We start from the raw sequence: 57,671 nt of genomic DNA, 5'->3' as shown, positions 1-57,671 counted from the left end.
GGGATGTAGTATTGACGAGGGACATCGTTTATTGGAAAAATACGTTTCAGATATAAACTCATTTGAATGGTCTCCGGAACAGCATAAATTTTTGATGCGAAAGTAGTTGAACATTAAAATTGAAATCGATGAAGGAGCGGAATTATCTACTTTTTGTAAATGTTGATGATTCCGCTCTTCATGTCGTTTAAGGCTTGCATTGAAATGGTCTGCTTTCTTAAAAGTGATAGATTCGGCTTAATGGTACTTTGAAATAAAGATTGATTGTTTATAAAAAAGATTGTTAATTTATAATTAATATTGACAAAATTCTCTCATTAGCTGTTTTTCTTTGAGATGAGTTTTTAGTTGGATAATTATGTTAAAGTAGATGTTTATCTTGTGAAGAAATGTACTTAAACTAACGGGGCAGGTTAGTTCAATAGCGTTCTTTAACTTGTGTTCAACAATCGGGCCATATTGTTTAATAACATTTTCGACGATAAGAAATATGTTATACGAGTTTTTATGCAAATAAATGAACAAGCCCTGCAATTATAAATGCAGCTACTTCAACTGTTTATGCTACCTGTATAAAAAGTTGTATAAAAAATTTACTCTAAAAAAGAGACAAACGCTGTTACATCAACGTTTGTCTCTCTTTTTGGCGCTCCCAAACTTGCGTTTGGGAACGTTATTCGGTTTATTTTTGTATGTTTTATAAATCATTGCTGCACTATAAGCTCCGTCTTATTTTTTTGCTTAGAATGGATTTCCCCCTTTTATAAAAGGGATAAAGACTACATAATTTGAACCAATAAAAAGAAGCCAAAAGATTACCGATGTAAGTCGCTGTTTAAAGAGATTATTTCCCTTAAAAATAAACAAACCAAAAATCAATGTGTATAATACAAATAAAATATAAGCAACTCCAAACCAATTTACCCATACGTTTCCAGTGAATGAGATTCCATAGTTCTCATAAATAGGTCTTAAAATATAAAGCGTGAAAAGTAAACCAATTAATAAAGTTACAATGATTTCAATCAATATAAGTACAATTTTTTTCAATTCTTCCAAAGAAATCACCCCATATCGAATATCTCTTAATGATACTTTATTCAATATTTGCAAAGATATATCCTTCGCAGTTCATAAGCAGCCAAAACAACCTCATTCAATTGAAAGAGGTTGTTGGTTCCCTAACTTTCATTTGGGAACGTTTATAAGGTTTAGTTTGTATGCTTTATAAATCCTTGTAACACTAACCATCTAACTTATCGGCTCCGAAAAATACGGTTATTTAACAATACCGATACTATCAAGTGGATAAAATCTAATATTGACTTTTCCTATTACCTTTTCCATTGGTACTAATCCCACGCTAGGATATCTACTATCAACACTATTTCTACGATTATCACCTAAAACAAAAAAATAGCCTTCTGGTATTGTTGAATAATCTGTTAAAGACTGTAAAGTGAAATCTTGTGTTAGTGTACCATTGTCTAGCAATTGTTCTTTATACAAGTCTAAATATGATTCTTCTAAAGCTTCGTCGTTTATATAAAGCGTGTCATTCTCATAAGCAATATGGTCTCCTGGTAATCCTATGACACGTTTAATATAAATCTCACCAATAGGGGTTTCGAATACGATAACATCAAATCTTTCGATACCAGAAATTTTCTTACCAATTTTATTTACTATAACTATGTCTCCATCTTCATATGTGGGCATCATTGAAGCACCATCTACTAAAATTGGTGAAAAAATAAAACGTTATCGTAGCAATAACAAAAACACATGCTACCGCAGTAGACTTAATCCAGTCTAATAATTCTTTTATCTTTGAGTTATCCAAAACAATATCACTCCTTTATTTACCATTTAATTAATTATAAACTATTAATCTCACTTGTGTGATTATGCTTGTTATTTGAATTATAAAAGTTACCAAAGCGTTGTTTGGGAATATAGTTTTTCATAACCTTGTGAACGCATAAAAATAATGGCATTCGTTATTCAAAATAAAGAGATTCATTTTTATCACAAACCATCTAAACATTCGCTTAATTTTCCCAAATAATCACTGATATAAATATTACCTTATTTTTAATAAACATCCAATATGTGGGTTGTTTTCTATTGTTATATATGTCGCATCGTGATATAGTCGTAACAAGACATATCTACTTGCGAAATATTTATGTGCTACTTTAATTTGAAAAATATATAAAAGTAAAACCAACTGAGGTGGTCATTTTGGACATTAATAAAGTCTTAAAAAAATACGTTCCTATGACAGAAACCGCGTTTTATATCCTTCTATCCTTAACAAAACCGCGCCACGGATATGGAATTGTCAAACATGTAGAAGAAATTTCAGGATTACGAGTTCGATTAGGATCTGGTACCGTTTATGGCACTCTGACAAAAATGCAAAAAGATGGGGTTATAACTGTATTTGCAGATGAAGAAAGAAAAACAGTTTATGAGGTTACTGAAATTGGAAAAAAATTAATGGTTGCCGAGATTAATCGCCTTGAAGAGCTGCATCAAAATGCAATTAAATACGAGGAGGATTTCTTATGATGAAAGTATTTAGACCATTCTGGAGCTATGACGTAAAAAAAACTGAAGTATGGCTTTCTGACATGGCAAAAAATGGTTACTTATTAGTGGGATTGAATCGATGGACACGTTACTTTTTCTTTCGTGAAAGTCAGTCGGAAAATATAACATATAGAATAGGTTACGATAAAATGCAAGGTGCTTCATTGTCTAATTCTTTAGTAGATGAAGGTTGGGAAAAGGTTATACAGAGTGGGAACTGGTATGTAATATCGAATGAAAAGCCTCTTCTACAAATAAAAACCACATCCGTTCGTGAAGGTATTATTAAACGTAATAAGATAATTATGTACATTTTTAGTGCTATTTTAATTTATTTTACATGTATTGCTATATTTAATCTCACTATAATAAGCTTTACTTTGTTTCAAAATGAACCTGTTGAAGTTGTCGAAAGTCCTATGTGGATTTTAACCTATTCTTTATTAGGATTAGCTGTAGCAATATTTGTTCTTGCTATCTATTCAGTTCTTAAAATTAAGAAAACAAACAAATATTTGATTAGTGACAAATCAAACAAACTTCAAGGCGTAAAGCATACTGAAGGAAGACTAAGTAAAGAAAAAGAAAAGCAGTTGAAACGTACTGGCCAAATGGTTGTCAAAAGAAAGCTTGGGTGGATGTATTCTCCTGATAGACTTGAAAAATGGCTCGAAACAATGGAGGAACTTGGGTATAACCTTTACCGAGTAAGTAGAACAGGAACAACTTTCTATTTTATCATTGGTACCCCTCGTAAGGTAAGCTACTGTGCTGATTATCAAAACATCTCTGATGAAAGCTATTACGACATGCACAGAGATGCTGGATGGAATAGTGTTTTTATTTCCTACTCCTCTTTACAAAAGTGGACGATATGGAGCCAAGAATATTCAGAAGCCGAGGAAAGACCCCAAATCTATAGTGACCAATCATATCACTTAAAACAGGCTAGAAGGGTAGCAATCGCATATACAATTTTGTTTCTACCTTTGACCATCATGTATATTTTAAATTTAGGGTTATTCATTGGTGGGATGTTTAATAACGGCACAACGACATTGAATATACTAAACACTGTTATGTTTTTATTCTGTATTCTTATTTTTGGTTCATTCACAGTAAGAACTTGGCTGTATTACTTGCGACTTAAAAAGCGTTATGACTTTCAATTTTAGCTAGGGCTTTTTATTAAAAAGCTAAGGTGATGCGGCGCTAGAATTAGCCCGTCACAACATTCGTGTAAATGCAATTTTTCCAGGACTTGTATCAACACCTCTTACAGCTGGATTAACACACGAAGAAGCGATTCAAGAAGCCTACATGGAACGTATTCCAATGAAACGTGCTGCCGATCCAGAGGAAGTGGCTGGTCCTGCGCTATTATTAGTAAGTGATGATGCATCGTATGTTAATGGTGCAAGTTTAATCGTTGATGGTGCATGGGCAACGAGTGGTTATCCAGATTTGAGTAAGCATTTAAAATATTAAAACTATGGGAAGATAGTTAGAGCAAAGATATTTACCTTTACCCTAAAGAAAAGACCATCCTTCAATGCAAGGATGGTCTTTTCACTTGCCGTTACAGAAATTACGGTGAACCTTATAATTAGAATCATAAGTTTTCATAGAAAAATAGTGAAGGTCATTGAACTAAAGAAGAGAAGAACGATAGTTGAACATTAAAGGGTAGCCGACGTTGTGGGCTACCCTTTCACGTCAATAAGATTGATACTCCTGTGGAAATTTTAAAAGCTCAAAACCCCAAAAAGAGCAAAACAAAATAGACCCAGTAAAAACGAATTATTAAAAAAAGCGGAGCCTTATGAGTGATCGGATTGAGATTGGTATATCAATAAATAAAAACCTCATAAGACATTGTGAAAGAATATACTTCAACTAACGGGGGCTTTACTTGAAGATCATTGAGTTGCATAGGCAGCTTTTTTTTTTGAACTAATGGAGCAGGATAGTTAAACAAAGAGGTTGTATTATTATGGTAAAATTGATTAAAAGGAAGGGCTTTCAAAATGAATTTTTCTGGGGATACGGTAGGTTTGGTAGGAGCGTTGTTTACATTAATACCAATTTTGTTAGTAGCTTTAGTATTAAGATGGGTTAGAATCATTCGAGTGAATAGTGAAATTCAAATTGAACAAAACAAAGAAATTATTTCTTTACTTAAAGAAATAACTAAGAAAAATTAAGTGTGACAAAAAGCGATTCATAGATTGGTGATTTCAGAAGTAGTGCAGTTGCCTTTATCACTAACGGGGGCTTTTCTTGAAAATCATTGAGTTGCATATGCAGCTCTTTTTTCTTATTGGTCTAACGGAGCAGTTTAGTTGAGAAAGAAATAGATTATTAGTTAATTGTGGTATATAATTACATTTTGAAGAACATATGTTCTTTTGGGAGTGGTAGATTTTAATGTAGAAAAGAATAAACTATGAAAATTTGATAGGAGGGTGTTAGTGGATGCAAATAAAAAAGGTTTATCTTTATGTATTTAATACAATGTCAGACTGGGAATATGGATATTTAATTGCTGAATTAAACTCAGGAAGATACTTCAAAAAGGATTTAGCTCCTTTAAAAGTAATTACAGTAGGATCGAATAAAGAAATTATTACTACAATGGGGGGACTGAGTATAAAACCAGATATTTCTCTTGATGAATGTAACTTTGATAGTAATGATCTTGTAATTCTGCCTGGGGGGAATACTTGGGGAGAAGATATTCATCACACTATCTTGAAAGAAATCGGTGAGGCTTTAAAACTTGGCACTATTGTTGCTGCTATATGTGGTGCAACTGAGGGACTAGCGAATATGGGATATCTAGATTCTAGAAAGCACACTAGTAATAGCTTAGAGTATATTAAAATGGTCTGTCCTAATTATAAAGGGGAAAATTTGTATGAGATAGAATCTGTGGTAGTTGGTGGAAATTTGATTACTGCATCAGGAGTAGCTCCTTTGGAATTTGCGATGGAAGTACTGAAAAAATTAGATGTACTTGCACCAGATACATTACATTCGTGGTATAGCCTAAATAAGACTCACAAGCTTGAATACTTCTTCCAGTTAATGAACTCAATAAATAAATGAGTTTTAAAATTATATTGGTAGTTTTATTTTACTTGAAATAATCTCCATACTCTGTGTGGTGGCAAAGTGTAGTTTTTGTTCATTATTTAAAAATTTTAGATAAGTTAATAGAGCTTGTGAATGATTACACTTAAACTAACGGAGCTTTACTTGAAGATCATTGAGGTGCATATGCAACTCCTTTTTTCTTATTGAACTAACGAAGCAGGATAATTTAATAAGGATTGATTTAGGAGGTGGTTAAATGAGTTTTTGTTCATTTATAGCAACAAATTATGAAATGCCAGAAGTAGAAACAAAAGCGAAGTATATTACTGTTAAGGAAGCTATAGAATTAGAAATAAAACCACATGAGTTGGTACCTTGGGAGAAGATGGACCCTAATAGCAAAATATTATTTGTTGAAAATGAAGATGACTTAAATGAATTGGTCATTAAAAAGGACGCTTACTATGATGTAAGTGGATATACAAGTTATCCATTCATTTATGAAGTGAATTTTATCTATTCGGAATTGAGGGCAAAGCAATTACTGGAGTACCTAAAAGAAAATATTAGAGAAGGACAGATTTTAGAACTATGGAAAGTATGGATTGGTCTTGACGATAATGAAATAAATATACCGTATATTAGATGTTACTATGAAGAATTATCTCTAAATCACCTGGTGAAACTGTACAATTGGAACTATGAAAAATTTAAAGAACAATATTGTATAATATTAGAAAGATAAAAATATAAATAATTCTTATTGAACTAAAGCTGCAGGTTAGTGCAATAAGAATTTACATTAAAAGAGTAATATACATCATACTCTATTATTAAATTGAATAAAATGGTTGTAAAAAGAAATTGGAGGGGTACTATGAAGCTAGTAGGGGAACAAATTTATCTCCGACTTTACAAAATTTCTGACTCCAGCGAGTTAGCAAGCTTGCATTATAGAAATCGCGAATTTTTTCAACGAGTTAGCCCATTAATTCCAGAAGCCTTTTATACAGAGGAATTTCAAAAACAACGCCTTCAACAGGCATTGAAAAAGTCAGATGAAGGGCAATTATATCCCTTTGGAATCTTTTTAAAAGCAACTGATAAACTTATCGGAGACATTTCATTAACTCAAATTTCAAGGGGAGACCTACAAAGCTGTTATACGGGATTTACTTTAGATAAGGGGTATAATGGAAAGGGCTATACAACGGAAGCTCTTAAACTTGTTGTAGACTTTGCTTTTAAAGAATTAAAACTCCATAGAATTGAGGCAGGAGCTATGCCTGACAACATAGCATCTATTCGTGTATTAGAAAAAGTAGGGTTTGAAAAAGAAGGTATAGCTAAAGGAAATCTGAAGATTAATGGCAAATGGACAGATCATCAAATATTGGCTATCATCAACAGCTTGGATGTGTAAGCTCTTTTCACTTCATTATGGAAATCCAAGGCTATGGGATTTGGCGAAGCAGGAAGAGACTCTAAATTAGGAAAAAAATTTACTTGAGCACGGCTAAAAAGCCTTTTTATCCTTGTGTAGCCGTGCTCAAATCTATCTTACCAATAGCCAAGTAGCTTCCACCATAAGCCGCCGATTATAACAAAAATGAGAATCGTAACGATAGAGACAATAAAGCCTACCGTCCACCATTTTTTCTGTTCAATATAACCTGCGCCAAAGAATACAGGAGCAGGACCAGAACCGTAATGAGTTGTGGCACCAAATAAATTACTGAATGCTGCTAATAGGATTACCGAAAGCATGGCTGGTGCTCCCGCTTGAAGCATAACAGATAGAAACGCGGCATACATGGCACTAATATGCGCTGTAGAACTTGCAAAGAAATAGTGTGAATAGAAATAGACAAGTGCTAATATCAATACCGCAAACATCCAATTATAGCCAGACACAAACGAACTGACCTCTTTACTAAACCACGGAATCAGTCCAAGCTTGTTCATGTAAGAGGCCATCATAAAGAGCGTCGCAAACCAAACAAGCGTATCCCAGGCTCCTTGTTCATTTTTAATATCTGACCATGTTAGTACTTCTAATAATAAAAGTAAGGAAAGCCCTATTAAAGCAGCAGTTGTGGCACCAATGCCTAAAGAATCCCCACCAATCCAAAGTCCTAAAACAACAATAAACACGGCAATCATGCGTTTCTCAGAGCTTTTTAATGGCCCAAACTCATCTAATTTCTCTTTGGCAATTCGACTTGCTTCTGGAGTTTGTTTAATCTCTGGAGGAAAAATCTTATAGATAATAAATGGAACAACAATCAATGCTACTAATCCTGGAACAATCATAGCAGTTGCCCACCCAAACCACGTTATTGTTACACCAGCCGTATCACTCGCTAGCTTAGCAATTAAAGGATTGGCTGCCATAGCTGTCATAAACATAGCAGATGTAATCAAGTTCCCTTGAAATCCTACCGTCAAAAGAAAGGCTCCCATTTTACGTTCTGTACCATCTTCTGGTTTAGAACCAAATGTACGTGATAAGGATTGGATAATAGGAAAAATCACACCACCTGCACGTGCCGTATTACTCGGAATAGCAGGTGCCAAAATTAAATCACTTAGCAATAAAGAATACGACAAGCTTAACGTTTTCTTCCCAAATAACCGAACAAATACATAAGCTATACGTTCACCTAACCCCGTCTTAATAAATCCACGCGAAATAAAGAACGCAATAACGATAAGCCAAATCGTCGAATTACCAAACCCACTTAGCGTTTCTTCAATTGTTAGCGTGTTAGTCACCGCGATCACTGCCATAGCAATAATTGAAATAGCTCCCATAGGTAATGGTTTTGAAATAAAACCGACAATTGTCGCAACAAATACAGCAAACAAATGCCATGCACTTTCTTCTACTCCAGCAGGTGCCGGTATAAACCAAATAATAATACCAATTGCAATGGTAATGAAGAAAGGAATCCATTTTATCGTACTTCCTGATGTTTCTTTCATGCCAACAAACTCCTTTTATGTCGATCTTCTATAACAATTACGTCCTCTGTCTAACATTTCCCCTTCATTGGTTACTCACATTAAGTTTAACCAATTTAAATTGTTAACTATGCACCCCATTTACTTGAAAACTAAAAAATTATAACAAGTTCGTGTCCTAATGAAAAGAATTTTTTCATCATTCTATGTATTTTCTTAGGATCTCACCAAAACGCGAAAATAGAAATACCACAATAGACTTACCCATTCATTAATTCAAACGTCTTATGAACTGTAGCCTTGTAAAAAGACTATCGTTTATAACAAAGCACGAAATAAAATAAATTTATTGTCATTTAACAGCTGGAAGTATCCTTTTGTGATTGGAAGGTTTTCGCTAAGCTTTATAGAATTAGATATAAGAAGTATTATTTTATAGGTGGGAACAAAATGAGGAAACCAATTGTTAATCTTAGTGATTATAACGTTAATTGGGAAAAAGAATTTGAATATGAGAAAAAAAGAATTGTTGATGTTATAGGTGATAAAGTTGTTGGAATTGAACATATTGGAAGCACTTCTATAAAGGAATTAGAAGCGAAACCAATAATTGATATTATTGTGGGCGTACAAGATTTAGATGAAGTATCCAATTTTGTTATTCCTCTTAGTGAAATTGAATATGAATATGTTCATAAACCTGAGTTAAAAGATAGAAGGTTTTTTAGGAAGGGATTATGGGGTCAGGGTACTTGTCATCTGCATATCTGTGAAATTAACAGTAGTGAGTGGATTGAAAAATTATTGTTTCGAGATTATCTTAGGTTACACCCCCATGTAGCTAAAGAGTATGCTTCATTAAAAAAAAAACTTGCCTCTAAATATATGTTCGATAGACCAACATATACAAAGAAGAAGGAACCGTTTATTAAAACTATTATCGAAATAGCTTTGAAGGAAATGTACATTAAATAAACATCTCTTATTAAACTAACAGTGACTTTATTTGAAGATCTTTGAGCTGTTCAATCGGCTCTTTTTTTATTCAAATAAAGAAGCAGGTTAGTGTAATTGGTTTTATATGGTAAACCTTATTTGGGGAGGGCTTGTTTTTGAAAAATGATAAGAAAGTTCTTTATTTTTATATGATTTTGGTCACTATCGGAACCATACTCATTGCTTTAGGTATAATAGGGTATCTTGTTAAGGTAAATGAACCTAAGGGATACTTAATGATAATTCTTGGATTTATATTAACGATTAACTATATCAATTACTTAGAAAAAAAAGCTGGAATAAGTAAAAAAATCATTTGGATTAAAAATAGTGTGTATATGGTTTTAGTTTTTTCTTTATCATATTTCTTATATTTTTAAAAAATTCTTATTGAACTAACGGGGGCTTTACTTGAATTCATTGAGTTGCATATGCAACTCTTTTTTCTTATTAAACTAACGGAGCAGGTTAGTTCAATAAGAAAAAGCTTTATATTAAAGATTTATTGAAAAGGGGAGATAAATTTGTCTAAAATTAATAGTATATGTTTAGTAGCGATGGTAGTTATGACCATTGTGTCCGTTTCTAACTTTTGGGGATTTGGTATTGCTGGAATATCTGTTATTGTTGGTATCACATTTTACTTTATCAATAGAGTTTTAGAAAAAAATACTTCTTCTCATAATGGACTAAATGTGAAAGCAATTGGAACAAGTCTAAAAGATAAATCAATATTATTTTGGATTGTTTTACCATCTATAATTAATATTGTCTGTTTTATTTTAGCAACACTGTTATTACCTGAATTCATAGAACACATTTATCACAGAACAGAATCTATGGTTTCATTAGATAAGCTATTATTACTCGTCCTTCAAGTTGCCATTTTAGCATTAGGTGAAGAAATCGCGTGGCGGGGTTTTTTCCAAAAGCTAATAAGCAAATGGTTACCAATCATTCCAACGTTAATTTTGACATCTATACTATTCTCACTAGGTCATTTCACAGTCGGTAATATTGTGATAGTCAGTTATGATATTTTCTTCATATTCATAAATAGTATTTTGTACGGTGTCGCATTTTACAAAACAAACAATGTATGGATAAGTGCAATTTCACATTTTATCGCTAATTTGTTCATTATTATTGTCATAGCATTTTATTAACTAACGGGGGCGATTGTTCAATAGAGCAGTCTTTTTTTTACTAACGCAGCAGTTTAGTTTAAGTAGGATTATATTCACAAGATATAGAATGAAAGGAATATAAATAAAAATTCAGAGGTTACGATTGAAAATGGAGCGTCTGTTTTGATGTCAGAAGATAATTGTGGAGGTGAGCTAATTGAAGTTTTATTATGATGATATTAGAAGTGGTAGTGCAACTTGTACATTTGAAATCAATAATAAAAAGATGGAATTTTATCCTTCTTTTCATTCGGATGCTCTAGGCGACTTTGTTACATATCTTGCATCGATACATCCCCTATGTAAATTAAATTGGAAGGAAGGAGCTTTTAACAAAAGAAATGGAGGTATCGAATGGCATACGGGTCCTTTTTTATTATGCTGGGAATTTAAGCGTGATTTTGAAGACTTAGAAATTACTATTACAGAAAAACAAAATTTCATAGTAGAGAGAAAAATTAATAATAATTTACCTAGAGTAGTATTAAAAACAAAATGCAACTTTGAAGAGTTTGTTTTATGCGTAGTGAAAGAGTTAGACCGAGTTATTAAACAACGTGGCATTTTAGGATATCGTCAAGAATGGCAAAGTAATACGTTCCCAATTGATGGTTTCCTTGCCTTGAAATATGCGTGCCTTTATAAAAAAACCTTTGAGATAACAAAGAAAAATAGTGGTACTGTAATTGAAGAAGAATTAAATTTATTGTTAAGTGCAATTGAATAAGTTCTTCCACTAACCGGGGGCTTTAGTTGAAGAAGGAATTAAATAAAGGACCACACATCCACACATATTAGACATATCTAAAATGTGTGGTCCTTTTATTATCCACTGCCTTAACTATCTAACATAAATATAACTGCAGAAAGTTTTTTATTTACTAAAATTACCTATTATGGGATTACAACGGGACTTTCATGTTATTATGTTTAAGTGTTAAAGGTTAAGAAAGTTCTTTGGATTAATTATTAAACCAAATTTAAATCTAAAATCAAGTTATATTACGGAGGAACCTATTATGAAAAAAAAACAACTTAGAAAATACTCGGTTATTACAACAGCATCTTTTATGACATTACAACTTGCTGCTTGTGGAGCGCCCGCTCAAACGTCACCTGCACCGCAAGTAGAGGATATGACTAAAGATGTACAAAAAAATATGGAGGAAGAAACAAATATTTCTCCGGGTACAGAAAATAATACTGTTGATGATAAAGTCGAAAATGTAATGGACAGTGATTATTCACAATCATGTGCTGAATGGAAAGAAGCAGAAGACGGCTCCGCGCAATGCATTGATGAAAACTCGCCTTACTATTCTCAACACTTCTTTAATGGGCTTATGTTTGCTACATTAGGTGCAATGGCAGGTAGCGCTATGTATAAAACAAAAATAGAAAAAACGAAAAAAAATAGTAATGGGGTAGTTGTACCACCGCCAGTAAAACCGAATAACAACAATACTAACAATAATTCTAGTTCGACTACTATTAAGAATGACACAACAACTAATCCTTCTAAAAATACTAGTAATAACGGGATCAACCTAAATAAAAATAACTCTAATAACAGTACGTCGAATTCTCCTACAAATAGTAACAACAGTAATAACAGTACGTCGAATTCTCCTACAAATAGTAACAACAGTAATAACAGTACGTTGAATCCTACTACAAATAGCAACAACAGTAACAGTGGTAAATCTGGATTTAGTTCAGGTGGAGCAGGACGTGGTGGTTCTTCGGGTTCATGAGAAATAACCTGTTTTTCTTTTGGAAATAAATTTATTGGGTTTATAAAAAAGTAATTCTTTAATTGCTGGGGGAGGTTGGAATAGATGTTTCCACACATCATTCCAAATCTCCATATTTAATAACGGCCATTAAAAGAGATGATGCAAGGGGGATAATCATCTTATGATTAATACCGAACTACACTTGAAAAAAAGAAAATACTTTTATGATCAACATCCTCATTTTTTCGCGGACATAGAAGATTTAGAATATGCGTTATTTGATATTATGCAATTATCAAAAGAAAAAGTGGACGAATTGTATTATGCAACGAATGTTTTATGGCAGACCTTCCATAAGGTCTCAAAGCAATTTAAACACTTAGAGCCAGAGAAGTTAATTGCTTTAGGTATTCGAGAAGAAATGATTCCATACCTTGACTTAGATTATCTACCGCAACAATCGGTTCTCGCTCGATTTGATTTTATTTGCACTGAAAAAGGTGACTTAAAAGCCATCGAATTAAACGGAGATACGCCATTTCTTATTACAGAAGCGTTTGAAATGAATCAGCATCTATGCGATGAGTTTGGAGCGAAAAACCCCAATCAATCAAAAGTACTTATTAAAAGCTTATCACAAGCATTGTTTTCTTCTATTGAATACTTAAATAAACCTTCCAACGAATCTATTAAAATCGTTATTACAGGAAAGGAATTAGAAGAAGACTTTGAGGAATATGTACATATTCAGTTTTTAAAGGAATGTTTACCCTTCACTATCGATTATGTCCCCATTTCTAAACTTATTATTTTTGGAAACGATACCACAACTGTAAAAAGAGGTCTATACACACCAAATATGGAGCGTATCGACGTGTTATATCGTCCGTCGCACCCATTAGAATTTTTAATTGACGATGTTTCTGCCGATGGGGAAGGAACACGTATCGGGCTTGATTTACTTGAATTAGTAAAAGATCGTCAATTAGCAATAATTAATTCGCCAGCTGCATACGTTTTACAATCAAAAATTTTACTGTGGTTAATTTGGGAACAGCGAACTGATCCTAAATTATTTACGGATGAAGAACGCGCGGCGATTGAAAAATATATGTTACCTACTTATATGTTACCAGATTATTTTGTTGAGAATGGCTTAGGTTATGTGAAAAAGCCTGTTTTTTCGAGAGAAGGAAATACCATCGAAATTTACAAAGAAGACGGTGAACAATTAACAGCATCACAATATCTACACTATACGGATAACCTATATGTTTACCAACAATATATAGCGATGCCAACGATTGATATTACATTAAGAGACGGCCGACATCAAAAGAAATGGTTAATTGGTTCATTCGTAGCAGATGGCCAAGCGTGTGGATTAGCTTGCCGAGTAGGAAATGACATTACGGAATGGGATTCACATTGGTTAGCGATTGGCTATAAACGATGACTACAAGCGGATATCTAAGAATATGTGAAGAATCATACTTAAACTAACGGGGCAGGTTAGTTTAATAAGAAGTGGGAGGGACAAGATGAAAGAATGGTTTGGTTCGGCAGCAATTTGCATTAATGAGGACAAGGAAGTTTTAATGGTAAAAAGCATTAACTCTGAGACTTGGGCTATTCCTTCGGGTGGTATTGAACAAGGAGAAACACCAGAAGAATGTTGTATTAGAGAAGTTAAAGAAGAAACAGGTTATGATATTGTCATAGAGGATAGTCTGTTTATTAAAGAAGCTGAAGTTAAAGGTTATAGTGTAAAAACTTATTACTTCAAAGTGAAAAAAATTGGAGAGAGTGAAGGGATTAACGACCCTGATAACAATATTGTAGATGCTGGTTGGAAGTCACTTAGAGATATAAAAAGAATACAACACGCATATCCCGAAGACTTGGAAGTTTTAGAGGAATTTTTGAAATAGAACTTATTATTTAGTCAGTGAATTTTTTACTAACGGGGGTTTTACTTGAAGACATTGAGTTGCATATGCAGCTCTTTTTGATTGTTTGAATTTACTCTTATATATGTTATAAACGAAAAATCTCAAGGAAAAATAGATATTTATGGTAATGTAAATATACTTAATTCTTAAACGTAGAGGAAGATAATTTTGTCGTTAAACGAGGCTATGAGACAATATTTTTTATTACGGAAAAAATATGCAGATGGGGGATTAGATTTCCTTTTTAAAACGCCATTCAACGAAGATGTTGATTCGTTTATTTATATAGGAGAAGTTGATGAGGACGATTATATTGAATGGAGCCCGATAGAGAAAACTAAATATCATGAATTTACATTGTTGGAAAGTTCAATTAAGACCAAGTTTCACTCATCAATTATCGAGTATTTTAATTCATATTGGTTTGCCGACTTGGATGGATTTTTTGACGACTATTATATAAGCTTAGATTCTATTTTGCCTAAAGTTGAACTTGAGTCATTTAGAAAAACTCTTCAGGGATACAAGAATAATCATAATAACGAACTTGAAAACATTCCTCTTGGAATGGAAGGTAATGGACTTATAGTTGTAGTAGATAACACTGATGGTACTGTAAAATTGGAGGATTATGAAAAAGGTACATACGTAAGACTTTCAAAGAGTTTAGAGGATTTGATTACAAATTTGCACTTAAAGAGGAGAAATTAGATTATATAAGCAAGAGAATTGGACGCTTCAATTGCCGACTTGTTCCATTTTGACTTTGAAAAATAATGGAGATGAAAAGAGTGAACAGGACAACAGTCAGATTATTGATTGGTTTGATTTGGATTATCGGTGCAATCGTATGTTTTGTTAAAGCTAATTTTTTAACGGCTGCTTTGTGCTTGTTAGTTGGTGTAGTATTTGTCGTCGCAGCTATAAGAAAAACAAATACGAAATAATGGGAAGATTATGAAAGATGAACTATTCTCAATCAAAGATTTAGCGGTTTGGTATGAAACTGGCAAACCCATCATAATGAATTTGAATGTGAAAAAATCTTAGTTGTTCCATTAACGGGCGCGATTAGAATCGCTGTTCTTCTTAAACTAACGGGGCAGGATAGTTGTAGGAATATTTTTATTAATGTGGAACTTTAACCAATTTTACCCGTCAAAAGTTATAGTCTATATAGTTTATGGAGAATACAAACGAATGGTAGGTAAGAAAATGTTAAATAAGCTTTTAATGCCGATGATTTATGTAGCTGAATGGGTTTTATTCTTTTATGTTCTTCTCTGTGTCTTCGTTTTCAATATGCTTAATTTCTCTAACATTATTTATACTGATATGTCTTGGGAAGAGCCGATTACCTTAACATCATCCTTCATAAAGTCATCGCTAATAATAGTAGGAATGGGTTTGGTGTGTTTCTTTTATATAAGGTATTTAACTGGTAATAGAGCCTATAAAATATTCAAGGAAGTCATTTGGGGGATTTTATTCGGCTTAAATTCATTAAGCTGTGTGATTTGTTTAAGTATTATTTATGGATTTGATTTGAAAAATGATGAAGGGATTTTACTACTAATAGTTACTCTAATAAGTATCGCTCTGACGATGCAAATAATTATGAAATATAATTATGAAATGAATTCAAAGTTAAGTGGCTGATTGTACTAACAGGGACTTTACTTGAAGAACATTGAGTTGCTTAGGCAGCTCTTTTTTTTTATTCAACTAAAGCAGCAGTTTAGTTGAAGAGTGTTGTTTAACTGTTGTTCAATAATCTGGCCATTTAATGGAGTAATGCTCATTGAATTAACTTGTAGTAAAGCTAATGATTATGAAAAGGAAGAACATACAAATTATAATGATTGATTATTTCAACTCGTATGGAAATTATTGTATAATTAAGGGGCGTTCTATTATCTATGAAGGGTACCTTTAGGAAAATGTGGATTTTGTCTTTATTGAATTTCAAAAAGTAAAATGAGGAAAGATGGAAGTGGTTTATTATGAAAATATTCGAGGCAAATCAAGCTCGCAAGGATATTGATGGAATAATGATTCTTAAAGAAGTCTCTTTAAGCATTTCACAAGGTGAAAAAGTAGCGATCACCGGAAATAATGGATCCGGGAAAAGCAGCCTTTTAAAACTCATTGGGGGTATATTTGAAGAAACTGCCGGGCAAGTGAAAAGATCACAAATTAACATAGGATATGTACCTGAACATTTTCCAGAAAGTATCCGATTCAAATTACAGGAGTATTTAATGTTAATGGGTAAAATGACTTGTAAATCGGATGAAGGTATTTTAAAAAGAATTGAGAATTATGCTGAGCTGTTTGCAATTACAGACTTTCTAACCTCCCCTTTGAATCATTGTTCAAAAGGTACAAAGCAGAAAGCCGGAATTATACAGGCATTGCTGAAGAATCCTGATTTATTATTATTAGACGAGCCGCTAACTGGGTTAGATGATAAAGCAAAAATCGAGCTTTTGAATCAGCTAAATTCTCTTCAAAGGGAAAAAACGATTATTTTTACTGCACATGATCCACTATTAATTGAAGGATTAGCCGATAGGGTTTTAACTGTCGAGAGTGGTAGAATTGTCTACGATTCTACTACAAACAAAAAGGAAAAATTTAAGTATATAAAGGCAAAAATCCCCACTAGAGAGATATTAGCAGAGGTTCCATCTGTTAGATATAAATTTATAGGGAGAGATTCAGTTGAAATAATTGTTTCTGCTAAAGAGTCTGATAAGATATTGGCCATGTTGCTTAAAAGAGGATGTTCAATATTTGAATTAACAGAGAAGAGGTAGTAAGTTGTCAGCTTTTATCCGTTACCAATTAATAAGCTTTGTTCGTTCATTAAAATTTATCCCTCCCGTTGTAATTTTTTTAGTATGGGTGTTTATTTTATATGCCTATAAAAATGTGCCGATTCTCAGTAGTTATGCAGCATCTTCAATAGCAATGTATATAATAATGACATGGATTACAATGGCTATTTTTACTTTGGATGAAGAAAGTGAAAAGCATATCTTAATCTCTCATCTTAAAAGAAAAGTTAGTTACTTATTTGGCAAATGGCTAACTATTCTAGTAGTAATGATACCATTACTTTTGTTTGCAATTTTTTTCCCAATCATTACAGAAAGCTTCAAAGGGAATATGTCAATCAAGCTGTATGCTTATGCATTTTACAGCCACTTGGCCTTTATGACATTTGGGATATTAGTAGGGACCCTATTTTCGGCTACTAAATTTGCAACAAAAAAATACGCTTGGCTTTCGTCTGTATTTATAATCGTAGTTTCACTCGCCTCAAAATCAATTATCGAAATATCATTGTTTTTTAAATGGTTTTTGTGGGTCTTCCCCCCCGTGTTCAAGGTGATCGAGTATATGGAAGGCGAAGATCAAGTACTAATAAATATACCAGTAATAATGGATAGTGTTTTTGTAGTTATTTATCTAATCATCGGAGCTGTCATGTTAGTTTCTCTTTTTATAAAAAAAGAGAGTTAGCAACTTTACTAACTTATGAATATCTGTAAAATCTATACCATATTTACGCTCTTCAATTAAAGGGCGCTTTTCTTGAACAAGAAGGCGTCTTTTTAATATGCCCCTCACGTTGAGTGATTAGATTTTTTGAGAAAAAAGATTGAGAGTTTTTTCTTCTTCAACTAACAGGGCAGGTTATTTCATGAAGAAATTTGAGATATAGCTTAACTATATAATAAGGGGGTGATAATATGAATGCTTTAATGCTAGAAGGATGGACTCCCATATTACTTATCGGGATTATGTTTATTGTAGTCGTTTTCCTCATTTCCCGAAAAGTAACAGTGGAAGTTTTATATTTAATTTCCTCAATATTGAGTGTAATCTGCATTGGTGTAGTTATTTACAGCATAACAGCTGTTGGTGGCTGGGATGGTATAGGATTAGGGTTTGTTACGATTAGTATTTTCATAGGAATATGGATAGGTACTGTAATTGGTGTTGCAAGTAAAAAATGAGTATTTAATTTGCTCACAATCGGGCGTGATTGTTTAATAAGTATCTCTGTTCTTATTAATCTAACGGGGGCTTTACTTGAAGATCATTGAGTTGCAATGCAGCTCTTTTTCCTATTGAACTAACGGGGCAGGTTAGTTGAAGAGTGTTGTTTAACTTGTGTTCAACAATCGGGCCATTTAACAGAAAAGGCAAGCTTAAAAAGAGAGCAATTGAAATATACATTAAGGGGGACAATATGAAATTTTATCTCTCATCTTTTAAAATTGGAAATGAAGAAAGGAAACTAATCGAATTAACGGAAAATGGGAATAAAAAAGTTGCATATATCAATAATGCATTAGACTTTGCGACTGATTTAGAAAGAAAAAATAAAAGTGATGTTGCAGACGTAAGTGAACTGCAAAGAATAGGTTTTACAGTGGATATTTTAGACTTGAAAATGTACTTCCATAACCACGAAGGATTGAAAGAAAAGCTCGATCAATACGATGTTATTTGGGTAAGAGGTGGCAATACTTTTGTTCTTGCACAAGCAATGAGATTAAGCGGTTTCGATAAAATCATTAAAAAGTATTATAGAGAAAAAAGAGATATTCTATATGGGGGATATAGTGCAGGTGGTTGTATCCTTGGACCAACTTTAAAAGGCATACACTTAGTAGATGAACCTGAGCAGAAACCTTATGGAAATGAACATCAAGTTATATGGGAAGGTTTATGCATTTTGGACTATGTAATTGCCCCACATTATAAATCAGACCACAAAGAATCTAACGATATGGACCTAGCAATTGAATTTATGATCGAGAATAAAATTCTATTCAAAGCATTGAAGGATGGAGAAGTAATCATAATTGAATAGACCTAATCCCACATTCTAAAACAGTTCAGCTAACAGGCGCTTTACTTGAAGATCATTGAGTTGCTTATGCAGCTCTTTTTTTTCTTTATTGAACTAACGGGGCAGTTTAGTTAAATAAGAGATACGATATTCCATGCTTTTTTATGTCGTATTTGAATTATACAGAATGAAATATATTAATTTGTCAAAATTAAAAAGCCACTCTAAGGTGACTTTTATGAATTAATTAACTTTATATTAATTATATATTTTATATAACTCTTTTCCCTAACCAATGAGCAAATAGAGCAAGAGGAATTATAAGAGAACCAAAAGGTAGACTTATAATAATGATCTTCCACGTTATGACTTCATTTACTAACAAAGCTTTATATAACACTAAACTGTATGGAATTATGATTATTAATGACGTTATCGCTCCTGGAGTTATGGAACGGAAAAAAATTGATTGGCCAATATGAGTAAATGCATGGATGAAAAAAGTTAATGTTACTGCTGTAAAAAGATAGATATTAGCAAATGCTCCTTGAGTTAAGTATTGGTTGGCCATAATTGTAGAAATGCTAACAAATAAAAATATAATTAACACTGCGAAAGCAAATTGTGCAGTGGACATGGAAAATTGTTTAACTACTCGATCGGCTAATTTTTTGGGTAATCTATTATAAACTTCGTGCCTATTCTTTTTTAGCCAATTTTCTATCATAATAATTTCTTCGAAGTCATGAAAAATAAATAAAATAGGAAACAACCAAATAAGAGTTTGAACATTTATCCATAGATCCATTATTCTACCTCTTTCATTCATATTTAGACTTAGTTTATAATATGGAATTTTATAACTATTATACCAATATTTAATTATGTAGTTATTTATTAATAGTGCAATTGAAAAAGCTCCTTATTCAACTAACGAAGCAGTTTAGTTAAAGAACATTTGTATTCGTCTAACAAAAAACTGCCTGATGGGATTGAATTTTTATGCTTAGAAAGGCAACGTTGACTGTTCAATATGGGGGGATATCAATGCGTTCTATCATTATCATTTTGTTAGGTTTTGGACTGATAACTGGTTGCTCAAATGAAGTAGTGAATGAAGAACAAAAAATTAAAGTTCAAATACGGGTTGACGATGAAAACAATTATGAAGATTTCAAAGAAATTACGGATAATGATGAAGTCCAAAAAGTGAAAGAGATAGTTTTTGATATTGAATGGGAAAATGCAAAGGTACAGATGGAACATCCTGCTGATTATAGGTTTATATTTCAGTATAAAAATCCTAATATAGAAGCGAAAGCCGCATCATATAATCTTTGGATAAGTCCTAATAATGATATAGTCGAAATTGTAATGGAAGAAGATGCATACGCTAAACTAAGTAAGGAAAATTCAAGTATTCTAATTAAAATTTTAACGAGAGAAAACTTACCAAATTAAATAGTTCCTTCTTCAACTAACGGGGCTTTAGTGAAAGATTAATGAGTTGCTTAGGCAGCTCTTTTTTCTTATTAAACAAACGAAGCAGGTTAGTGAAAGAAGGTTGTGATAAACTTAACTAATGAAAAATTCAAAAAAGGTATTTTATATGAGACGAAATATTATTATTTTCATTATATTTGTAGTTGTTCTTCTATTATCGGTATTTTTATTTAATCATACTTTCTCTCGCTCTTATCATCATATATTTACGAAAACATCAGATTTAAGTAAAGAAAACATTGAAGGGTTATTTTTAAATGATGATTTTTATAGTGAAGATATCACAAAAAGGTATGGAGAGAAGACAGAAAGAAGTAGGAATGTAACAAATTATGATTATTTTGAGTTAAAGAAAGGTATTGAAATAGCAGTAAATGAAACAGGAAACATTACGAGATTTATTATAACTAACAGCAGTTTAGAGACTATAAAAGGAATAAAAATTGGTGACAAAAAGGAAGATGTAATACAAGCATATGGAGAAAATTGTTATTTCCGTTCAGAACAAGGAGCAGATATTATCGGTTATGTAGATAAAAAAAGCGATACATCTATAGAATTCTGGTTATTTGATGGGAAAATTGTTATTTATAAACTTGATAATAAATCAATGAAGTAAAACTATTTATCTAGATTTCTTTTATTTTTCACTTTTGGTTGTAATAAATGTGAAAGATTGTACTTAAACTAACGGGGCAGGATAGTTGAATAAGAAGGTATATTTTAAAGACTGTCGAAATATTAAAGACGTAAAGATTTAACGTTATTCATCTAAGAATAAACGTTCCTAATTTAGTTATCATAAGGAGTGCTTAAATTGACTGTACATAGTAAATTCCCTAATTTAGAAACTGACAGATTGATTTTGCGGAATGTGGGAAATGAGGATATTGACTTTATTTATCGACTCTTCAGCAACGAAAAAGTATGTGAATTTTTATATGATGAAGAAGTGTTTACGACTAGAAATGAAGCTACAGAGTTTGTTGAATGGAATTCAAATCCTGAAGAAAAAGGATTAAATCGGTGGATATTAGTCGAGAAAAGTAATAATCAACAACTTGGAACGTGTGGATTTCATTGTTGGGATAGAACGAACAATATAGCGGAAATCGGCTATGATTTATGGCACGAATATTGGGGACAGGGATATATGAAAGAGGGATTGATAAGTGCTATTGAAAGTGGCTTTAATAATATGGCACTGAATAGAATTAACGCATTTGTAGCTTTGGAAAATGTCAATTCTATAAAATTATTAGAAAAGCTAGGATTTAAGAATGAAGGGGTTTACAGAGATAAGCATTTATTTAGAGGTAAGTATTATGACCACTACTCTTTTTCTTTGTTAAAAAGAGACTGGAATCAAATCAAGGATAATTCAACAAGATCCCTTTAGTATGTGAATGATTGTACTTAAACTAACGGGGGCTCTATTTGAATATTCGGTTTCCGAAATGATAAAACTTTATTACAAAATGCCCTATACAGCTATGGCAACAAAGCTTTCTGTAATTTTAAAATAAAGTTTGATAATTTAAGACTAAGTCCGATCATTTATAAAAAGATTGGTAAGAAATCCTATTAGCGACAGCTTAATAGGATTTCTTATTTTACGAGGGAGTTGAATAATAAAATTATTCAAATAAAAAATAGCACTCCAATGAAGCTACTCCTTAAAAGTAGCTTTTCATTGTATAGTCAAGTATAATTATATCGACATAATTAAAATTATTAGTATTTTAATTGAATATAGTTACTTAAAGCAACAAGAGAGAGTCTTAATTTACATTTTAAAAGTGGGGAATTTTATTTTGACTGAGAAGTACTTTAAAATAATCGGATTACTTGTTTATGGCTTAATTCTAAGTGGGATAATCGGTTCTATTTCTTCTGTTTTTTTAATTTTAGTTAATGAGTTGACGGAATTTTTATGGACTGACATACCCACTAATTTAAAAACACCCTTCATCTATACATTATTTTTATGTATTTTTGGTGGTGTTATAGTAGGTTTTAGTAGGTATAAGTGGGGAAATCTTCCTAAAACAGCTAATGCTTCTATTATTGAATTAAAAACAACTCAAAGAATTGACTATTCATATGTATGGCTCAATTTTTTAATTGCTTTTTTCATTTTAATCTTTGGTGCAAGCGTAGGTCCCGAAGCAGCCTTATTAAGTTCTGTTATTGCGTTATCGGTATGGCAGGGGGATAAAATGCGTTACTTTTATTTTTCCTACAACGAATGGAAAAAGGAATCGTGGTTAATTAGACTGAAAAAATTAGCATTACCTCATAACTACCTTATTTCCTATGATCCTGATCGGGCTCCTAAAGAGAAAAAGCTACTTTTATTTAAAAAATTTTTATATATGGTATTTATCGTTAACGGTATGGTTGCTTTTATGTTTTTAACAAAAATATCAGACCAACACCCTTTTGTGACAAAATTAGGGGAAACTAATTGGGGTTTGGATGAATTGGTTCTTTTTATTCCTTTAATTTTGTTTGGTATTTTGTTTAGTAAGCTATATGAACTAATGGAAAGAACAATGAATAAATTCTTTTCTAAAATAAACAATAAAATTATTTTAAGTGCTGTTATCGGTGGTATTGGTATTGGTTTGATGTCTTTAATTGCTCCTAATCTACTTTTTTCCGGCCAACTTTCTATGCAAGCTTTGCCTAGTTTAGTACCGACACTTTCAATTGCTACATTAATTTTGGCTTCTGTTTTAAAACTGGTTTTAATGGAGTTTTGTTTAAAGTCAGGTTGGGTTGGTGGAAATATTTTCCCGGTAATATTCGCTTCCATATTACAAGGCTACGCTGTCGCGATGCTGTTTCCACAACTAGATATGATCTTTATCGTAGCTGTTATAGGTAGTAGTGCTTCGATCTCTATTTTAAAGTCACCTTTACTAGTAGGACTGTTTCTAATGCTATTTTTCCCGAAAGAGTTAGCCCCGGTTATATTAATCATTGTGGTTATATTTATTGGGTTAAGTAAAATGAGTAATAAACTTCCACAAAAAATAACTGCTTCATTTTAGTTAGTGACGCTGGGTAGTTAGATATATGTGGAATAAAGAGATTTAAAATAATCAATCTTTTTTATAATATTAAAAATAATAGAAAGCTGTCATTTTGATTAATCTTTATTCAAAACGACAGCTTTTTATATACAGTAAAATCAAGGAATTAGAGTAATTAATAATCAAACTTTATTCTAAACCAACACTTTCAATGCTATTAAGAAATTGCACTGGTTCATATTTTGAATAAAGTCTTGCATATACAGCGGATTCTTTAACGTTATTTATCAACCTTTTCCTATAATATAGCTTTTTCTTTATTGAACTAACAGGGAAGTTTTGTTAATAATTATTGGTTCATATAGTGATAGTTGTTTAAAATTGTATATGATGAATAATTTGTAGAGGGATAAAGCTGGAGAATAAAAAGGATTATTTCTAATTGGCTTAATTATGATTTTAAGTATTAGTATTTTTATAGCAACGACATTAATATCTGATACGATAAATAATGTAATTTGCAGCATGAATCTACAGCGTAAATAGGTCTACCTGATCCTGAACATCCTGGTCCACAGTATTTATAGCTAGGGTAGCAAAAAACAAATTTGCGGTGTCTATACACCATCTATTCTCATTAATAAAAAAAATAATTGTTACTGTAAAATATGAAATTTTTGCTTTTAGAAGGGGATTAAAAGCTAATATAAATGAAAAAAGGCATTAAATAATGAGACACATCTATAAATTTAAGGTTCTTGTAAGCTTTTCTAAAAGTTACTGTAAGGATGGGAGGCTATGATAGCCATAGAGCAATAAAGTGCGAAAGAAAAGGAGTTTTTAAAAATGAATTCGTTTGTTACTGAGAAAGAAAGAATCGTTTCCTTAGATATTATTCGTGGGCTAGCGTTATTTGGCATTTTGTTTATAAATGTGGCGGCCTTCAAGGTATTGGTAGAGGGTGAACTGCCTGAATATAGTGGAATTAATGTTATTATTGAAACGCTCATTGATATTTTTATTGAGAAGAAATTCTTTTCTATTTTTTCATTCCTCTTCGGTGTAGGTTTTTATATTTTTGCTTCACGTGCAGAAGCACGTGGCGATAAGCCAAGATGGCGTTTTGCAAGACGTTTACTAGCTTTATTATTAATTGGTATCGTCCATATAATTGTTTTTTGGGGCTCAATCCTTTCTATCTATGCAATTATAGGTTTTTTACTCATTCCATTCTATAATGTAAAGATTTCAACGATTAGTAAATGGATATTTGCTATCATTACTGTTCATGTACTTTCCATTCTCGGACAATTATTTATGCCAAATCTAGGAACTTTTTCCACTTTATTTGGAATATTAGGAAATGATACAGTTACTATTTTTATCATGTTTTTAACTGGTTTTTTAGTAGCAAAAGCGGATTGGATTAATCAAATTAGTGAATACTCAAAACAACTAAAGTGGATTCAATTTGTGACATTCCCCATTTTTGTAGGGATCTCCCTTTGGATTTGGTTTGCTCCAAGAGGAGATTATCAAAATCTACAATTAATAATTGGTTTAGGTGTAATTCCGACAACGTATTTTTATTTAACTTGCCTATTTGTACTGTTGGAGAATAAAAGCATCGCGAAGTTTCTTAAGCCAATTGGAAGAGTTGGTCAAATGGCATTCACAAATTATTTGGCACAAAGCTTTATTGGCTTAGCTATTATTTCTTTAATGGGGCTTGAAGTTGTTTCGCCTTCTTATGTGGTTATCATTGCAATCTTAATTTTTGTCATTCAAATTATCTTTAGTGTTATCTGGTTCAAATTCTTTAAAATGGGACCATTTGAAAAGCTATGGCGTTTTATGACCTATGGAAGAAAAGCAGTGCCAAATAAATAAATAATTACATGCGAAACTCCCTGTGGTGAAAGATCCAATCCGCCAGGGAGTTTTTAGTGTTATGTTAATAACATAAGCATGTTACTCAGTAGCGAGTATAACTTATCAGATTTAATAGGTTGTAACTATGGAAAACTACGTTGTGACGCAGAAAATATACATTGAAACGATGTAGGATTCATAATTAATAATTTTTATACAACAGGTGCAAGAGTTGCTGAACAAACATGGTTCGGCAGCTCCTTTTCTTGTTGTAGTAAGCCTTATTTACCTATAAGGGCAGAAATTACAAAAAAGGTATTTGTAATTTTATGTAGAATTAGAATATGTCTGGCTATTGATTTTTTATAGCGGAAACTTAAGGAAGGGGTGACATATTGAAAATGAAAGAATTTCAAAATAGCATGCTAATGAGAGGGATTACTTCTTAACTAAGGTTTAATCCTCTCAAAGGTAATGGGAGGAAAAATAAAAGATGATGGATCTAGGAAACATGGTAAGAGGAGTAGCTTCTGATGCAGTCGCTCAGAGACTTGTTCAATTCTGGGAATATGACGAGGGAACTTTGGAGTTGTGGCGTGCAAGTGCAAACTTTGTGTATGCTTTTGAACGGAATCAAGATCAATATTTTTTGAGATTCAATTTTGAGCAGGATAAATCTATTAAACAAACAAAAGCTGAGTTAGAGTTTATACAATATTTACAATTGAATGGATTTCCATCTATAACACCAATTCAATCATTAAGTGGAGAACTAATTGAAACACTAAAGACCGCAGAAGGAACATATATTGCCGTTGTCTTTAGTGCAGCAAATGGAATAAATTTGGATGCAGAAACAATTACTGCAAAACAGATGGAGGAATGGGGAAAATCACTTGCCTCACTTCATTGTTTATCGAAAAATTTTGAACCATTGTTTGAAAGAAGAAAGAGTTGGTTGGACACAATACAGTTCATGGAAAGCGTATTTAAAAAGCATCCAGGAGAAAAAATAGCCCTAGAAGAGCTAAGTAGGGTGACGAAATGGCTTCAATCGTTACCCAATAACAAAGATGTGTTCGGATTGATTCACTATGATTTTCAACTGGATAATATCTTTTTTGAAGAGGGTAAGGGTCATAGTTTCAATATAATCGACTTTGATGATGCAATATATCACTGGTATGCACTTGATATTGTAACAGCGCTTGATGATTTTATTGACGATGAGAATGCTCATTCAAAATTGCTGATTCAATCTTTTTTGAACGGATATCGTTCAAAAATGTTTTTAGAAAATGATGTAGTGGCTCAATTTCCACAGTTTCAAAGATATGCAAACTTATATAAGTTCTCCAAATTATTAAGATCTTTGGATTATGGAGAAATTAATGATATTCCATCTTGGTTTGATGAATTAAAAGTAAAGTTAGTTCGTGTTGCCGATGAATTAAGAAAGAGCTTTCAAAAATCATGGTAAAAGGATACATGAAATAAATACATGCGCTGCATATTGAGATTCATTTCATGTTGCAAAGAAGAAATTGTGAAATATTATAATTAAACTAAAGGGCGTGCTGATCCAAGAAAAGGGATTAACGCCCTTTTTTGTTGAAGTAATTAAACTAAAGGGGCGGGTTAGTGGTAGAAAGGGGATTGAATGTGAAGCGTTTTATTATAGGTATAGCAGTAATTTGGTTGACTTTATTAGCTATGTGGTTTTTAACTTCAGTGTCACCAAGTTAGAGTGTTATTGGATTATTCAATTAACCGGGGCTTTAATTGAAGATCATTAATGCTAATTTTAGTTTTGAGTGGATTTAATTTGAATTATTTGTTCAAAACCCGTGGTAATAAATCTAAAAAAACAAGGATTTAAACAGAGCCTGCTTTTTGTAAAGTTTTAGGGTTAGAAGGAGATCCTTATGAAAACCTTTTTGACTACGGGAGACAAATGGGGATTACTTAACTGTCTTACTTCACTAATTGGTAGCGTTGAACAAGGAGGATTAATGCACTTTCTTGTTGAAGTACTTAATGTACTTATGTGAGAGGGATTGGATAACTTAAGAAATTCTATTAAAGGTTTTTGTACAAAAAAGGAGTATTGAATTGATTATTTCAGAAAAACTTTATGGAGAATTTGAAATAGAAAAGGTGTTAGAAGATTTAATATTAAGTAAACCTGTGCAAAGGTTAAAGGGAATTCATCAAGGGGGAGCAAGTTATTTAGTTAATGAAAAATGGAACGAAACTCGGTATGATCATTCAGTTGGAGTAATGCTTTTAATAAAAAAACTCGGTGGTTCATTAGAGGAGCAAATTGCTGGTTTGCTACATGATGTATCACACACAGCATTCTCTCATGTGGTTGATTTTGTTTTCGATAATAAAAACGAGGATTATCATGAAACAATATTTAATTCTGTAATAATAAACTCAGAAATACCATCAATTTTGGAGAAATATCATTACAGATATGAGGATATATTGTTTGATGATTCAAAGTGGACATTACTTGAGCAACCTGCACCTGAATTATGTGCAGATAGGGTGGATTCTACTTTACGCGATATGCATGAGTATGGACAAATTTCATTAATAGATGTTCAAACCTTTTTAAATAATTTAGTAGTTATTGAAGGAAAAATGTATCTTCAAAATATTGAAATAGCAGAATGGTTTGTTAAAACATATTATAAAGAAGTTATTGATTTCTTTATGGATCCGTTAAATATATATGGTAATGACACTTTAGCAAAAACATTAAAATTATCTTTAGAAAAAGAATTTATAAATCTTGATGACTTTCTTGGAGAAGATGATGATCTAATTCAACATATAAAATCATCAAAAGATAAAGAGATACAAGATCATATAAGAAGACTTAATCAAAACGTGAAAGTAAAGGAAGATACAACTAATTACAATTTACATCGAAAAAACAAAGTTCGACTGATTGATCCTTCAGTTTTCAATGGAAATGAGTTAATTAGAGCATCTTTACTTTCAGAAAGAGTAAGGGAAATGAATAAAAGAGCTTATGAAAAAGCTACAAGAGGAATGTATGTAAAGATAATTTCAAATTAAATAAGCCCCTGTTCTTCAACTACGGGTGCTTTAGCAAAACAAGGCTGCCTTCAGTGTTCAAAGAACAGAATGAACACGTAGAAAAAATCTTTATAACTTACTTTGAAAAAGAGGATAAACAATGGCAATGGATACAAACAAGAGGTGCTGATGGAATTTTCCTGTTAAATGGTCTTCTTTGAATAGTGAACCCTATATTTATTCTTGTGCAATCAATGACAATTCAATTGCAAAAGTATATGCAGGTGATGAACAAGCAACAATTATTGACGTTGAAGGTGAAAAAAGATTTTGGTTTGCTATTAGTCCAATTAAATATGTGAAAGTTAAGGTGGTTAAAATAGATGGTACTGAAGAAATTAACCACCTAAAATCTATATTTTAAGTTAAATGATAAGAACTCGTTTTGAAAAATGATTGATCAAAACGGGTTAATTCTTTGTGAAATACTATGCGATTTTTGTAATAAAGTTTGATCATTTTCTACCTAGTAATTCTAAAACATTCGCGCCCGATTGCGGTATAAATATTATATTTTTGCTAAGACAGAGTTAACAAACTCGGTTTTTTCTTCTGGACATTTGTGTTTATTAAGGGTCAAGACGTTGATAGCTTATATTTCTTTACGAGAGATCCTATTCTACTAAGGATTCTTTTTTTTCACATTTAGATTTTTAATCGCCAACATCGAATTATCCTGAATGATTCCTGTATCTACGAAACCAAATGAAGCGTATAATGTTTTAGCTATGACATTACTTGTATGATAAAAGAGGGCAACATATTCCGCTTCTCCATCTGGCATAGATTCAATATCCATCAACATTTTTTCAAAAGCAAGTTTGCCATACCCTTTCCCCTGGTAACTCTGGCCAATCATAATGTGCCAAATAAAATAGCTCTTCTTCCCGTAAAAAACTTCATTTTCAAATGACTCATGATCCAACGTATCATAAATATACATCAAAAATCCAACCGCAACTTCTTCGGCATAAATGGCAAAAGGAGTCGCTGGTATACCGTCTGCGTTCAACATATGAGCATCTGCAAAGCTTCTGAGGTTAGTAGTTTCTAACAAGTCTTCCTGGTTTTCTTCAACTTCTAGTGCTATTACTTCATCTATGTTATCCCCGGTTATCTTTCGTAATTCAATCATTTTTTTATCTCCTCTCCTAAGACGAGCACTTCCACAAATATCCCAAAACATTTCAAATTTCATTTCCATAATTCTCAAAATAGGGTACACAAAATATTCACCAATGCTAACTCATTTTACCCTGTGATTTTCTAATCCTCGTTCTGTAAAATGTCCCGTTTGTGGAATTGTCATAATCCATCTTGTCATTGCAATTGTATCAAACATTTTTATGAATTATCAGACTTTATTACAAATAATCAATTTTTATTTAAATCTACACTCGTCAATTGTACTGATGGGAGTTTTACTTGAAGAACATTGAGTTGCCTATGCAGCTCTTTTTTCTTATTGAACTATCGCAGCAGGTTAGTTGAAATAGCAGGTATTATTAAAGGGAAGTCGAATAAGTTGATTTAATGAATTATTCAAATAAATGCTAAGTGTTTAAAAGAGAAAGAGGTGTTGAACGTGAAAAAAGCAAAAGAAAAAATTGAATTATTGGAATTGGCAAAAGCAATAGGAATTGCTATTGCTTTTGCATATGGTATTCGATTTTTCTTATTTACCCCTATTGTAGTTGACGGTGCTTCTATGATGCCCACATTTGAAAATGGTGACAGAGTAATAGTGGATAAAATCGGACCAAAATCGATGGAGTATGAAAGATTTGATGTGATTGTATTTGAAGCAAAAGAAGATACTAATTATATCAAACGTATTATTGGTATACCTGGTGACCGCATCGTTTATGAAAACGATGAACTTTTTATTAACGGTGAGAGGTACAAAGAACCCTACTTAGAGGAATATAAAAAAGCTTTAATAGACAATGATACACTTACTGGAGACTTTACATTAGAGGGGAATTTAGGTGAATTAACTGTGCCAGATGGATACTTTTTTGTATTAGGAGATAATCGTCGTAACAGCACGGATAGCAGAGACCCTAGTGTTGGATTTGTTTCGAAGGATAAAATTTTGGGTACCGCAAAAATTGTATTTTTACCTGTAGATAATTTAAAGATAATAAAATGATAAAGTGAATTGTAAATGAAATAAGTTAGTTGACGTTCCTATTCAACTAACGGGGAGCTTTACTTGAAGACTATTGAGTTGCCTATGCAGCTCTTTTTTTCTTATTGAATTAAAGGAGTAGGTTAGAGCAAGAAGGATTTTTCCTTTTGAAAGAGAATAAATTAATAAAATAAATGGCTATTGCTATGGAGTTAAAGGGGCAGAATTGCCTAATAAGTACAATTGGATTGCTAAAGTTATTTAATATTTTCTTAGGAGGGAGTTTTATGAAATTTGTTCATATATTTGGTCCACAAGCAGTTGGTAAAATGACAGTTGGACAGGAGCTAGCAAAAATAACAGATTTGAAACTTTTTCATAACCATATGACGATTGATTTAGTTAATCATTTTTTTGATTACAGTACAAAAGAAGGGAAAAGATTAGTAAATTTGTTTCGTCAGGAGATTTTCGAAGAGGTTTCAAAGAGTAATCTGTATGGAATGGTCTTTACTTATGTCTGGGCGTTTAATTTGGAGTCGGATTGGGATTATGTTAAGCGAATCTCCCAGCTTTTCGAGTCTAGAGGAGGCACTGTTTACTATGTAGAATTGGAGGCAGACTTAGAAGAGAGACTTGAGCGAAATAAAACCCCAAATAGGCTTGAACACAAGCCTAAAAAAAGAGATATTGAATGGTCTGAGAATGACTTAAAATGCACAATGGAGAAACATAGATTAAATTCGTTAGAAGGTGAAATCATATTCCAAAACTATATTAAGATTAACAATACAAACTTAACTGCTGAAGAAGTAGCCAAGATAGTTAAGAGGGAATTCCATTTATAGGTAAATGAGTGATGTTAAAAAACGTTTGGTATGTCCCAACGTTTTTTTGCTAAATACACTGTTATTTAATCGGTTATTTTGGTTATTCTCTGTGTTATCTGAACTACTTAAATATGTTCCCTACTTTTTTAATTTATTGAAATGAGGCTGGCATCCTTTTAAGGTTAGTTTAAAAGTTCGACTAACGATTACATATAGTTTGTGAATAATTGTACTTAAACTAAGGGGGGAGAAATTATGGGCTTTTGGTATTTCTTAATATTATTTGTAGGTTTATTTTTGGTAATTAAGGGGCTGATTGGGGGTAAAAAGATTAGTTTAGTATTTGCTGGACTATTATGTATTTCGTTTTCAATATTTATGTTTTCTCCAGGAAGTGATGAAATCATTTCGAAATTATTCAGTTTGGATTAAAGTGTAGAATAGATTTTAGACTGATCATTTATGGGGGTTTACACTAACGGGGGGCTTTTCTTGAAGATCATTGAGTATGCAGCTCTTTTTTTCTTTATTAAACTAACGAGGCAGATTAGTTGAAGAGCGTTGTTTTAACTTTTGTTCAACAATCGGGCCAAATAATTGAACAACCCTCTTCAAAAAAAAACGATATTTATAGTGAAGGATTTTCACTTATAAGGTTTAAAGAAAGAAAAACTTTAATTTCCTTATAAAAATAAAACATATGAGTGTAAATGTTTATCTGTTAAAATTATACAATAAAGGATGTTTATTCAAAAAGATTCGCTATAAGAAAATCATGTTAACTTGATGTATCTATGCCCCATAACATGATAACGAGTATATCCAGGATAATATGTGCTACCTAGTCGACTAAGAAGAAAATGGAGGAATAAATGAATATTGAACTTGAACAGCTGATTTATGCTTTAAACCAACGATTCAAAACGAATATCATCTCTACTGACTTCCAAACTACGCCGTTACAGGGCGGAACTGTGGGGAATGTGTACCTGATAACGGGGATCGCCGAAACCGTGGATGGTGAAAAATTGCCTTACCGTATAGTGCTGAAAATCCAGAAAAAATGGGAGCGTTACGGCGATCCGGGTTCATGGCGTCGGGAATATGATCTCTATTCGTCTGACTTAGGATCGACTTTCTCGCAAGCCCTCCGTTGGCCGATATGTTATCACTCTGAGTTCAACGCCGAAGATAATGAATACCATCTGTGGCTGGAATATATCGATGGCGTAACTGGTTTAGACTTGACCAGTGACATGTATGAAGAGGCCGCGTTGGAGTTAGGGCGCTTTCAAGGCAAGCTGTATGAGGAGCAACCCGCCGTGCTGCAGAGCCTGACTAACTTGAGCCATCCGGATTTCATGAAGAATACGTATTTGCATTACCGGTCATGGCCAGTCGTCTACGATTATATACGATCGAATGACTGCGAATTGCCCCTGCACGTGCGGCAAATGCTCATCGGTATCGATGAGAAAGCAGACGAGATATTCACCCGTATTGAAAAATTGCCCCTCGTGCTATGTCACCGAGACTTTTGGGTAACCAATCTTATCTATGCTAAAGGGAAATTCGCACTTATCGATTGGGATACTAGCGGATGGGGCTACCTAGGCGAGGATCTCGCAAGCCTGATCGCAGATGAAGGGGATATCGATAACATGGTTGAAAATTACCAGAGATGCATCCCTGCGTATTACAAAGGCTTTTCGGAGTATGTGGATGTATCCCGAATCACCGATCATTGTGTCTACGAGATAATCCTTCTCGTATTTGGGTACAGGCTTGTAGAGGGATATATCCACACAGAGACTTATGACGAGAAGACAAAGTATGTCCATACTCTCCAAAAAATCTATGAAATGAAAACCAAACCTTTGATGGTTTAAGAAAATAACAGGCTATTACAGTAGCCTGTTTTGTATTTATCCCTAAGGGTAAAATTAGGCATCTGAAAAAAGGTATGCTTATTCACAATAATGGCGCGATAAAGCTTTATCTAATGACTCAAAATTTTTTTCCGAAGGTATAATATCAATTGTTCGGGAAAGATATCACGTTTTTCGGCAATTAAATTATTTTTAAAAGATATTGGAAGGGGTCGATAGAATGAGTGAAAAGTTGTTAAGAGTTGGAACTACTTATATTCCAGTAACTAATGTAGAAAATTCTTATGAATGGTATGTTAACAATTTGGGGGCAGAGTTAAGCTATAAAGACGAAGACAAAGCAATTCTTAATTTTGCAAACCAAAGTATTTTTCTTGTTAAATCTAAAGAAAATCAAAGTTCTAACTTTTATGATTGTTATGGTGTAGAACGTTTTTCTATAACATTTGAAGTTAATGGACTAAATGCATTAGAGGCAATACATAGAGATTTTACCGATAAAGAAATAAGAGTTGGCGAAATTGAAAACAGAGGACACTCTGGAAGGAACTTTGTTTTCTTTGATTTAGATGGTAATAAATTTGATGTGTGGAGTGAATTAAGTCCAATTTTCAAAGAAAAATATCTAACTACGCAATAGAAAGAACTATTTTCTTCTTGAACTAACGGGGAAGGTTAGTTGAACAAGGAAGTGTAGATTTGAACTAAAGATGCACCGTTTTACCCTTTGGATATGATAATCTAAAGGGATGTTTTTATGTCGAAAAGAATAAGGACATTTGAAATTAAGAAGTGGATTAAACAAGGTCGAGGTTCAGGAATTTGCTTAGATTATAAATCATGGTTGAAGATTCAAGATGAAGGGCGTTCTACTCGTTTAAAAGGAATTAAAACGAGTAGGCAGCATGAAATTTTATCTGACTTGGAACGAACTACTTTTATTTGACTGAATATTCAGGGGCACAATTGATATTCTAGAACAATTTCCATTACAGAATTAAAGGGATTAAGTTTTTAAGGTCATTCTATTATTTTGAGTACATTCCTGTATAAGTTATAATTATTCAGTAAAGGACACGCCATAAATAAAAGGTAGCGTATGATTCCCAGTTTTTCCATGGAAACGATAATTCTAAGATTTCATCCTTCGTAGGCTTTCGGTCCATATTACGCATTACTTTTATCGAATTAATAAGGCCCACATCATCGATTGGAAAAGCTGATTGGAACCTGAGACAGCGCATTAGAACATAATTGGCTGTCCAAGGACCGATGCCTCGTATTTTAGTTAAGTTTTTTTCAGCATCTTTGAAGTTCATTTGCATTAATTTCTCCTTCGATAATTCTCCACTTGCCATTAACTTGGCAATTCCAATAATATATTCACTTTTTTTTACCGTCATTTTAATATCTGCTAGGTCAGCAGCGGTTAACGATGCAATTCGTTCGTACGGTGGGAACACCCAATATTTTTTTCCATTCCACTCGATAGCATCGCCAAATCCTTCTACAAATTGCTTCTTTAAGGAGTACGCGAATGCTAAGTTAATTTGTTGCCCTAAAACTCCCCAACATAAAGCTTCAAATAAGTCGGGAATGCCTACGACTCGCAATCCATAGAATTTTCGGGCAGGCATTTTAAGTATTGGATCTACTTTTGCCATTTCATAAAATGGGGTTAAATCGTTATCAAGATCAAACCATTCACGAATATATTTTACAATCTCTTCTCGTTGCCACGCATCAGTGGGCCTAGAATCATTTAAGAACTGAATAATCATTTGTTTATTATCGATTACTCTTACCTGTACCAAGGACCGAATTCCCCCAATGGCTATGACTCTTGTAATGATACCGTTCTCAATTTCATACATGCATTCATTTTTTGCCCTTGTTAAGTAGCCTAGGTTTGCATTCATGTCAAACTCATCAGGTAATGTAATAATAATATCATCATGGATTTCATGCCATTTCACTTTTTCATTCTCCTCATCTTAAAACTATCTTCTATACTATACACAAAATAATTTGATGGAAAACTCACACTTGTTGAAGTTTTACTTTATCATATAATAATTTCAATTAATTTCGTTATCTTGCTTTTACATTCTAAATACCTTATTTTTTTCTATTTATGAGGTTATAGTGTTAGTTATCAAGAATGCTAAATAGGGAGGTATAAAAATGGTTCGAGATATAAAAACACGTGTTAAAGGCTTAAATTGGGATTCAATTCAAAACGAATTAGATAAGCAAGGATTTGCAAGGCTTCCAGCAATATTAACAAAAGATGAATGTGACTCCTTCATAGAACTTTATAGTGAAGAAGAATCATACAGAACGACAATCAATATGACGAGATATCGCTTTGGGAATGGGGAGTACAAATACTTTTCCTATCCATTACCCGAAATCATCCAAAGTTTAAGAGAATCCTTTTATCCAGAGTTAGCTAAAACAGCAAATCGATGGTTGGGTTATTTAAATAAACCAGAACAGTTTCCAGAACGTCTTCAAGATTTTTTGAAAACATGTGAAGAATATGAACAAACTAGACCAACACCCTTAATTTTAAAGTATGAAAAAGGCGGGTTTAATTGCTTGCACCAGGATTTATATGGAGACGTGTTTTTCCCATTTCAAGTAGTGTTTGTATTAAATCAACGGAATAAAGACTATACGGGTGGTGAATCCCTATTAGTGGAACAAATTCCTCGTGCTCAGAGTAGGGGGCATGTGATTACTTTGGAACAAGGTGACGCGCTGATCTTTCCTACTAACCATAGACCTGCTCTAGGGAAAAAAGGATATTATAAAAATACGGTTCGTCACGGAGTAAGTACGATTACTTCTGGAGAACGATACGGTCTTGGAATCATTTTTCATGATTCCAAGTAAATATTAAATTTCAATATCTTGCTATTTCATTCCTAGAATTGTCCATTCTGAATTTTTAGGGAGTATATTGTAAGGAGAGGTGAGATAAATGTCGGATAGCATCAATAATAAATTACAAGAGCGTCATGATCAAACAATTTTGAATGACGTGGACATGATGACAAATGAAAAGTGGCAAGCAATTATAGACAATGATGCTTCGTACAATAATCAATTTTTCTATGCTGTAAAGACCACAGGAATCTTCTGTAAACCGTCATGCAAATCTCGCGTTCCGAAAAAAGAAAATGTATGCATTTTTCCAAACGCAGAACAAGCTCTTCGTGCAAATTTCCGACCTTGTAAACGTTGTAAGCCTACTAATGTGAGATTGCCTGAAAGTGAATGGGTGATACTTATCACAGAATACATTGATAAAAATTTTACAGAAAAATTAACGCTAGAAACGCTATCAGATATTGCTCATGGGAGTCCCTATCATTTGCATCGAACGTTTAAAAAGATTAAAGGCATCACGCCAGTTGAGTATATACAACAGGTTAGATTAAACGCGGCTAAAGAGTATTTGATTCAGACAAATAAAGCGATTGCGGATATCGCCATATGTGTGGGTATGGCTAACACGCCCTATTTTATTACCTTATTTAAAAGTAAAACCGGACAGACACCAGCACAATTTCGTCAAATGAGTAAAATGGAGGAAATGTAAAATGGAAACAAACAACAAACCAACCCTTTTTTGGTCTTTACTTGAAATTAAGGATTGGAAATTTTATATTGCTTCAACCTCTAAGGGGCTATGCTATGTAGGTTCACAGAATAAACCATACGAAGAATTGTGCGAATGGGCTAAGAAACGCTTTCCAGGAAGTCATCTTATTGAAGATGGTGAAAAGCTTGAACCCTATGCGGTTGAAATTATTGAGTATCTAGAAACAAAAAGGAAAACCTTTACTGTTCCATTTGATTATAATGGGACAGCATTCCAGCTTGCAGTCTGGAATGCACTTTGTGAGATTCCATACGGACAGACGAAGTCCTATTCCGACATTGCAAATTATATAAATAAACCAGCAGCTGTTCGTGCTGTAGGGGCAGCCATCGGAGCTAATCCAGTATTAATCACCGTACCTTGTCATCGTGTAGTGGGGAAAAATGGATCATTAACTGGCTATCGTGGTGGATTAGAAATGAAGACACTGCTTTTGGAAATGGAAAGAAAAACTTCTCCAGCAATGAGTGATTATTGACGAAATAAGAAGTGAAAGGGGGGGTCCGTTATGAAAAGTGAATTGTTCTATAAAAATCCGAAAACCATTCTTAATAAAGGTACAGGCTTTCTTTCTGGATATACTCATTCACTAAATCCTTATACAGGCTGTTCATTTGGATGTTCCTATTGTTATGTACGCCAAATGCCTGTATCCCTTTTTCGAGAAGGGGATTGGGGAAATTGGGTCGATGTTAAAAATGGGGCTGCGAATTTACTAAGCAAGGAGCTTCATCGTGCAAAAGCCAAAGGGAATGTAACCATTTTTATGTCATCAAGCACAGACCCGTATCAACCAATAGAGTATAAGGAAAAAGTAACGCGATCTCTACTAAAGGTAATGGTAGAAGATCCCCCTGACTTCTTATTAGTACAGACGAGGAGCCCACTTGTAAGTCGAGATATCGATTTGCTGCAGCATTTAAAAGATAGAGTCCGGGTAAGTATGACAATTGAAACGGATTCAGAAACGATTCGTAAACATTTTACTCCAGAGGCACCTCCTATTCAGGCACGCTTTAAGACATTGGAAAAATTAATGGCTGCGGGAATACCGACGCAAGTGGCGATAGCACCCATATTACCAAGTGGGGAATATTTTCCTGAGAAATTGAAGCCATTCGTCGATCGGATATGTATTGATGACTACTTTATGGGCGATGGCAGTGGAGGAAAACGGACGAGAAAACTTGGAATTGAAAAAAAATACACCGAACTTGGTTTAGAAGAATGGTATGGACCTCAAGCTATTAACAAAGTATATAACAGATTTATAGAAACCTTTCCGGAAAATCAAATTTATGTGAGCCAGACAGGGTTCGAACCGTAAACAAAGGAAGTAATTGCATGTATAAAGATAATGAGAAAAGTGCTGAAAATAGAAAAAAGACATTCACCCTGTTTGGTGCCGATATGCATCCATATCGAAGTGATACACCGGGTATTTTTGGTGGGTATCGACCGAGTAAATTATATGGAAGATTAGATTGTCCCTCAGCGCTTAGAGCTATAGCAAAAGGTGGATACGTTAAACATCGCGTGTTTTATCATGGACAAGCAGAAGTGGTGAAACGAGTGTTTGCGTTGAAGCAAGTATACAATTAATAATGCTATACAAAAGGAATTAAAAAATATAGTAGGTACAAATACTGAAAAAGCAGCAGTTAAAAATGCAACTCCTGAACAAATCTGGCAAGCTCATCGTAATGTATACGTAAAAATGGGGAATAGTGATTGGGCAAAGTTATATGATGCCCATGTAAAACCTCTAGGAATTCCTTATAAATAGTCATGATAAATATTTTGATTTTGAGTAGTTTTTGTTAAAGTAATGGTCAAGGGGAGAAAAAGGATGAAAAAGTTTACTAAGATAATTGAAAGATTTGAGCAAAATATAATTAGAAATGGTCTAGAGGCTAAAGAAGCTAAAGAAGCATTTGGTCAAGCTAAACCTGATGACCTAAATAATTTTACTTTGTTGTATGAAACATTTGCTAAGTGGTCTGCTTTTTATGAAGAAAAGGATTTAGAAAATTTGAAATCCTATTCAATTCCAGAAACTATAGTAACTTTTTATAGGAATTTTGAGCCTCAAAATTTACCTGCTTTAGGTGATGGAATAAGATTATTGGGACTAGAACAAATTAAAGAAGAGAATGCATCTGCTGTACCCAGTATGTTTTTTGTGAAATTTGGACTATTAACTGTTGCTACAACTATAGGTGGTAATGTAATTTGTTTAGACTTAAATGCAATAAAGAATGATGAGCCAAGTGTATTAATAGCAGACCATTCCTTCTGTTCTTACAATGATGACTTAGATGTTATAGAGTGTGTAATTGTTCCAGATGATATTGCTGACAATTATTCAGATGATGAACCAATAGTATTAACTTACGATTTAATAAAAAGTTGCCTTCCACAGGTAGCGGATTCATTTAGTGATTTTTTAAATAAGCTAGCAAATGAGGAATATGTAGATATAGAAAACGAATACTTGTAGTAAAAGAACGTGTATTTAAAAGGAAAATGAAGCTAAATGGTTTTTATGTAATATGATCTATACTTTTATTATCGAGCAACTTTACTATATGTTTTTCTTATTGAAAAAACGGTGCTTTATTTGAATAACAGGGGCTGCTTAGTGACTATTTTTTTATTGAACTAAGGCAGCAATTTGGTTGAAGTAGTATTAACCATTTTATTTTGTATTAAATAGAAAAAAGTTCTGGTTTAATAGGAGGTTTAATTTGATAAACATACAAAGGAACTCAAACAAATTAATTATAGTAGTACATGAAATTTATGGGGTTAACCAGCATATGAATAAAGTTTGCCATTCATTATCAGAGAGAGGCTTTGATGTTATTTGTCCCAACTTATTAGAAAAAGAAGGACCTTTTGAATATTCACTTGAAGAAGTTGCTTATCGAAATTTTATAGAGAAAATCGGGTTTATTAATGCGGCAAATAAAATTAAACTGCTATTGCAAGATATTAAAGATCAATATGAAAAAGTCTTTCTTGTTGGATTTAGTGTTGGGGCTACCATTGCGTGGTTGTGTAGTGAAGAAAATGATATCGATGGAATTGTTGGTTACTATGGTTCGCGAATTAGAAACTATCTAGAGATTGAACCATTATGTTCAACAATGCTTTTCTTTCCTGAAAGTGAGAAATCATTTAATGTCAATGAATTAATTCCATTCTTAGAAAAAAGGAATATTGAGATACATAAAATTCACGGAGAACATGGATTTAGTGACCCATTCAATTCAAAATATAATGTAACAGCTGCACAAGAATCTTTTGATATAATGGTTGATTTTTTATCAAAACATTAATTAAAATACAAGAATGTGTGCGGAATTTAGAAAATGAAAGTTGTCTAGATGTTGCTGATATAGCACTTTAAGATAAATTTATGAAGTGAAGAGATTGTAAAGAATTGTACTTAAATGTGGTGCTTTTGTTGAATAACAAAAGATAAAGGCCACTATTTGGTGTTGGTCAATAGTTTGTGTTTTTATCAAGTTAGTTGTGTAATAAATATATTTCCTAATAATAAGATTACTCTGATCAATCTTGTGAACTTCCTCATATTAGCGAAGTTCACGAAATTGAACAATTTAAATATTTAAAGCCTTTGAAATTTTTTTCACTTCTTTTGTTAAAAAATTTAGCTGTCGCTGTATTTCTAGTATATCGGCACTACTCTTTTCATTTTCCTCAGCTAGTTGTTGGACTTCTTGTACAGCGAGTACGGCCGCAAATGTAGCAAGTCCTTCAGCTAGCGTAGCGAATAAACCCGCTATCACTTCAACTGTTGCGGCTTGAATTGCTGGGTTGTTTTCCTGTGCCGCTTCACTATTTTTCTTCCGGTTATTATTTTGCATATCAATGACCTCCAAAATATAGATGTATTATCATATGGAATTCATTAGCAATTATGAATTGAGGATACTTGAAATGGAAGGTTTCCATTTTGTTCCATTGCTTGAAAAAAATCTGGATGCAATTACGCCGAGACGAAACGGAGTAATTTCCATTAATTTAGGGATTACTGTTGCGTATTCTTAGATAGAATGAAATTTCGTATAAAATGCTGGAAATATTGGAGGTATAAATGGGGTAGTCAGATAGAAATCGAAAACTGACGGATAGAACAACCATTCAAACGGATAACCACAAAAATTCGCATAGGTAAATGACGTGGGATGTTGCAAATCGTAAACTTTGTGTCAATAAATGCTCATTTAGATGATAAAAGTTAATGGAACAGAAAACCTGTTCGAATGCATGCCTTCTGTTCCTTTTTATGCCGTAGATCTATTTATTTTTCCACGTCACCCGTCCAACTCGACATGCCCTGTGCAACATTAACGATAGAGTAGCCTTCTATTTGTAAAATGTCACTGGCTGTTTGTGAGCGATTACCGCTTCGACAAATGATTATATAATTTTCATCCTTTGATAACTCACTATAATCATTGGCTTGTAATGCACTTAACGACTTATTTTGTGCACCTGGAATATGCCCCTCTGCAAATTCATTCACTTCCCGAACATCAAGCACAATATAGCCTTCTTCCATTTTCTGTGCAACTTCATCGATTTGAATCGTCGAATAGCCTTCTTTTTCATCCGAACTACAAGCGGTTAATGCAAACACGGTGATGATTGCAACGAAACCAACTAACCATTTCTTCATCTGGATCCCCCCTAATTATAGTACCTACAGGGGTATTATAGCCTATTTATTCTATAAAGAATAGGAGCTTTTTGGCACAATCTGTGGCTGAAAAATGAATAAATATTCTGCACCAACAGCACAAATAATATGTTTAATGTAAAAAAAACAATATATGCTACAATTGAATATGAATTTTTTTACTTGAAAAGAGGCGAAAATCATGGTTCAACAACTCAATCAATTTATTCAACGATGGATGCCTGTACTAACACCGCTTAGTTTAGTAATCGGTGTACTATTAGAAAATATCGGGGGACATTTTTTATTTTTAGTCCCGATTTTATTTGCCTGTATGACATTTATCAGTAGTCTAAATTTAAAATTTCGGGATATCAAAGTGTTTAAGGAATACCCGAAAACAATCTTATTCATCATCGCATTTTTACATATTTTAATGCCATTATGGGCGTTCTTTCTAGCAGAAACGATATTTGATGATCGCCTATTATCGATTGGTTTTTTACTGTCGGTTGCAGTTCCAACTGGTGTCACAAGCGTAATTTGGGTGACGATTAGTAAAGGGAATTTACCATTATGCTTAGCCATTATTTTAATTGATACATTACTTGCGCCAATTTTAATGCCAGTGACGCTTCATTTAGTCATTGGGGAAACAATTCATTTAGAAACAACCTCACTCATTCTTGATTTAATTTGGATGATTGTACTCCCGTCTATTTTCGGCATACTAATCAATGAATGGACGAACGGTGCACTGCAAGAAAAACTAGGGAAGCCGCTATCCCTTATTTCAAAGCTATGCTTATTTGGCATTATTATGATAAATAGTAGTGCGATTGCGCCGTATGTGAAAACAATTAATGGTGAATTAGCAGCGGTAATCGGCTTAGTATTGTTTGTTGCGATTTCAGGTTATACATTTTCGCTTATTATATCCCGTCTTTTTTGGAAATCAGGCGCGGACCAAGCAACATTTGTTTTCAATGCAGGCATGCGAAATATCGCTGTAGGTGTTGTAATTGCGACAACGTATTTCCCTTCAAAAGTAGCGATGCCTGTCGTTTTCGGTATGCTCTTTCAACAAGTTTTAGCTTCAGTATTTTATAAAATAATCCGAAAGTAAATATTCACCGGCAGCATAAACAATTAGAATAAATCAAACTGCCTTCTAGCACAATACATAGCTAGAAGGCAGTGTTATTAATTAATCCTTGGCAAACTCTTGTCCAGAATTTTTTCGAGTACATTCGAAAAACCTCTCTAAAAATCTGTGACATCCACTGGGGGCTATGGGGCCAACACGATGTTGTTATAGCAATTTATTGGGATTCATAATGTTTTTCGGATCAAGTACTTGTTTGATTGCCTTCATTACGAAAAGGGCATTGCCATGTTCCTGCTGCTGATAGCTCCTTTTCCCAATACCGACTCCGTGTTCACCTGTACAAGTCCCTCCGCGCTTTAGTGCAAAGTCTACTATTTGTTCATTCACTTGTTTGGCAGCCTCAACTTCCACCTTATTATTTAAATCAATCATAAGCAGGGCGTGGAAATTCCCATCCCCAACATGACCCGTAATGCCGCCTGTTAAACCGGACAAATTCAGAAGTTCCCTCGAATAATCAATGGCGCCTGCTAATTCACTAATCGGCACACAAACATCTGTTGACATCAGCTTTTTTCCAGGGCTGGCATGGATAAAGGCATAGGCGAGATTGTGGCGGGCCGTCCACAGCTTATTGCGAGCGGCTGTATCCTTTTCAAATTGAAGGTCCGTGCACTGAAACTGCTGTAAAATTTCTGTGGCAAATTCAATATCCTGCTTTAAGCCCGCTTCATTACCATGAAACTCTAAAAATAGCGTCGGTTTTTCTGGATAATTCGTTTCACTGTAAAGATTCGCTACATGAATCGAAGCCGCGTCGACTAATTCTACGCGACCAATTGGAATACCAGCATGCTTTAATGCAGTTACCGCTTGAACAGCAAGTGCAGTCGTAGCAAAGACGGCTCTACCTGCAACTTCATGCTCCGGAATGCCATAAACACGCAAAGTCAGCTCAGTAATACAGCCTAAAATACCTTCTGAACCGACAAATAAGCCATTTAAATGCAGTCCAGAGGAGGATTTCGAAGCGGAATTTCCTGTATGTATGATCTCGCCATTTGCGATGACAACTTCCAAATCGCGCACTTGATCACGCATGACACCATATTTGACGGCGGTTGTACCACTTGCATTCGTAGCAGCCATACCGCCTAGTGTTGCATCTGCACCAGGGTCGACGGAGAAAAATAAGCCATGTTTTTTTAATTCTTTATTCAACTGCATTCGCGTAACGCCCGGTTGAACTTTTACAAGTAAATTTTCAGGTTCAATTGCTAAAATTTGATTCATTTCATTAAAATCAATGGAAATCCCACCGTCATACGGAATAATATGTCCTTCAAGACTAGTGCCTCGTCCAAATGGAATAACGGGAATTTCATATTCATGGGCAATTTTAATAATCGCGCAAACATCTTGTGTAGAACGAGGAAATACAACGAGATCCGGGAGTGCCGGCTCGTGATAGGATTCATCCTGTCCATGTAGTGTACGAACAGTCTCATTATCCGTCACTTGCGCAGCTGTTAAACAATCCAATAGGCGAAGTTTTACTTTATCTAATGTTTCAATCGTCATCCATACCGCTCCTTTTTATTGAATATTCAGATAAATAATACATGAAATTCCATAGAATGTAAATGGTTCGCCAGCTTGAAGTGGGAAATTTCCATTTTAATAGCGTTTTAGTCGAGTGAAATAATTATTGATTTCCACTTTTTTCAACCTTCATAATAGGGCTCGTTATTTTTATCTTTGGGTTGTTATTAATAGTGCATAACCAAAAGTTCGGGAAAACAAAATCAATGCCACGTTTTCAGCCGTAAATGAAGGAACGGTAAGCAGTTCCTTCACAAAATCAAGTTCAAAGTTCGTCTGCCTTTAATTATTGCAACATTCGGGCTTATAACAGAAAAACACTTAACAATAATTGGATATTTAAGGTATAATTATTTAGTGATACATATAAAATAAGAGGTATTTTGGGGTGAATTTATGAATAAAACAGTCGAAATATTAGGAATTCCTTTTTCGAATATGACACTAAATGAAACACTTATTTTTTTAGAAAAACAAATAAATGAAGAAAATTCAAAACTCTTACATCTTATTACGATAAATCCAGAAATCACTATTAACGCCCAATCTGATTTGGAATTCCAGAAAATTGTAAAAGAAGCGGATTTAATTACAGCGGATGGCATAGGAATTGTACTTGCATCAAAAATTAAAAAAGATCCAATTGTTGAAAGAGTAACAGGGTTCGATTTGCTGCAGCGTTTACTACAAAAAGGTGATAGACAAGGTTGGAGTTTTTACTTTTTGGGGACAGATGAACAAATAAATAAAAATGCAGTCCAGCAAATAGAAAAACACTATCCTAATGTTTTGATAGCAGGAAGACATCATGGCTTTTTCTCAAAGGAAGAAGAACCACAAATTATAGAGTCAATAAAGAGCGCAAGTCCAGATATCTTGATTGTAGCAATGGGGGCACCTTACTCGGATAAATGGATTTATAAATATAAAGAAGAGCTATCGAAAGTGAAGGTTGTATTCGGTGTTGGAGGAAGTTTAGATGTAATCGCTGGAAAAGTAAAAGCTACCCCAGAAATTTGGAAGAAATTAAATTTGGAGTGGTTACACAGGTTAATCACTGTTCCTGTTGCTAACGGGCAAAAATCAAGGTGGTTAAGACAAACAGCAATACCAAAGTTTATATTTCAAGTATTGAAGAATAAATAAACAACGATTCAAAGTAATGGAGTTTTAGTTGAATAGATTTTCTGCAATTAGGCTCATTTCTTGAATTAGAATTTGTGCCTTTTTGTAATCGAATCGTATTGTAGAACAATTTTAATTTACTAATGAAAGAGAGTACTAGTTAAGGGGGAAAACTATGATCGATGTAAAAAATTACGCAACGTTTAAAAAAATTAAACCAATCAACAAAGGCTGGTCTATTGATAAAAAGTACTATATTGAAACCTTGATAGGCGAAAAGATGCTGCTTCGGATAGCCGATATTTCAGAATATGAACAGAAACAGCATGAATTTGAAATGATGAAACGATTAGCAGAAAGTGGTATACCGATGTCGCAGCCTGTTGATTTTGGTGTTTGTGACAATGGCAAAAGTGTATATTCGCTTTTCACTTGGTGTGACGGTGAAGATGCAAAGATTGTGCTTCCTAAGATGACCGAAACGGAGCAATATGAACTTGGCGTGAAATCGGGACAAATATTGAGGAAGATTCACAGTATTCCCGCGCCAAAAGACCAAGAACCATGGGAAACCCGTTTTAATCGCAAAGCAAACGACAAAATCCAAAAATATAATGAATGTGGCATAAAATTAAACGGTGACGATAAAATCATTGCCTATATTGAGGTGAACAGACATCTACTTGAAGGGAAATCACAATGCTTTCAACATGGTGATTATCACGTGGGGAATATGATTATTTCGCCAGAAGGAGAATTGAGTATAATCGATTTCAACCGTAATGACTATGGCGAACCATGGGAAGAATTTAATCGCATTGTATGGAGTGCTAGTGTTAGCCCACACTTTGCCACAGGACAACTAAATGGATATTTTAACGGTAGCCCACCTGTTCAGTTTTTTAAACTTTTGGCATTTTATATTAGTAGTAATATGCTGTCATCAATACCGTGGGCAATTCCTTTCGGTGAAGATGAAGTGAGAATAATGAAAGATCAAGCAAACGATGTGCTCACTTGGTTTGACGGGATGAATAATACTACGCCGACCTGGTATTTGTCGGATTTTTACATTCAGTACATAAATAATATACCATACAAATTAAAAACTCCCTTTGATATGTCTTTCATAGAGCAATATGGTAAGGTTTTCAAAGTTTATGATGATCAGGATTCGGGTAATATCTGCTTCGGCGTAGAGAGTGATGGTAAGAAATACTTTATTAAATTTGCTGGCGCACCGACAGAACAATATTCTGGTAAACCCGAAGATGCCATAGCACGGCTAAAATCCACTGTATCTATTTATCAGGATTTAGCACACCCCAAATTAATAAGATTTATCAAAGCGGAGGAAGTAGGTGGAGGGTTTGCTTCTATTTTTGAATGGACAGACGCCGAGTGCATGGGGAGAATGTATCCACTTTCCAGAGAAAAGTTCTTACAAATGCCAGACAACACAAGACTAGAAGTATTTAACGACATACTTTCCTTTCACATTCATGTTAAAAAGCAAGGGTATGTAGCAATTGATTTTTATGATGGCAGTATAATGTATGACTTTGGCATAGGTAGAACATTGATTTGTGATATTGATTTCTATTCTAAATCGCCCTATATCAATACGATGGGGAGAATGTGGGGTTCTTCAATCTTCATGTCGCCTGAGGAATTTACACTTGGTGCAACTATAGATGAAATAACGAATGTGTATTTAATGGGAGCTACCGCGTTTGCTCTGTTTGGAATGGGTAAAGATAGGTCCATCGAAAAATGGCGATTGAATGACCAATTATACAAAGTGGTGTTAAAGGCGGTAAATGTTGACAGGAAAAATCGTCAGCAATCACTTGCGGAGTTTGAGTGCGAGTGGAAAAGGGCGTGTGATAATTAAGTTGTAGAGTGATTTAACTATCAGGCAATTATATTGAATAAGGACTAGGAATTTGAGGACAAAAAGTGAATTCCTTACTAGGCTAAAAAATGGAGTGGTAACAATGATCAAATTTTTCGAGTATAACTGGCAGGTAAGAGATGAATGGTTTACCTGGTGTAATCAATTATCAACTGAAGATTTGTTAAAAGACCGTATTGGGGGAGTAGGAAGTATTTTATACACCCTATTTCATATTGTAGATGTAGAGTATAGTTGGATTCGTGCTATTGAAGGTAAAGACGATGTGGTAGTCGAGTTTGAGGATTATAATACCCTTGAAAAAGTTAAATCTCTCTCAGATACATTTCATAAGGACATAGTCGAGTTTCTACAAAAAAATTCAGATGAATCAAGTGATAAACTTGTATTTGTACCTTGGGATGAAGCTAATTATACAAAAAATGAAATATTACATCATATAGTTGCCCACGAAATTCATCATGTTGGTCAACTTTCTATTTGGGCAAGAGAATTAAAATTAAGTCCAATTTCGGCTAATTTTATTAGAAGAGGCTTCAAATTTGTTTGATATTTCTCCGAGTAAGCTGTGCGGCTCATATGCTTGAACCAGCCAACCGCAAATCCTGTAAGAATTTTTATTCGCATATCATTCATGTGACTGTAAAAAGTTGCAATTTCTATATAGTTGCCCATTTACAATGGATGTTTAATGGGCGGTAGTCAAACTTTCCGCAATGTTAACATACAAAACGAGTGCTTCATAATTAGCACAACTAACATTTTTTTGAAAAATTCTACGGAGAGCTATTGACAATAAGATACAATTGTTGGTAAAGTAAAGGTAATTAATTTGAGAGAAGGTGATGTAGGATGACAAATGTAGCAGAGAGTGTAAAAAAGCAATTCAGTTTGTCACCAATTACATGCCTTTTGTGTGCTGATTTTTAATCGTGCATACCTTTTAAATGTGCATCGTAAACCTTGTGATAAGCTGAGTTGCTTATCATAAGGTTTTTTTCATGGAGAAAAACGTAAAAAATACAAATCCATAAAAAGAAAGGCTTTCAATCTGCACGATTCGTGTGGATGTTGGCCGAATACTAGATGTCCATTTAGGAGGAAAAAACATTGAATTTAAAACAACTTGGGTTTACCCCATTTTTTGAACAGCAACTTGAACAATTAACGGTAAAAAATACAATTCCAGCACGTGTACTATTAGAGCATAAGCATTCATACCGCGTGTTAACAGAAAACGGTGAATGGCTCGCGACGGTTTCAGGAAGCTATGCATATCAATCCTTTTCACGCGTCGATTTTCCAGCGGTCGGTGATTTCGTATTAGTAGAACAAATGCCAGGTGAGGAAAAAGCAATTATCCATCATTTATTGGAACGAAAATCGAAATTCTCACGGAAAATGGCGGGTCTTGAAATTGATGAACAAATCGTTGCAGCGAATATCGATATAGTATTACTTGTCATGAGCATCAATGCCGATTTCAACATTCGCCGCTTAGAACGCTATTTAGTCGCGGCTTGGGATTCTGGCGCAACACCGGTCGTTGTTTTAACAAAAGTGGATCTTTGTGACGATGTAGAGCCATATATTCGAGAAGTCGAGCAAGTTGCTTTTGGCGTTGAAATTATTGCGTTAAGTGCCGTTACTGGAGAAGGGTTAGATGTATTACGTGCCATGCTCACAGAGGGAATAACGGCCGCGCTACTCGGTTCATCTGGTGCGGGGAAATCGACATTGACGAACGCATTATTAGCGACTGAGCAAATGAAAGTATCGGACATCCGAGAAGACGATGCGAAAGGGCGCCACACAACAACGCATCGGGAGTTAGTCGTTTTACCAAGTGGTGCGTGCTTAATTGATACACCTGGAATGCGTGAGTTGCAACTATGGGATCAAGGCGATAGCATACAGGCGAGCTTTTCTGATATTGAGGAGCTTGCTCATAAGTGCCGATACCGTGATTGCACACATAAAAACGAACCCCATTGCGCGGTGCTTCAAGCAATTAATGAAGGAATATTAGAGGAATCCCGATTAAAAAACTATTTCAAATTACAAAAAGAGGCTGCTTACATCGAAAAGAAAACAAATGTTGCTGCCCAATTAACAGAAAAAAGAAAGTGGAAGCAAATTTCGAAAGGGTTGAAAAAACAGAAGTAGGCCGCTTTCAATGACATAAAATGAATGAGAGGATGTTTTCAAGAGAAATTTTGAAAACATCTTTTTTCAATACGTAAATTTAGTAGGAATTTTTGATTTTTTATGTAATTTATCCCGACAGAGTTTATAATATAATAACAAGTTAATTATGGAGGAATTTTTGATGGTAAATTGGTTTCAAGTTATTTTATTAGGGCTTGTAGTTGGAATTGCATCAGTTGTATTTAATCTGCCATTTGGTTTATGCGTGGCATTTATTGTCGCTATAGGGCTGCTTTCTATTGCCAATATGTTATATAAAGCATATTTTTCAACGAATATGAAGCAGGTTAAAAAATACATAGAAAATCATAAAAAAGATCCATTTATGAAATACATGCTTACATTGGAAAATGGAACAAAAGGAGAGGAACTGGCAGCGATGGATGATGTGATTGCCCATTATAAACAGCCATCTATGCAAAATACGTTTGAGATGAACCGAGCGATTTTATTAGCAGACTATAAACGAGCAAGTGAATTTGCGGAGAAGCTGAAGAATGCACAACTAAGAACATTTGGGAAAGCAATAATCGCTGCGGTGCAAGGAAATGAAGAGCAACTGGCTGAGTATGATTTGAAACGCGAGTGGATGAAATATGCGGTTGAGGCAGAACTGGCTTTAGCGAAAAAAGAACAGCAACGTTTTGAACAGGCATCGGTAAAAGCAGTAAATGCTTCGAAAGGTTTCCAACGTTTTTTACTCATCCATTCATTCAAAAAGTCCAAACTTGAGAACGGTTGGAGTTAAAGCCGGGATGAATTAAAAATCGCCTACCAAATAAAAGGTGGGTGGTTTTTATTTGAAAGTAGCTTTCAGGCGATTGACGAAAAGTTCAGCCTGGAATATTTAGAATCCATACACAGAACTTACAATGAAGCATTATTTTAACTGGATTTGTAAAAGGTGTATATGGATAGAATTGGAGGAAAAAAATGACGTTCGTTGGTATTTTTACAATTTCGATTTACATTTTAAACTTTTTATTCGCACTTTTGGTCGTATTTATTAGTCGTAAAAGTCCATCATCTGCATGGGCATGGTTATTAATCCTATTTTTCATTCCTATTGTCGGCTTTATGTTGTATTTATTGTTCGGTCGGAATTTACGAAAAAAGCATTTTGTACGGTGGATGACGTTTAATCAAAATGAATCATTACCTGTATTCAAAGAGCAGCTACAACAATTACATGATAAAGCATTTGAATTTCCAAATGCGGTGACAAAAGAACACCAGCAATTAATTCAAATGAATGTCGATTACAATCAGGCGCTATTAAGCACACATAATGAGGTGGATATCTTATCAGAAGGGAAGGACAAGTTTGATGCCTTAATAAAAGACATTGAGCAAGCAAAAGAGTCCATCCATATGCAATATTATATTTTTAAAATGGATCAGATTGGAAAAAGTATATATGATGCCCTCGTATTGAAAGCGCAGCAAGGGGTCGAAGTGAAAGTAATTTACGATGATTTAGGCTCGCGAGAATTAGAGAAAAAGCATTTTCAGGCGTTAATAGATGCTGGTGGAGAAGTAGAAGCCTTTTTCTCCTCATATTTCACTTTATTAAATCCCCGAATTAATTTCCGAAATCATCGCAAGCTTGTTATTATTGATGGGCAAATTGGCTATATTGGTGGGTTTAATGTGGGAGAGGAATATGCGTGCCTGAACGAAAAAATCGGATATTGGCGGGATACGCATTTAAAAATTAAAGGTCATTCCGTTTACAGCATGCAGGCTCACTTTATTTTTGACTGGCATCAAGCACGTAATGAAATGATTGAGGAAGCGGATTTGAAGTATTTCCCAACGTTTGAAGTGGAAAATTTGTTGCCGGTTCAAATTGTTTCAAGTGGACCCGATACGGAATGTGAGTCGATCAAAAATAGTTATATTCGAATGATTTTAAGTGCGAAACGGTATATTTACATTCAATCGCCGTATTTTGTTCCAGATGAAGCCTTTTTACATGCGATTCAAATTGCTGCTTCTTCAGGAGTGGATGTGCGCATTATGACACCTGCTGTAACCGATCATCCTTTCGTTTACGGCGCTAACTCGGCTTATGGTGGGGAAATGCTAAAATTCGGTGGACGCATATTCCGCTATGAAAAAGGGTTCCTCCATGCAAAAATGATGGTTATTGACGATGAAATTACGACAATTGGCACAGCGAATATCGACGTGCGCAGTTTTAGCTTAAATTTTGAAATTAATGCGATTTTATTTGATGAAGAACTTGCTATTAAATGCCGAACTCTTTTTGAAAAAGATCAACAAAATAGCTTTGAGATGACAACCGAGCGTTATGAAAATCGTAGCAATTGGACAAAAATCCGTGAAGCTGTATCTCGATTAATTTCGCCAATATTATAGTCAATGATTTATAAGTAGGGGGCAATCGCATCACCATATAGACCGGGGAAGCTTCCTATTTTGCGAAATGCTCTTTCTAAGATTATGTTTTTACTAGTTATTTAAAACTAAGGCGCTAAAATTAAAAATGTCTAAACGTTGATTTAACAGCGTTTAGGCATTTTCAATTTCGAGTGATATTGTTGTAAATAGTTTTTATCAGACAGTGCCAAAATACCTCATATTTCTTCTTGATTATGCCATGTCATAATTGGCTAATTTTCACGTATTAATAATCAGTATTGTACATATCGATAAGAGACGTCTACTTAAGCAAGTTAAACTATTTCTATAAATCGATTGGAACGATCATCTAATTCCTCTGCAGCAGAAGCGATTTCAACAAAGTCTCTTGTTGTAATATTAATTTGCACATTCGTTTTCTCGACCTTGTCAGATAAACGTGTAATATTATCGGAAACTTGTCCTATTTCATCTACTATGCCCTCTATATTATCTTTCACTTCTGAGATAGATTGCTCAACTCTTACTGAAAGTTTTCTAACCTCTTTTGCTACAACATCAAAACCTCGTCCATATTCACCTGCCCTTGCTGCTTCAATAGCTGCATTTAATGCTAGCAAATTTGTTTGAGATGCAATTTCTTGAATCGTCTTGACAATACCTTTAATAGATTCAGCATTCCTTTGTAACTGTGCCAAATTTTTTACGTTTTCCTCAGACTCTCTAGAAATTTGTTGAATTGTTCCAAGTAAATCTTCACTATTTTTTATGCCTGCCTCTGAACGACAATAAAGTTGTTTAGACATTTGCTTCAAATCATCGGCAACATTAATAATTGTGTTTTGTCGTTCTGTTATATTTGTTGCGATTTTAGATACGCCAATCACTTTTTTTGAATTATTCGCAAAAACGGGCATATAAGTAGCTTCAAGCCAAATGTGATTCCCAAATGCATCCATTCGTTCAATTTTATCTTGATAACTTTTACCAGCGGTTAAGCTACGCCAGAACTGTTCATAGGTTGCACTTTGAACAAAATTGGGGAAGCAAAATTCCTTATGGTGTTTCCCTATCATTTCTTCGACTGTATAGCCCATCGTTTTCGCAAAGAGTTCATTCACATAGGCCACTTTTCGATCCATATCAAAGCGGATAATAGCTACGTTACGTTCAATTGCTTGAACAACTAAATCATCCGTTACTTGTGTGTTTATTGATTGTGTAAAATTCACCTTATATTTCCTCCTTTTCATCTTTATCCCTAAATTAAAACATAATAATCATACCTTATTAACTCAACTTTCGCATTCTAATTTGTAAATATCAATGCTAATAAACGAAAGGAAAAGGTGGAAACTTCAGTTCATCAGCAATAGGTTTAAAATAAAGTCTCTAACTCAATTTTATTTCTATTATCGAAATACTTCTATACAAACACGCAAAGAATTTAGTAAAATAGGAATTGTACTATTATTCTGAAAGTGAGGCGTGTTTTTTATGAAAAACGTAAAATATCAAGAAGTATGGGATTTAGATGTATTCTTTCCGGGTGGAAGTGCGTCCCCTGAATTAAAGCAACATATTGAAAATTTAACACCGAGATTTGAGCAATTAACAGAAAAAGTGGCGCAATTTGATTTGCCAAAATCAACAGATGCTGCGGGTGAAATAGCTGCCATTTTAGAAGAAATTAAAGAAGCATTCATGCATGTTTCTCAAGCGGGTGCAGTTCTTTCATGCTTAACTTCTCAAGATACAACTGACCGTGAAGCGGTGTTATTACAAGGTCAATTATCTGGAGTAGCAGCGAATTTCTCTCCAATTTTAGAAAGCTTCAATCAAAAATTAGGTCAAATCGAGCAATCAGTATTTGATCAATTACTTGCAACAGAAGAGCTTTCACCATTTGCCTTTATTTTAACGGAGTGGCGCGATAAATCGAAATTGTCATTATCTGAGGAAGAGGAAGCGCTCATCTCTGCATTAGGTGTGGACGGTTATACCGCTTGGGGCCAAATGTATACTATGTTAATTGGTGATATTAAAGTAGAGGTAGAAGTAGATGGTGAACTGAAATTACTTTCGGTTGGACAGGCGAATAATTTAAGTGGCCATGCGGATCGCAATGTACGTAAAGCGGCGTTTGAAGCATTAGAAAAAGTGTTTACTGAGCGTGAGGAAGTTTTTGCGAAAACGATTAACCATCTGGCAGGCTTCCGTCTAGCGGTTTATAAAAAGCGCGGCTGGGATTCGGTTTTACAGGAGCCGCTACAATATAGCCGTATGAAGCAAGATACACTCGATGCAATGTGGGGCGCGATTACTTCTCGTAAAGCGACTTTTGCAAACTATTTAACACATAAAGCATCACTTTTAGGACAAGAAAAGCTAGATTGGTTTGATTTCGATGCACCAGTAACGGATTCAACGACGAAAGTTAGCTATCAAGAAGGTTCTGAGTTCATTTTAAAACATTTCGGTCGTTTCGGTACGGAAATGGAATCTTTTGCACGTACGGCATTCGAAGATGGTTGGATTGAAGCAGAGGACCGTGATAATAAAGGAGCTGGTGGCTTCTGTACAGGCATGCCATTATCCGATCAATCCCGTATTTTCATGACATATTCTGGAACAATGTCAAACGTTTCAACATTAGCACATGAACTTGGCCATGGCTTCCATACGTATGCACTACGTCCTGTGCACCCATTAAATCGCCGTTATGCTATGAACGTAGCTGAAACAGCGTCGACATTTGCAGAAATGATCGTGTCCGATGCAGCGGTACAAGAAGCAGCAAATGAGCAAGAAAAAATTGCATTATTGGAAGATAAAGTACAAAGCTCTGTAGCGTTTTTAATGAACATTCATGCACGTTTCTTATTCGAAACACGCTTCTATGAGGAACGCAAAAAAGGGATGGTTTCTTCAAAGCAATTAAATACCTTAATGGAAGAAGCGCAAATTGAAGCACATGCTGGTGGATTAGGCGAAACGCATCCACATTTCTGGGCATCTAAAATGCATTTCTATATTACAGGCGTGCCATTTTACAACTTCCCTTACACATTTGGCTACTTATTCTCACTTAGCATTTATGCAAAAGCGAAAGAAGAGGGTAAAGGATTCGAGGAAAAATACATGGCATTATTACGCGATACAGCCGTTATGACTGTGGAAGATTTAGCAATGAAACATTTAGGCGAAGACATTACAAAGCAAGAATTCTGGTTAAAAGGCATCGCGTTATGCGAAAAAGATGTTGAAGAATTTATTACATTAACATCAAAATAATAAACCACAAATAATAAAAGGCAGACACGTGATTCAATTAACGTGTCTGCCTTTAGTTTGTTTAATTTTTCCGTAAAGCAAATTGTAAATCATCTGAATTTTTAATCGTGATTGTGTACGTACCACTTATTTGGTCGTGGTGAATATCAATTTGATTCAGACTTTTATCGTATTTAAAAACGATTTCATTATTTTCGGATTTATACACGACTTGTAAGTCATCCCGTTTCGCTTCAAAATTAGGTGTGAAACTTGGATTTCGTTCGGTAAATTCGTTGATAAATGTTTTGGAATGCTGCGCGACATAGCTTTCTCGCTCTTCCTCAGGTGCGATCGCTTCATAAATCGAATGCACGGAAGATTCTAACTCGATGTATCTACCGTTTTCAAATTCTTCATCAATTACTTTTTGTAAAAGAGGTGCCTTGTCCTCTGCTAATGTAGGTTGGATCGTTTCATATAGTTCCTTCATCAACATCTTCGTTTTCTTTTTATCCGTTGCAACGGGAGTCGCCTGTAAAAAGGTTTCCATGAAAAATTTAGCAGGTTCGCCGTCGGATTGTTTGTCAAGTACATATAAGTTTTCTTCCATGGCATTGTAGTCCATGCGAATAAGGGCACATTTTTGAACGCGGCTAAAGGCATCTGGTAAAATATTTTCAATCGTTTTTAAATCTCGTGTTTCCAAATCAATTTGCACCGCATCCTGTGGGTCGATTTTCAGGAAAAGTAAGTACTGCTCTCCAATTAATTCCACATGAGCGACGAAAACTGAGCCATTACTGCTCGAAACATTTTGCATAATTTGGAATAGCTTATTGGATAAATCATTCGTAAGCGATAAAAAATGCGTGTCATCTGGATATTCGATGTAACGATTCATCTTTGTTAAAATATCATTATCCGAATCTAAAAATTTGCACGCAACGGACTTCGGACTATTCAATGTCGCATCAATATATTGTTCGAAAAATTGTGTATAGACGTCTTGTTCAAGTGTGGATAAATCCATCGTGTTTTGCGCGGCCATAAAGCGGTTTTGCTCCATATTAATGACCGCAATGGCCATACGCTTCATTTGGATGGAAAGATCTGTTTCTACTTCAGTCATGATGATGTAGCTCCTTTTAGTCGAAATCTGGACGAATTTACGTCAAAGACATAATTGCTATTAGTATAGCGGATTGTGTAAAAAATGCATAGCCAGGCAATCGGTTTTACAAATGTCAACACCTATGCTATGATTTAATTATGTTATTTTAGATAGTAGTATATATAAATTGGCGTTCCACTAGTGTTTTTGAAGATACTTTTTCACACTGGCGCATGCTAAAGGGCTGCAAGGACATAGTAGCAGGTTGGGACTATGTTGCTTAAGTTAGAAAAAATTAGTAGAATTTTACCGCGGTTAAAACAGGAGCTATAGGCTTCTAATAATAGATAAATTCCCCGGATGATCGGGTTGAGACTTTGATTTATTTATAAAACTATCTATCAAATACTAAAGGGGTGCCTTCTTAATTGAAGGTGCCCCTTGTCCAATTTAAAAGGGACTATTTTTAGAGAGTAATAGGCAGAGGTGTGTAGGGTTAGACTGCAGTTTACTTGTAAAACAGGTTAAATGCTATTTTAGAACACCGTAGCTACAAATTATTAAATTAATTCCAATAGTAATCCCTCATATTTGCTTTTCTGTTTTGTTAATTGGTATCGCTTAAGTATAGATTTTCGCTAAATGGCTAATCTATTTTATGGAGGTGATATTTTTGACAAAAGATAATCGAGGTAAAAAAAAGGTAGGTCGAGAAGAGTTTGGTTACGGGTACGACATTAGTCCTGATGATTTAGGTGTAATTGGAAAGAATAATCAGGCGAAAAAGCAAAATACG

General features: G+C 34.0%; 63 protein-coding genes and 3 pseudogenes (2 of these 66 cut by a window edge). 54 read left to right on the top strand and 12 right to left on the bottom strand.

From position 1 onward, the window contains the following. Positions 1 to 106, top strand: the end of a protein-coding gene (locus tag CSE16_RS12480) for a hypothetical protein (protein WP_099424208.1). It extends 563 nt beyond the left edge of the window; the window shows 106 of its 669 coding nt (coding positions 564-669); its start codon lies beyond the left edge, outside the window; its stop codon occupies positions 104 to 106. A 635-nt stretch (positions 107 to 741) separates the two neighbouring features. Here the strand turns inward: CSE16_RS12480 and CSE16_RS12475 are convergent. Further along, entirely contained in the window at positions 742 to 1,068 is a 327-nt protein-coding gene (locus tag CSE16_RS12475; RefSeq protein WP_253896270.1) for a hypothetical protein, read from the bottom strand. A gap of 210 nt (positions 1,069 to 1,278) precedes the next feature. Then, on the bottom strand, positions 1,279 to 1,722 hold the full coding sequence (lepB, locus tag CSE16_RS12470; RefSeq protein WP_371514480.1) for a signal peptidase I: 444 nt from the start codon (positions 1,720 to 1,722) through the stop codon (positions 1,279 to 1,281). Between the two features lie 522 nt (positions 1,723 to 2,244). On the opposite strand from lepB (CSE16_RS12470), the gene CSE16_RS12465 reads away from it, so the two are divergent. The 7 genes and pseudogenes from CSE16_RS12465 (at position 2,245) to CSE16_RS12440 (ending at position 7,114) form a co-directional block, all read left to right on the top strand. Then, the gene (locus CSE16_RS12465) at positions 2,245 to 2,574 is read left to right on the top strand and encodes a PadR family transcriptional regulator (RefSeq protein ID WP_172954388.1); all 330 of its coding nucleotides are present in this window, start codon (positions 2,245 to 2,247) and stop codon (positions 2,572 to 2,574) included. After that, positions 2,571 to 3,770 (top strand): DUF2812 domain-containing protein, encoded by a 1,200-nt coding sequence (locus CSE16_RS12460; RefSeq protein WP_099424205.1) that lies wholly within the window; start codon positions 2,571 to 2,573, stop codon positions 3,768 to 3,770. The genes CSE16_RS12465 and CSE16_RS12460 overlap by 4 nt, the downstream gene beginning before the upstream one ends. Positions 3,771 to 3,813: 43 nt before the next feature. Next, a pseudogene (locus tag CSE16_RS12455) lies at positions 3,814 to 4,083 on the top strand (SDR family NAD(P)-dependent oxidoreductase); the annotation flags it as partial. Positions 4,084 to 4,622: 539 nt separating this feature from the next. Next, positions 4,623 to 4,799 carry a hypothetical protein gene (locus tag CSE16_RS21585; RefSeq protein WP_172954387.1) on the top strand — a complete coding sequence of 59 codons (177 nt, stop codon included), beginning with the start codon at positions 4,623 to 4,625 and terminating at the stop codon, positions 4,797 to 4,799. Between the two features lie 271 nt (positions 4,800 to 5,070). Beyond that, entirely contained in the window at positions 5,071 to 5,703 is a 633-nt protein-coding gene (locus tag CSE16_RS12450; RefSeq protein ID WP_099424203.1) for a type 1 glutamine amidotransferase family protein, read from the top strand. 244 nt (positions 5,704 to 5,947) lie between these two features. After that, positions 5,948 to 6,436, top strand: coding sequence for a magnesium transporter (locus CSE16_RS12445; RefSeq protein ID WP_099424202.1), 489 nt, complete (start codon positions 5,948 to 5,950; stop codon positions 6,434 to 6,436). Positions 6,437 to 6,568: 132 nt separating this feature from the next. Next, entirely contained in the window at positions 6,569 to 7,114 is a 546-nt protein-coding gene (locus CSE16_RS12440; protein ID WP_099424201.1) for a GNAT family N-acetyltransferase, read from the top strand. A gap of 137 nt (positions 7,115 to 7,251) precedes the next feature. On the opposite strand, the gene CSE16_RS12435 is transcribed toward CSE16_RS12440, so the two are convergent. Continuing rightward, a complete protein-coding gene (locus CSE16_RS12435; protein ID WP_099424200.1) occupies positions 7,252 to 8,676 on the bottom strand; it encodes an anion permease in 1,425 nt (474 codons plus the stop codon). Between the two features lie 429 nt (positions 8,677 to 9,105). On the opposite strand from CSE16_RS12435, the gene CSE16_RS12430 reads away from it, so the two are divergent. The 14 genes from CSE16_RS12430 to CSE16_RS12370 all read left to right on the top strand — a co-directional run bounded on the left by CSE16_RS12430 (position 9,106) and on the right by CSE16_RS12370 (position 19,414). Continuing rightward, positions 9,106 to 9,630, top strand: a complete 525-nt coding sequence (locus CSE16_RS12430; RefSeq protein WP_099424199.1) for a GrpB family protein — start codon at positions 9,106 to 9,108, stop codon at positions 9,628 to 9,630. 137 nt (positions 9,631 to 9,767) lie between these two features. Continuing rightward, positions 9,768 to 10,031 carry a hypothetical protein gene (locus CSE16_RS12425; protein WP_099424198.1) on the top strand — a complete coding sequence of 88 codons (264 nt, stop codon included), beginning with the start codon at positions 9,768 to 9,770 and terminating at the stop codon, positions 10,029 to 10,031. Between the two features lie 144 nt (positions 10,032 to 10,175). Then, the gene (locus CSE16_RS12420; protein WP_099424197.1) at positions 10,176 to 10,817 is read left to right on the top strand and encodes a CPBP family intramembrane glutamic endopeptidase; all 642 of its coding nucleotides are present in this window, start codon (positions 10,176 to 10,178) and stop codon (positions 10,815 to 10,817) included. Positions 10,818 to 10,995: 178 nt separating this feature from the next. After that, positions 10,996 to 11,565 (top strand): hypothetical protein, encoded by a 570-nt coding sequence (locus CSE16_RS12415; protein WP_099424196.1) that lies wholly within the window; start codon positions 10,996 to 10,998, stop codon positions 11,563 to 11,565. A gap of 292 nt (positions 11,566 to 11,857) precedes the next feature. Continuing rightward, complete coding sequence (locus tag CSE16_RS12410) at positions 11,858 to 12,592, top strand: hypothetical protein (RefSeq protein ID WP_099424195.1); 735 nt, start codon at positions 11,858 to 11,860, stop codon at positions 12,590 to 12,592. 163 nt (positions 12,593 to 12,755) lie between these two features. After that, positions 12,756 to 14,030 (top strand): glutathionylspermidine synthase family protein, encoded by a 1,275-nt coding sequence (locus CSE16_RS12405; RefSeq protein WP_099424194.1) that lies wholly within the window; start codon positions 12,756 to 12,758, stop codon positions 14,028 to 14,030. 85 nt (positions 14,031 to 14,115) lie between these two features. Continuing rightward, complete coding sequence (locus tag CSE16_RS12400; protein WP_099424193.1) at positions 14,116 to 14,505, top strand: NUDIX hydrolase; 390 nt, start codon at positions 14,116 to 14,118, stop codon at positions 14,503 to 14,505. 207 nt (positions 14,506 to 14,712) lie between these two features. Continuing rightward, positions 14,713 to 15,237, top strand: coding sequence for a SecY-interacting protein Syd (locus CSE16_RS12395; RefSeq protein ID WP_099425831.1), 525 nt, complete (start codon positions 14,713 to 14,715; stop codon positions 15,235 to 15,237). A gap of 80 nt (positions 15,238 to 15,317) precedes the next feature. Next, the gene (locus CSE16_RS21420; RefSeq protein ID WP_157764813.1) at positions 15,318 to 15,473 is read left to right on the top strand and encodes a hypothetical protein; all 156 of its coding nucleotides are present in this window, start codon (positions 15,318 to 15,320) and stop codon (positions 15,471 to 15,473) included. A gap of 253 nt (positions 15,474 to 15,726) precedes the next feature. Then, positions 15,727 to 16,185, top strand: a complete 459-nt coding sequence (locus tag CSE16_RS12390; RefSeq protein WP_099424192.1) for a hypothetical protein — start codon at positions 15,727 to 15,729, stop codon at positions 16,183 to 16,185. A gap of 344 nt (positions 16,186 to 16,529) precedes the next feature. Then, a complete protein-coding gene (locus CSE16_RS12385) occupies positions 16,530 to 17,345 on the top strand; it encodes an ATP-binding cassette domain-containing protein (protein ID WP_099424191.1) in 816 nt (271 codons plus the stop codon). Between the two features lie 4 nt (positions 17,346 to 17,349). Further along, positions 17,350 to 18,054, top strand: a complete 705-nt coding sequence (locus CSE16_RS12380; RefSeq protein ID WP_099424190.1) for a hypothetical protein — start codon at positions 17,350 to 17,352, stop codon at positions 18,052 to 18,054. Between the two features lie 230 nt (positions 18,055 to 18,284). Further along, on the top strand, positions 18,285 to 18,551 hold the full coding sequence (locus CSE16_RS12375) for a YesK family protein (RefSeq protein WP_099424189.1): 267 nt from the start codon (positions 18,285 to 18,287) through the stop codon (positions 18,549 to 18,551). Between the two features lie 236 nt (positions 18,552 to 18,787). After that, positions 18,788 to 19,414, top strand: coding sequence for a Type 1 glutamine amidotransferase-like domain-containing protein (locus CSE16_RS12370; protein ID WP_099424188.1), 627 nt, complete (start codon positions 18,788 to 18,790; stop codon positions 19,412 to 19,414). A gap of 250 nt (positions 19,415 to 19,664) precedes the next feature. On the opposite strand, the gene CSE16_RS12365 is transcribed toward CSE16_RS12370, so the two are convergent. After that, positions 19,665 to 20,201, bottom strand: coding sequence for an HXXEE domain-containing protein (locus tag CSE16_RS12365; protein WP_099424187.1), 537 nt, complete (start codon positions 20,199 to 20,201; stop codon positions 19,665 to 19,667). 239 nt (positions 20,202 to 20,440) lie between these two features. Here CSE16_RS12365 and CSE16_RS12360 point away from each other — a divergent pair, with 239 nt between their 5' ends. From CSE16_RS12360 to CSE16_RS12345, 4 genes are all read left to right on the top strand, one after another. After that, positions 20,441 to 20,854 carry a YhfM domain-containing protein gene (locus CSE16_RS12360; RefSeq protein WP_099424186.1) on the top strand — a complete coding sequence of 138 codons (414 nt, stop codon included), beginning with the start codon at positions 20,441 to 20,443 and terminating at the stop codon, positions 20,852 to 20,854. A 148-nt stretch (positions 20,855 to 21,002) separates the two neighbouring features. Beyond that, on the top strand, positions 21,003 to 21,515 hold the full coding sequence (locus tag CSE16_RS12355; protein WP_157764812.1) for a hypothetical protein: 513 nt from the start codon (positions 21,003 to 21,005) through the stop codon (positions 21,513 to 21,515). A gap of 198 nt (positions 21,516 to 21,713) precedes the next feature. Next, positions 21,714 to 22,295, top strand: coding sequence for a GNAT family N-acetyltransferase (locus CSE16_RS12350; protein WP_099424184.1), 582 nt, complete (start codon positions 21,714 to 21,716; stop codon positions 22,293 to 22,295). Positions 22,296 to 22,710: 415 nt separating this feature from the next. Further along, positions 22,711 to 23,952 carry a chloride channel protein gene (locus CSE16_RS12345; protein WP_099424183.1) on the top strand — a complete coding sequence of 414 codons (1,242 nt, stop codon included), beginning with the start codon at positions 22,711 to 22,713 and terminating at the stop codon, positions 23,950 to 23,952. Positions 23,953 to 24,409: 457 nt separating this feature from the next. Here the strand turns inward: CSE16_RS12345 and CSE16_RS22245 are convergent, their stop codons facing one another. Continuing rightward, entirely contained in the window at positions 24,410 to 24,562 is a 153-nt protein-coding gene (locus CSE16_RS22245) for a hypothetical protein (RefSeq protein ID WP_371514479.1), read from the bottom strand. Positions 24,563 to 24,780: 218 nt separating this feature from the next. On the opposite strand from CSE16_RS22245, the gene CSE16_RS12335 reads away from it, so the two are divergent. The 5 genes and pseudogenes from CSE16_RS12335 (at position 24,781) to CSE16_RS12315 (ending at position 29,281) form a co-directional block, all read left to right on the top strand. Next, positions 24,781 to 25,824: a DUF418 domain-containing protein gene (locus CSE16_RS12335; protein WP_099424182.1), complete on the top strand. Its 1,044-nt coding sequence runs from the start codon at positions 24,781 to 24,783 to the stop codon at positions 25,822 to 25,824. Between the two features lie 475 nt (positions 25,825 to 26,299). Continuing rightward, entirely contained in the window at positions 26,300 to 27,286 is a 987-nt protein-coding gene (locus CSE16_RS12330) for a phosphotransferase enzyme family protein (RefSeq protein WP_099424181.1), read from the top strand. A gap of 426 nt (positions 27,287 to 27,712) precedes the next feature. Continuing rightward, positions 27,713 to 27,775: pseudogene (locus CSE16_RS22240) on the top strand (hypothetical protein); the annotation flags it as partial. Positions 27,776 to 27,918: 143 nt separating this feature from the next. Further along, positions 27,919 to 28,896 (top strand): HD domain-containing protein, encoded by a 978-nt coding sequence (locus CSE16_RS12320; RefSeq protein WP_099424180.1) that lies wholly within the window; start codon positions 27,919 to 27,921, stop codon positions 28,894 to 28,896. Between the two features lie 178 nt (positions 28,897 to 29,074). After that, positions 29,075 to 29,281, top strand: coding sequence for a hypothetical protein (locus CSE16_RS12315; protein WP_099424179.1), 207 nt, complete (start codon positions 29,075 to 29,077; stop codon positions 29,279 to 29,281). Positions 29,282 to 29,539: 258 nt separating this feature from the next. On the opposite strand, the gene CSE16_RS12310 is transcribed toward CSE16_RS12315, so the two are convergent. After that, the gene (locus CSE16_RS12310) at positions 29,540 to 30,052 is read right to left on the bottom strand and encodes a GNAT family N-acetyltransferase (protein WP_157764811.1); all 513 of its coding nucleotides are present in this window, start codon (positions 30,050 to 30,052) and stop codon (positions 29,540 to 29,542) included. Positions 30,053 to 30,502: 450 nt separating this feature from the next. Between CSE16_RS12310 and lepB (CSE16_RS12305) the strand changes: the two genes are divergently transcribed. The 6 genes from lepB (CSE16_RS12305) (at position 30,503) to CSE16_RS12285 (ending at position 34,713) form a co-directional block, all read left to right on the top strand. Next, positions 30,503 to 31,069 carry a signal peptidase I gene (gene lepB, locus CSE16_RS12305; protein WP_099424177.1) on the top strand — a complete coding sequence of 189 codons (567 nt, stop codon included), beginning with the start codon at positions 30,503 to 30,505 and terminating at the stop codon, positions 31,067 to 31,069. 266 nt (positions 31,070 to 31,335) lie between these two features. Continuing rightward, a complete protein-coding gene (locus CSE16_RS12300) occupies positions 31,336 to 31,896 on the top strand; it encodes an AAA family ATPase (protein WP_099424176.1) in 561 nt (186 codons plus the stop codon). 237 nt (positions 31,897 to 32,133) lie between these two features. After that, the gene (locus tag CSE16_RS21580; protein WP_172954386.1) at positions 32,134 to 32,310 is read left to right on the top strand and encodes a hypothetical protein; all 177 of its coding nucleotides are present in this window, start codon (positions 32,134 to 32,136) and stop codon (positions 32,308 to 32,310) included. A 440-nt stretch (positions 32,311 to 32,750) separates the two neighbouring features. Continuing rightward, positions 32,751 to 33,767 (top strand): aminoglycoside phosphotransferase family protein, encoded by a 1,017-nt coding sequence (locus CSE16_RS12295; protein WP_099424175.1) that lies wholly within the window; start codon positions 32,751 to 32,753, stop codon positions 33,765 to 33,767. Between the two features lie 220 nt (positions 33,768 to 33,987). Next, a complete protein-coding gene (locus CSE16_RS12290) occupies positions 33,988 to 34,407 on the top strand; it encodes a VOC family protein (protein WP_099424174.1) in 420 nt (139 codons plus the stop codon). 117 nt (positions 34,408 to 34,524) lie between these two features. Next, positions 34,525 to 34,713 carry a transposase gene (locus tag CSE16_RS12285; protein WP_253896078.1) on the top strand — a complete coding sequence of 63 codons (189 nt, stop codon included), beginning with the start codon at positions 34,525 to 34,527 and terminating at the stop codon, positions 34,711 to 34,713. Between the two features lie 118 nt (positions 34,714 to 34,831). Here the strand turns inward: CSE16_RS12285 and CSE16_RS12280 are convergent, their stop codons facing one another. Further along, entirely contained in the window at positions 34,832 to 35,743 is a 912-nt protein-coding gene (locus CSE16_RS12280; protein WP_099424173.1) for a DNA glycosylase, read from the bottom strand. Between the two features lie 208 nt (positions 35,744 to 35,951). On the opposite strand from CSE16_RS12280, the gene CSE16_RS12275 reads away from it, so the two are divergent. From CSE16_RS12275 to CSE16_RS12245, 7 genes are all read left to right on the top strand, one after another. After that, the gene (locus CSE16_RS12275) at positions 35,952 to 36,665 is read left to right on the top strand and encodes a 2OG-Fe(II) oxygenase (RefSeq protein WP_099424172.1); all 714 of its coding nucleotides are present in this window, start codon (positions 35,952 to 35,954) and stop codon (positions 36,663 to 36,665) included. Positions 36,666 to 36,753: 88 nt separating this feature from the next. Next, positions 36,754 to 37,374 (top strand): bifunctional transcriptional activator/DNA repair enzyme AdaA, encoded by a 621-nt coding sequence (locus CSE16_RS12270; RefSeq protein ID WP_099424171.1) that lies wholly within the window; start codon positions 36,754 to 36,756, stop codon positions 37,372 to 37,374. A gap of 1 nt (position 37,375) precedes the next feature. After that, entirely contained in the window at positions 37,376 to 37,915 is a 540-nt protein-coding gene (gene adaB, locus CSE16_RS12265; protein ID WP_099424170.1) for a methylated-DNA--[protein]-cysteine S-methyltransferase, read from the top strand. Between the two features lie 30 nt (positions 37,916 to 37,945). Further along, positions 37,946 to 38,764, top strand: coding sequence for an SPL family radical SAM protein (locus CSE16_RS12260; protein WP_099424169.1), 819 nt, complete (start codon positions 37,946 to 37,948; stop codon positions 38,762 to 38,764). Between the two features lie 17 nt (positions 38,765 to 38,781). Continuing rightward, the gene (locus CSE16_RS12255; protein WP_099424168.1) at positions 38,782 to 39,039 is read left to right on the top strand and encodes a metal-binding protein; all 258 of its coding nucleotides are present in this window, start codon (positions 38,782 to 38,784) and stop codon (positions 39,037 to 39,039) included. Between the two features lie 247 nt (positions 39,040 to 39,286). After that, positions 39,287 to 39,937, top strand: coding sequence for an SMI1/KNR4 family protein (locus CSE16_RS12250; RefSeq protein ID WP_099424167.1), 651 nt, complete (start codon positions 39,287 to 39,289; stop codon positions 39,935 to 39,937). A gap of 247 nt (positions 39,938 to 40,184) precedes the next feature. Beyond that, complete coding sequence (locus tag CSE16_RS12245) at positions 40,185 to 40,778, top strand: dienelactone hydrolase family protein (protein WP_099424166.1); 594 nt, start codon at positions 40,185 to 40,187, stop codon at positions 40,776 to 40,778. Positions 40,779 to 41,063: 285 nt separating this feature from the next. Here CSE16_RS12245 and CSE16_RS12240 read toward each other — a convergent pair whose 3' ends face one another. Continuing rightward, a complete protein-coding gene (locus tag CSE16_RS12240; RefSeq protein WP_099424165.1) occupies positions 41,064 to 41,330 on the bottom strand; it encodes a multidrug ABC transporter ATPase in 267 nt (88 codons plus the stop codon). A gap of 437 nt (positions 41,331 to 41,767) precedes the next feature. Then, positions 41,768 to 42,145 (bottom strand): rhodanese-like domain-containing protein, encoded by a 378-nt coding sequence (locus tag CSE16_RS12235; RefSeq protein WP_099424164.1) that lies wholly within the window; start codon positions 42,143 to 42,145, stop codon positions 41,768 to 41,770. 202 nt (positions 42,146 to 42,347) lie between these two features. Here CSE16_RS12235 and CSE16_RS12230 point away from each other — a divergent pair, with 202 nt between their 5' ends. Then, positions 42,348 to 43,271, top strand: a complete 924-nt coding sequence (locus CSE16_RS12230; protein ID WP_099424163.1) for a bile acid:sodium symporter family protein — start codon at positions 42,348 to 42,350, stop codon at positions 43,269 to 43,271. A gap of 186 nt (positions 43,272 to 43,457) precedes the next feature. On the opposite strand, the gene CSE16_RS12225 is transcribed toward CSE16_RS12230, so the two are convergent. After that, the gene (locus CSE16_RS12225; RefSeq protein WP_099424162.1) at positions 43,458 to 44,834 is read right to left on the bottom strand and encodes an FAD-binding oxidoreductase; all 1,377 of its coding nucleotides are present in this window, start codon (positions 44,832 to 44,834) and stop codon (positions 43,458 to 43,460) included. Between the two features lie 417 nt (positions 44,835 to 45,251). Here CSE16_RS12225 and CSE16_RS12220 point away from each other — a divergent pair, with 417 nt between their 5' ends. From CSE16_RS12220 to cls, 7 genes and pseudogenes are all read left to right on the top strand, one after another. Continuing rightward, positions 45,252 to 46,001: a WecB/TagA/CpsF family glycosyltransferase gene (locus CSE16_RS12220; RefSeq protein WP_099424161.1), complete on the top strand. Its 750-nt coding sequence runs from the start codon at positions 45,252 to 45,254 to the stop codon at positions 45,999 to 46,001. Between the two features lie 154 nt (positions 46,002 to 46,155). Continuing rightward, a pseudogene (locus CSE16_RS21910) lies at positions 46,156 to 46,869 on the top strand (aminoglycoside phosphotransferase family protein); the annotation flags it as partial. A gap of 141 nt (positions 46,870 to 47,010) precedes the next feature. Next, on the top strand, positions 47,011 to 47,874 hold the full coding sequence (locus CSE16_RS21905; protein WP_371514657.1) for a serine/threonine-protein kinase: 864 nt from the start codon (positions 47,011 to 47,013) through the stop codon (positions 47,872 to 47,874). Between the two features lie 103 nt (positions 47,875 to 47,977). Further along, complete coding sequence (locus CSE16_RS12210; RefSeq protein ID WP_099424159.1) at positions 47,978 to 48,445, top strand: DinB family protein; 468 nt, start codon at positions 47,978 to 47,980, stop codon at positions 48,443 to 48,445. A gap of 560 nt (positions 48,446 to 49,005) precedes the next feature. Next, complete coding sequence (gene rsgA, locus CSE16_RS12205) at positions 49,006 to 50,061, top strand: ribosome small subunit-dependent GTPase A (protein ID WP_099424158.1); 1,056 nt, start codon at positions 49,006 to 49,008, stop codon at positions 50,059 to 50,061. A 163-nt stretch (positions 50,062 to 50,224) separates the two neighbouring features. Then, positions 50,225 to 50,851 (top strand): hypothetical protein, encoded by a 627-nt coding sequence (locus tag CSE16_RS12200; RefSeq protein WP_099424157.1) that lies wholly within the window; start codon positions 50,225 to 50,227, stop codon positions 50,849 to 50,851. Positions 50,852 to 51,036: 185 nt separating this feature from the next. Beyond that, positions 51,037 to 52,485: a cardiolipin synthase gene (gene cls / locus CSE16_RS12195; RefSeq protein WP_099424156.1), complete on the top strand. Its 1,449-nt coding sequence runs from the start codon at positions 51,037 to 51,039 to the stop codon at positions 52,483 to 52,485. Between the two features lie 317 nt (positions 52,486 to 52,802). Here the strand turns inward: cls and CSE16_RS12190 are convergent, their stop codons facing one another. Beyond that, on the bottom strand, positions 52,803 to 53,720 hold the full coding sequence (locus tag CSE16_RS12190; RefSeq protein WP_371514478.1) for a methyl-accepting chemotaxis protein: 918 nt from the start codon (positions 53,718 to 53,720) through the stop codon (positions 52,803 to 52,805). Positions 53,721 to 53,985: 265 nt separating this feature from the next. Between CSE16_RS12190 and CSE16_RS12185 the strand changes: the two genes are divergently transcribed. After that, on the top strand, positions 53,986 to 55,782 hold the full coding sequence (locus tag CSE16_RS12185; RefSeq protein WP_099424154.1) for a M3 family oligoendopeptidase: 1,797 nt from the start codon (positions 53,986 to 53,988) through the stop codon (positions 55,780 to 55,782). A gap of 61 nt (positions 55,783 to 55,843) precedes the next feature. On the opposite strand, the gene CSE16_RS12180 is transcribed toward CSE16_RS12185, so the two are convergent. Further along, a complete protein-coding gene (locus tag CSE16_RS12180; protein ID WP_099424153.1) occupies positions 55,844 to 56,893 on the bottom strand; it encodes a nucleoid-associated protein in 1,050 nt (349 codons plus the stop codon). A gap of 646 nt (positions 56,894 to 57,539) precedes the next feature. On the opposite strand from CSE16_RS12180, the gene CSE16_RS12175 reads away from it, so the two are divergent. Beyond that, a protein-coding gene (locus CSE16_RS12175) for a hypothetical protein (protein ID WP_371514655.1) crosses the window boundary here: on the top strand, positions 57,540 to 57,671 show its 5' portion. The gene runs 57 nt beyond the window's last position; 132 of the gene's 189 nt are visible here — the first part of the coding sequence; it begins with the start codon at positions 57,540 to 57,542; the stop codon falls past the right edge of the window.

Origin of the sequence: Solibacillus sp. R5-41 (assembly GCF_002736105.1) — a bacterium.
Classification (GTDB): Bacteria; Bacillota; Bacilli; order Bacillales_A; family Planococcaceae; genus Solibacillus.
The sequence above is the reverse complement of the archived record's forward strand: the minus strand, read 5'-3'. Positions and strand labels throughout refer to the sequence as shown.

Bases quoted from the DNA above. Each gene is read 5' to 3' on its own strand.
- lepB (WP_371514480.1), bottom strand. From the start codon at position 1,722: ATGATGCCCACATATGAAGATGGAGACATAGTTATAGTAAATAAAATT.
- CSE16_RS12460 (WP_099424205.1), top strand. From the start codon at position 2,571: ATGATGAAAGTATTTAGACCATTCTGGAGCTATGACGTAAAAAAAACT.
- CSE16_RS21585 (WP_172954387.1), top strand. From the start codon at position 4,623: ATGAATTTTTCTGGGGATACGGTAGGTTTGGTAGGAGCGTTGTTTACA.
- CSE16_RS12450 (WP_099424203.1), top strand. From the start codon at position 5,071: ATGCAAATAAAAAAGGTTTATCTTTATGTATTTAATACAATGTCAGAC.
- CSE16_RS12445 (WP_099424202.1), top strand. From the start codon at position 5,948: ATGAGTTTTTGTTCATTTATAGCAACAAATTATGAAATGCCAGAAGTA.
- CSE16_RS12440 (WP_099424201.1), top strand. From the start codon at position 6,569: ATGAAGCTAGTAGGGGAACAAATTTATCTCCGACTTTACAAAATTTCT.
- CSE16_RS12435 (WP_099424200.1), bottom strand. From the start codon at position 8,676: ATGAAAGAAACATCAGGAAGTACGATAAAATGGATTCCTTTCTTCATT.
- CSE16_RS12430 (WP_099424199.1), top strand. From the start codon at position 9,106: ATGAGGAAACCAATTGTTAATCTTAGTGATTATAACGTTAATTGGGAA.
- CSE16_RS12410 (WP_099424195.1), top strand. From the start codon at position 11,858: ATGAAAAAAAAACAACTTAGAAAATACTCGGTTATTACAACAGCATCT.
- CSE16_RS12405 (WP_099424194.1), top strand. From the start codon at position 12,756: ATGATTAATACCGAACTACACTTGAAAAAAAGAAAATACTTTTATGAT.
- CSE16_RS12400 (WP_099424193.1), top strand. From the start codon at position 14,116: ATGAAAGAATGGTTTGGTTCGGCAGCAATTTGCATTAATGAGGACAAG.
- CSE16_RS12395 (WP_099425831.1), top strand. From the start codon at position 14,713: ATGAGACAATATTTTTTATTACGGAAAAAATATGCAGATGGGGGATTA.
- CSE16_RS12390 (WP_099424192.1), top strand. From the start codon at position 15,727: ATGGTAGGTAAGAAAATGTTAAATAAGCTTTTAATGCCGATGATTTAT.
- CSE16_RS12385 (WP_099424191.1), top strand. From the start codon at position 16,530: ATGAAAATATTCGAGGCAAATCAAGCTCGCAAGGATATTGATGGAATA.
- CSE16_RS12375 (WP_099424189.1), top strand. From the start codon at position 18,285: ATGAATGCTTTAATGCTAGAAGGATGGACTCCCATATTACTTATCGGG.
- CSE16_RS12370 (WP_099424188.1), top strand. From the start codon at position 18,788: ATGAAATTTTATCTCTCATCTTTTAAAATTGGAAATGAAGAAAGGAAA.
- CSE16_RS12365 (WP_099424187.1), bottom strand. From the start codon at position 20,201: ATGGATCTATGGATAAATGTTCAAACTCTTATTTGGTTGTTTCCTATT.
- CSE16_RS12360 (WP_099424186.1), top strand. From the start codon at position 20,441: ATGCGTTCTATCATTATCATTTTGTTAGGTTTTGGACTGATAACTGGT.
- CSE16_RS12355 (WP_157764812.1), top strand. From the start codon at position 21,003: ATGAGACGAAATATTATTATTTTCATTATATTTGTAGTTGTTCTTCTA.
- CSE16_RS22245 (WP_371514479.1), bottom strand. From the start codon at position 24,562: ATGGTGTATAGACACCGCAAATTTGTTTTTTGCTACCCTAGCTATAAA.
- CSE16_RS12335 (WP_099424182.1), top strand. From the start codon at position 24,781: ATGAATTCGTTTGTTACTGAGAAAGAAAGAATCGTTTCCTTAGATATT.
- CSE16_RS12330 (WP_099424181.1), top strand. From the start codon at position 26,300: ATGATGGATCTAGGAAACATGGTAAGAGGAGTAGCTTCTGATGCAGTC.
- CSE16_RS12310 (WP_157764811.1), bottom strand. From the start codon at position 30,052: ATGATTGAATTACGAAAGATAACCGGGGATAACATAGATGAAGTAATA.
- CSE16_RS12300 (WP_099424176.1), top strand. From the start codon at position 31,336: ATGAAATTTGTTCATATATTTGGTCCACAAGCAGTTGGTAAAATGACA.
- CSE16_RS21580 (WP_172954386.1), top strand. From the start codon at position 32,134: ATGGGCTTTTGGTATTTCTTAATATTATTTGTAGGTTTATTTTTGGTA.
- CSE16_RS12295 (WP_099424175.1), top strand. From the start codon at position 32,751: ATGAATATTGAACTTGAACAGCTGATTTATGCTTTAAACCAACGATTC.
- CSE16_RS12290 (WP_099424174.1), top strand. From the start codon at position 33,988: ATGAGTGAAAAGTTGTTAAGAGTTGGAACTACTTATATTCCAGTAACT.
- CSE16_RS12285 (WP_253896078.1), top strand. From the start codon at position 34,525: ATGTCGAAAAGAATAAGGACATTTGAAATTAAGAAGTGGATTAAACAA.
- CSE16_RS12275 (WP_099424172.1), top strand. From the start codon at position 35,952: ATGGTTCGAGATATAAAAACACGTGTTAAAGGCTTAAATTGGGATTCA.
- CSE16_RS12270 (WP_099424171.1), top strand. From the start codon at position 36,754: ATGTCGGATAGCATCAATAATAAATTACAAGAGCGTCATGATCAAACA.
- adaB (WP_099424170.1), top strand. From the start codon at position 37,376: ATGGAAACAAACAACAAACCAACCCTTTTTTGGTCTTTACTTGAAATT.
- CSE16_RS12260 (WP_099424169.1), top strand. From the start codon at position 37,946: ATGAAAAGTGAATTGTTCTATAAAAATCCGAAAACCATTCTTAATAAA.
- CSE16_RS12255 (WP_099424168.1), top strand. From the start codon at position 38,782: ATGTATAAAGATAATGAGAAAAGTGCTGAAAATAGAAAAAAGACATTC.
- CSE16_RS12250 (WP_099424167.1), top strand. From the start codon at position 39,287: ATGAAAAAGTTTACTAAGATAATTGAAAGATTTGAGCAAAATATAATT.
- CSE16_RS12240 (WP_099424165.1), bottom strand. From the start codon at position 41,330: ATGCAAAATAATAACCGGAAGAAAAATAGTGAAGCGGCACAGGAAAAC.
- CSE16_RS12235 (WP_099424164.1), bottom strand. From the start codon at position 42,145: ATGAAGAAATGGTTAGTTGGTTTCGTTGCAATCATCACCGTGTTTGCA.
- CSE16_RS12230 (WP_099424163.1), top strand. From the start codon at position 42,348: ATGGTTCAACAACTCAATCAATTTATTCAACGATGGATGCCTGTACTA.
- CSE16_RS12225 (WP_099424162.1), bottom strand. From the start codon at position 44,834: ATGACGATTGAAACATTAGATAAAGTAAAACTTCGCCTATTGGATTGT.
- CSE16_RS12220 (WP_099424161.1), top strand. From the start codon at position 45,252: ATGAATAAAACAGTCGAAATATTAGGAATTCCTTTTTCGAATATGACA.
- CSE16_RS21905 (WP_371514657.1), top strand. From the start codon at position 47,011: ATGAATAATACTACGCCGACCTGGTATTTGTCGGATTTTTACATTCAG.
- CSE16_RS12210 (WP_099424159.1), top strand. From the start codon at position 47,978: ATGATCAAATTTTTCGAGTATAACTGGCAGGTAAGAGATGAATGGTTT.
- CSE16_RS12200 (WP_099424157.1), top strand. From the start codon at position 50,225: ATGGTAAATTGGTTTCAAGTTATTTTATTAGGGCTTGTAGTTGGAATT.
- cls (WP_099424156.1), top strand. From the start codon at position 51,037: ATGACGTTCGTTGGTATTTTTACAATTTCGATTTACATTTTAAACTTT.
- CSE16_RS12185 (WP_099424154.1), top strand. From the start codon at position 53,986: ATGAAAAACGTAAAATATCAAGAAGTATGGGATTTAGATGTATTCTTT.
- CSE16_RS12180 (WP_099424153.1), bottom strand. From the start codon at position 56,893: ATGACTGAAGTAGAAACAGATCTTTCCATCCAAATGAAGCGTATGGCC.